Origin of the sequence: Acidovorax sp. Root267, assembly GCF_001429215.1 — a bacterium.
GTDB lineage: Bacteria > Pseudomonadota > Gammaproteobacteria > Burkholderiales > Burkholderiaceae_C > Acidovorax > Acidovorax radicis.
Map to the genome: position 1 here is coordinate 167,238 of NZ_LMJC01000033.1, position 56,257 is coordinate 223,494.

The window sequence follows — 56,257 nt, forward strand, 5'->3', positions numbered from 1 at the left end:
GTCGGCATCGTTGGGCAGGGCCACGGTGCGGGCGTCACCCTCTGCGGGCGGCTGGTGGTCTTGGGCGGCGAGTAGTTTCAACATCATGTCTGTGGGGCTGTGCGGTACGGCGCTGTGCGAGCTCAGGCGGCAGCGGTTTCTGGTTCTTTGTGGCGCGCTTGCTTGGCGGCTTCCTTGAACGGGTCCAGGCCTGTGCGGCGCACGGCCGACTGGAAGGTCTCGCCTGGTTCGCGCAGGTCTCGGTAAGTGCCGAGCACGGCCTCGATCACGTCGGGCACTTCGGCGGCAGAGAACGAGGGGCCAATCACCTTGCCGGCCACGGCCGCGCCCGACAGGTCAGAACCATCGGAGCCGCCCAGCGTGACCTGGTACCACTCCTTGCCGTCTTTATCGACGCCCAGGATGCCGATGTGGCCGCTGTGGTGGTGGCCGCAGCTGTTGATGCAGCCGCTGATGTGCAGGTCGATCTCCCCGATGTCGTCGAGCTCGTCCAGGTCCTGGTAGCGCTGGGTGATGGCCTCTGCGATGGGCAGCGAGCGGGCGTTGGCCAGCGCGCAGAAGTCGCCGCCGGGGCAGGCGATCATGTCGGTGAGCAGCTGCACGTTGGCGCTGGCCAGACCCAGGGCCTTGGCTTCTTGCCACAGGGCAAACAATCGGCTGCCGTGCACCCAGGGCAGCAGCACGTTCTGGTCGTGCGTCACGCGGGCTTCGCCTGCCGAATATTTGTCCACCAGATCGGCCAGTGCGATGAGTTGTTCGCTGGTGGCATCGCCGGGCGACTGGCCCGGGCGCTTGAACGACAGCGTGACGGCGCGCAGCTGCTGATTTTGGTGGGCGTGCACGTTGCGTTTGAGCCAGCGGCCAAACATCACATGCTCGGCAGCCTGGGCGTCCAGTGAGGCCTGCAGGGCAGCGGGGGGCACGTCGGCAATGTCGGCCAGCTTGGGGGTCACAAAGCAGGCGGCCACGCGGTCGAACTCGGCCTGTGGGATGGTGTGTGGGCCACCGTCGATCTCCACGATCTGGCGGTACTCTTCTTCCACGTCGTCGATGTACTGCTGGCCCTCGGCCTTGACCAGGATCTTGATGCGTGCCTTGTATTTGTTGTCGCGGCGGCCGTGCTCGTTGTACACGCGCACGATGGCCTCGATGTAGTTCATGACCTGGTTCCAGGGCAGAAACTCGCGGATCACTGTGCCGATCACGGGCGTGCGGCCCATGCCACCGCCCACGAACACCTTGAAGCCGATCTCGCCAGCGTCGTTCTTGAGCACGTGCAGGCCCACGTCGTGCCAGCCCGTGGCAGCGCGGTCGTCCTTGGCGCCGCTGATGGCGATCTTGAACTTGCGCGGCAGAAAGGCGAACTCGGGGTGTAGCGTGGTCCACTGGCGGATGATTTCCGCATAGGGGCGCGGGTCCACGATCTCGTCCACGGCGATGCCAGCCAGCGCGTCGGTGGTGGTGTTGCGGATGCAGTTGCCACTGGTCTGGATGCCGTGCAGCTGAACGCTGGCCAGCAGGTCCATCACGTCCGCGCTTTTGGACAGCGGAATCCAGTTGAACTGCACATTGGTGCGGGTGGTGAAGTGGGCGCAGTTCTTGGGCAGGAAGGTGGTACCCAGCTTGCCCTGGCCTTCCATGGCGGCCTTGAAGACGGCAGCTTCGGGTTCGTCGTATTCGCGGGCGATCTGGGCCAGCACGCGCAGCTGGCGGCTGGCGATTTCGCCATAGGGCACGGCCACGCGCAGCATGGGCGCATAGCGCTGCACATACCAGCCGTTTTGCAGGCGCAGCGGGCGGAAGTTGTCTTCCGACAGCTTGCCGGTCTGCCAGCGCGTGAGCTGGTCACGGAACTGCCGTGCGCGCTGCTGCACAAATTGTTGGTCGAATTCGGTGTATTGGTACATCGTGGAGCCACTCAGATCAGAATCAGTTTGAAGCCTGCCCAGGCCAGCAGGATGGACAAGGCGGAGCGAATCAGGCGCTCGGGCGTGCGGGTCACCAGGCGCGAGCCCAGCCAGATGCCCGGCAGTGAGCCAGCCAGTAATTGTGCAAGCAAAGGCCAATCGACCGAGCCCAGCGAAGCGTGTCCCAGACCAGCCACGAGGGTCAATGGCACGGCGTAGGCGATGTCGGCGCCAATGATGCGCGGCAGGGGCAGCATGGGGTAGACCAGCAGCAGCACGGTGACGCCAATGGCGCCCGCACCCACCGAGGTAAAGGTGACCAGCGTGCCGATCACGGCGCCCATCAGGATGGGCAGACTCCAGTGGCGGGGGCGTGTGGGGTCGCCAGCGTGGTTTTTGCGGGCTGCGGCTTCGGCCGCCTGGCGCTGTGCAGAAAACGCAACCACCTTGTAGAGCGTGGCCGCCGCCGTCAGCAGCAGGGCAAAGCCCAGGGTGGTGGTCATGACACGCTGGGCGATGCCGCTCGCGGGGCCCATCACCTTGAGGGCCCACAACGCCAGCAGCGCGGCCGGAATGCTGCCCGCGCAAAGCTGGCCCACCACTTTCCAGGGCACCAGGCGCTGGCGGGCCAGGCTCACGGTGCCGCCCATCTTGGTGAAGGCCGCAAACAGCAGGTCGGTGCCCACGGCCATGTGGGGCTTGACGCCAAAGAAGAAAATCAGGATCGGCGTCATCAGCGAGCCGCCGCCCACACCCGTCAGGCCTACGATCAGCCCGACAGCAAAGCCCGCAAAAACAAACGCCAATTCATGCATGGGTGCGAATGTAGGGGACGGGCTTATGGATGCAAACTATTGTTTTGCTCTGCCAATATGCTCAATTTCTTATAAGCAAGTGTTGGCGTGGGTTTTTAAAGGGTTTTGGTACGGGCTACAGGCGCTCGGTGCCCAGCGCCCTGGCCAGCCTTGCGTCCAGCGGCAAGGGTTCGCTTTGCAGGCGGGCGGCCAGCAGTTCGCCGCACAACAGGGCCAGGGTCAGCCCCCGCGCACCCATGGCGGTGTTGACCCAAAGCCCCCGAAGGTCCGTGGCGTCCACGGGGCCGACGATGGGCAGGCGATCCGGCGCGGTACAACGCACGGCGGCCCAGGACTGCACGGCAGGGGCTGCCGCAGGCCCCTCTTCAGGGTCTGATGCCGCGAGGGGGGTGGAGAGCGCCCGGGCAAATGCGGGTTCCAGCTCCGGGGCTATCCCGGGCAGCAGGCCCTGCAGCTTGGCCCAGTTGGTGGCGTGGGCCGCCTGGACATCGGCGGCGGTGGGGGGCAGGGCCTCGACGTCGCGTTCAAAAGTGGAGCCCATTACCCAGCCGTGGTGGCCTATGAGGTTGTCTTCCAGCGGAAATCGAGGGACCAGGTTGCCGTTGCCATTGGCCGGAAACGGCAGCAGTGGCGCCGCAGGGTCCGTATGCACGCCCCAGGACACCTGCCCCCGCACCGGCTGCAAAAGCCAGCGGTGGTTGAGCAGCGGGAGGCTGCCCGCGCCCGCCGCGATGACCACGGTGGGCGCCTCGGCCAGCACCTTGCCCTGGGCGTCCAGCGCCTGCCAGATGGAGGTCGCTGGGCTGCCGTCGGCGGCAGGGCGCTCGGTGCGCCGCAACTGCGCCACCTGGCAGCCGCCTTGCCAGCGTATGCCGGGCTGCGCCAGCAAGGCCCTGGCCAAACGCGCAGGGCGAACCCAGCCCGCCTGGTGGTGCCAGCAGGCCGTGGCATCGGTGGGCAATTGGGCCTTCGCCAGCGTGGCAGGTGATGCAGGCTCGCTCCAGGCCGCGCCCGGCCCGTCTGCCCAGCCGGGGGGCAGGCCGGGTGTGCCATCGGTGCGGTGCTCCAGCACACCGCAATGGGCCCAGTCCACGCCCTCGCTCAGCAGCCAGCGGGCCTGCTCCAGCGTGGTGCGGATGCCGCTGCGCGACAGGCGCGAGAGCACGCTGTCATCCGGCGATACATGCGGCGCAAACACCCCAGCGGGCAGGGCCGATGCACCTGCCGCAGGCTCGGCGGCCTGATCCAGCACCATGACCTGCCAGCCGCGCCGCGCCAGGCTGGCGGCGGTGGCCGCGCCCGCAATGCCGCCGCCGATCACGATGCAGGGGCCGGGCAGGGCGGGGTCGGCCGTGGCCACAGGCTGGCGCGTGGTCCGCGGTTCCCAGCGCGGGTTGTAGGTGGCGTGCAGGTTGTCGCGCTTGGGCGGCACACCGGGCACACGGGTCACTTCAAAGCCACATTGGGCCAGGGCATCGCGCACAGCGCGTGCGATGGTCCAGGTGGCGAGTTGTGTACCGCGACGGCAACAGCGCGCTACGGCCTTCAGGGTGTGCAGGTCCCAGTTTTCGGGGTTCCGTTGGGGGCTGAAGCCGTCGAGGTAGATGGAATCCACCGTCAGGTTCTGCTGGCGCAGCATGGCCTGGGTGTCGCCCACATACAGGGTGAGCAGCACACGGCCGTCATCAAAACGCAGGCGGTGCACGCCCGGCAGCAGGCCCCACCATTGCTGGTGCAGTGCTTCTGCCAACGGGGCCAGCTCAGGGTGGACTGAGGTGGCACGCAGCAGATCGGCTGCACTCACGGGCCAGGCTTCTGTCGATACGAAGTGCAGCAGCGTGGGCCGCGCGGGGTCGGCCCGCCACGCGGCCCAGGTCACCAGGAAGTTCAGGCCAAAGCCAAACCCTGTCTCCAGAATGCGCCATTGCGGCTGCCCCGCCCAGGCCTCGGGCAGGCCACAGCCGTTCAGAAACACCCGACGGGCCTGGTCCAGGCCGCCGTTTTCGCTGTGGTAGCGGTCGCCGAAGCGGGGGCTGTAGGGGGTGCCGTCCGGCAGCCACTCGATGGGTTCAGTCATGAGAACGGCAAAAGGCCGGCGTGGCGCCGGCCTGTTGGAAAGAGAAGGCGGTTTTTACCGCGAACCGCTCCGGGGTGTGTTGCGCTGCGTCACGCGCTGGGCGGGACGTATCCCGCTGCAGCGTCAGCACCGCTGCCAAAAAAGTGGTTTTAGCGAAACCACTTTTTGCAGCGCTGCACTGCGCTTCGCTCCATTACGCACTGGGCGGGACGTATCCCGCCGCGGCGTCTGCGCCGCCGCCGAAGAAATGGTTTTCCATCTGCCGGGCCAGGTACTGGCGGGCGCGGGCGTCGGCCAGGTTCAGGCGGTTTTCATTGACCAGCATGGTCTGGTGCTTGAGCCAGCCCGCCCAGGCTTCCTTGCTCACGCTTTCCCAGATGCGCTTGCCCAGTTCGCCAGGGTAGGGGGGGAAGTCGAGGCCTTCGGCTTCCTTGCCGAGCTTGATGCATTGAACGGTGCGTGCCATGGGGTGTTTCCTTGTATGGAGCGAGCAAACAGGGGTTGCTCAGATGTTTTGGATATAAAGAACTGAAATCTCAGTAGTTCCAGTTTTGAAGAGGGCCTTCCAGAATGCGTTTCATCGGTGTTTTGCACCGAAATACATTCCCAAAAAAGAGGCCTCCAATGAACTTTCGCCGCGACTTTATCAAGTTTCCCTTCGCTGCCGCCCTGGTGGGCGGTTTGGCCCTGACGGCATTGCCGTCGTTTGCACAGTCTGTGACGCTGCTCAATGTGTCGTACGACCCCACCCGCGAGTTGTATGTGGAGTTCAACCAGGCTTTCTCCAAGCACTGGAAGGCCAAGACCGGCCAGGACGTGACCATCAAGCAAAGCCATGGCGGCTCGGGCAAGCAGGCGCGCTCCATCATTGACGGGCTGGATGCCGACGTGGCCACCCTGGCGCTGGCTGGCGACACCGACGCGCTGCATGCCAACGGCGGCTGGATCCCGAAGGACTGGCAAAAGCGCCTGCCGCACAACAGCTCACCCTACACCTCCACCATCGTGCTGGTGGTGCGCCAGGGCAACCCCAAGGGCATCAAGGACTGGGACGACCTCATCAAGCCCGGCATCAGCGTGATCACACCCAACCCCAAGACCTCGGGCGGCGCCCGCTGGAACTACCTGGCCGCCTGGGAATTCGCCAAGCGCAAGCTGGGCAGCGATGCCAAGGCCAAGGACTTCGTGGCCAAGCTGTACGGCAATGTGCCGGTCCTCGATACGGGCGCGCGTGGCTCCACCATCACCTTTGCCCAGCGCAACCAGGGTGATGTGCTCATCGCCTGGGAAAACGAGGCCTACCTGCTCGAAAAGGAATTCGGCGCCAAGTTCGACGTGATCGCCCCCTCAATCTCCATCCTGGCCGAGCCCGCCGTGACCGTGGTGGACAAGAACGTGGACAAGAAAGGCACGCGCGCCGTGGCCGAGGCCTACCTGCAGTACCTCTACACCGAAGAGGGCCAGGACATCGCCGGCAAACACTTCTACCGCCCGGCCGTGTCTGACAAGGCCAAGGCCAAGTACGCCAAGCAGTTCCCCAAGCTGAACCTGTTCACCATCAACGATGCGTTTGGTGGCTGGGACAAGGCGGCCAAGGACCACTTTGCGGACAACGCCAGCTTCGACCAGATCTACACGCGGAAATAAGTTCACCCCGCCTGGGCGGGTGAGGTGGTGCCCCAGCCTCGGCGAACCCCGCCCGAACGGGCGGGGAGGGGCACTGCTCGTCCATTTTTATAAGAAATCAGCCTCTGGCGCTTGTCTGTAAAGCGCTGATAGCTATCAAAAAAGTAGTATAGGAACGATATGTCCGCCTTGCTCATCGCCGGCAGCCCTTCAGAACGCTCACGTTCTGCCGCCTTGCTCGATGCCGTCGCCCAGCGCCTGTCGGTGCGGGGTGCGCTGGTGGACCGCGTCCACATCCGCGACCTCTCGCCCCAGGCGTTGCTGCTGGCCGATTTTGGCCACCCCACGGTGGTGGGGGCCATCGACCAGGTGGCCCAGGCCCGCGTGCTGGTGGTGGCCACGCCGGTCTACAAGGCGGCTTACAGCGGCGTGCTCAAGGTGTTCTTGGACCTGTTGCCCCAAACGGCACTCAAGGGCAAGGTCGTGCTGCCCCTGGCCACGGGCGGCAGCCCGCACCACATGCTGGCACTGGACTATGCCCTGCGCCCGGTGCTGCAGTCGCTCGGCGCCAAAAGCATCCTGCCGGGCATCTATGCCACCGATGCCCAGGTCACGCTGACGCCCGAAGGCTCCTACCATCTGAACGACGACATTGCCACCCGGCTGGACGAGGCCGTCAATGTGCTCGTGACCGAAACCCTGCGGCCATCGCCCGCCCAGGCCACACGGTTTGCGCCCGTGCATTTCTCCCAGGTGCGATGTAGCGTCTGACGCCAGCTCGGCGCTGCGGCAGGCCCGCAGTGCCAGCGCCACCTTCCTTCCCCTTCTTTCACCTTTTTTGATTTTTGCTGCGCCGGGTGCGCGGGCAGGGCGGCGTGCCGCCTGCTGCAAGCCCGGCTCCGGCGCCCACCCTTTGTTGTGCATCGCACTCGGAATTCGCACCATGAATGAACTGACCCGTTTTTCCCTTCAGCGCCGCCACCTGCTCGCCACGGTCGCGGCCACCGCAGCCACCGCCGCAGTAGCTACGGCCCCCCAGGCCTGGGCCCAGGCCCCCGCCGCTTCCCGCGTGCTGCGTGTGGGCCACCAAAAGGGTTGGCTTTCCATCCTCAAGGGCCGTGGCACGCTCGAAAAGCGCCTGGCCCCGCTGGGGGTGAAGGTCACCTGGACCGAGTTCAACGCAGGCCCGGTGCAGCTCGAAGCGCTCAACGTGGGCTCCATCGACTTTGGCGATGTGGGCGAGGCGCCCCCCATCTTTGCCCAGGCCGCCGGTGCGCCGCTGGTCTACGCCGGTGCCACGGTGCCGCGCCCCGCGCTGGAGGCGGTGATCGTGCCAAACGGTTCGCCCATCCGCAGCGTGGCCGACCTCAAGGGCAAGCGCGTGGCCTACAACAAGGGCTCCAACGTGCAGTACTTCCTGGTCAAGCTGCTCGAGAAGAATGGCCTGAAGTACGGCGACGTGCAGTCCGTCTTCCTGGCGCCGGCCGATGCGCGGGCTGCGTTTGAAAAGGGCGCAGTCGATGCCTGGATCATCTGGGACCCCTTCCTGGCCGCCGCCCAGAAAACCCTGGACGCCCGCCTGCTGGCCGACGCCACGGGGGTGGTCAACAACCGCGCGTACTACTTCACCTCGCGCGACTTCGCGACCAAGAACACCGACGTGCTGCGCATTGCGATCGAAGAGGTCAATGCGATTGACACCTGGGCGTCCAAGAACAAGACGGCTGCCGCCGCCGAATTGTCCGCCGTGCTGGGGCTGGACAAGTCCATCACCGAGCTCTACCTCAACCGCGCGAAGTTTGGAACCGCCCCGGTCACCCGCGAGATCCTGGCCGAGCAGCAACAGATCGCAGACACCTTCTTCGACCTGAAGCTGATCCCCAAAAAGCTCAACCTGCTGCACGCCGCGCCCGTCGATCTGCTGTAACCCCCACCGTTCAAGGAGCCTGCCATGCCCGCGCCCATGCCCTTTCCGTTGCATGCACAGCTGCAGCGCGTTCTGTGTGTGACGGCCGCCGCCTGGGGGCTGAACACGCAGCAACGCCGTGTGGTGCACCGTGCCCCGCAGTTCGGCTTTGCCATTTCGTATTGAACGCACTGAACGTACCGAACGCACTGAAAAGACCTGCTCCATGCAAATCTTCTGGTTCATCCCCACCCACGGCGACAGCCGTTACCTCGGCACCGCCAAGGGCGCACGCCAGCTCGGCCACGACTACCTCCAGCAGGTGGCCGTGGCGGCCGACAGCCTGGGCTACGAAGGCGTGCTGATCCCCACCGGCCGCTCCTGCGAAGACCCCTGGGTCGTTGCATCCAGCCTGATCGCGGTCACGAAGAAGCTCAAGTTCCTGGTCGCCGTGCGCCCCGGCCTGCACCAGCCCGCGCTGGCCGCGCGCATGGCGGCCACGTTCGACCGGCTGTCGGGCGGGCGCCTGCTGATCAACCTGGTGACGGGCGGCGACCAGACGGAGCTGGAGGGTGACGGCGTTTTTCTGGACCATGCCACCCGCTACGAGCAGTCGGCCGAGTTCATCCGCATCTGGCGCGAGATCCTGGCGCACAGCCACGAGGGACAGACCTTTGACTACGAAGGCAAGCACCTGTCCGTGAAGGGCGCCAAACTGCTGTTCCCGCCGCTGCAGAAGCCGCATCCGCCCGTGTATTTCGGCGGGTCATCCGATGCTGCCCATGACCTGGCCGCCGAGCAGGTCGAGACCTACCTCACCTGGGGCGAGCCCCCCGCCGAAGTGGCCAAGAAGGTGGCCGACGTGCGCGCAAGGGCTGCGAAAAAAGGCCGCACCGTGAAGTTTGGCATCCGCCTGCACGTCATCGTGCGCGAAACCGACGACCAAGCCTGGGCCGCCGCCGAAGAACTCATCAGCCATGTCGATGACGACACCGTGGTGCGTGCGCAGGCCGTGTTCTCGCGCATGGATTCCGAAGGCCAGCGCCGCATGGCCGCATTGCACAGCAAGGCAAGAAACAAGGCCCCCACGCTCGGCACTGACGTGTCCTCGCTGCCCCCCGAGGGGGGCCAATCGCCTAGGGGCGGCCCGTCGGCGATTGGGCGCAGCCGCAAGGACCTCGAAATCAGCCCCAATCTGTGGGCGGGCGTGGGCCTGGTGCGCGGTGGCGCGGGCACCGCGCTGGTGGGCGATCCGCAGACGGTGGCCGCACGCATCGCGGAGTACGCGGCGCTGGGCCTGGACACTTTCGTGCTCTCGGGCTACCCGCACCTCGAAGAGGCCTATCGCTTCGCAGAGCTGGTGTTTCCGCTGCTGCCGCTGAAGCTGCGCGACCAGCTCGCTGGCGGCAATCCGCTGGGCCCGTTTGGCGAGACCGTGGCCAACGACTTTGTGCCGCGCGCGTCGCAAAGCTGAAACCGCCCCCAAAGGAGCCTGCCATGAGCATCCAGTCCATCAACCACGTGCAGCTCGCCTTCCCGGCCGGGGCCGAGGCGCCGATCCGGCGCTTCTACGCCAGCCTGCTGGGCCTGCCCGAAGTGCGTCTGAAGGCCGGCAACACCCTGCGTTTTGCCGCCGGCACGCAGCGCATCGACCTGGTGCCCACCGAGCACTGGCAGCCCGCCCCTGCGGTGTCGCACCTGGCCTTTGAGGTGCAGGACCTGCCCGCGCTGCGCCACCGCCTGCTGCAGGCCGAGCTGGCGCTGGTGGAAAACCGCGCGCTGCCCGGGTACCTGCGCTTTTACGTCAAGGACCCGGCGGGCAACCAGCTGGAGTTCCTGGAGCCCGACCACGAATACGACAACGAACAAGAACGCGAGAGCACCTCATGACCCAGACACAGACCCAGACGGTGCGAGAGCTGCAGATTTCGCCCGTGGCGGACTCCGTAGACCTGCCGATCGAGGGGCCGTTGCTGCCCGCTCCCTTGGCCCGCTTTCTGGCCAACGTCGCACAGCGCCTGCTGCCCTGGGCCGTGCCCGTGGGCCTCATCGTGCTGTGGCAGATCGCATCGTCGCAGGGCTGGCTGTCCAGCCGCGTGCTGCCGGCCCCGCTCGAAGTGGTCAAGGCCGCCTGGACCCTGACCGAATCCGGCGAGCTGTGGACCCACGTCAAGGTCAGCGCGGGCCGCGCGCTGGCCGGGCTGGCCATCGGGGGCGGCCTGGGGCTGCTGCTGGGCTTGCTCACCGGCTCGGTCAAGCTGTTTGAAACGCTGCTCGACTCCACCATCCAGATGGTGCGCAACATCCCTGCGCTGGCGCTGATTCCGCTGGTGATCCTGTGGTTCGGCATCGACGAATCGGCCAAGCTGTTCCTCATCAGCGTGTCGGTGTTCTTCCCGATCTACCTCAACACCTTCCACGGCATCCGCAATGTGGACCCGGGCCTCATCGAGATGGGCCGCACCTACGGCCTGGGCCGCTGGCAGCTTTACCGGCAGATCATCCTGCCCGGCGCGCTCTCCAGCATCCTGGTGGGGCTGCGCTTCTCGCTGGGCCTGATGTGGGTGATCCTGATCGTGGCCGAAACCATCTCGGCGCAGGCCGGCATTGGCTACCTCACCATGAACGCCCGCGAGTTCCTGCAGACCGACATCGTGCTCGTGGGCATCCTGCTGTACGCGCTGCTGGGCAAGCTGGCCGACGTGTTTGCCAAGGGGCTGGAGCGGTACTGGCTGCGGTGGCATCCCGGGTATCAGGCATGAACATCCCCCTGAGCGGCTGTGCCGCTTCCCCCTTCTCTCCACGCGCTGCGCGTTACGGGAAGGGGGACGACGCCAGCGCGGCGGGGTGGCCCTTGCGCGGCGTCCCTGGCATTGGGCCCCGCCGAGCGCAGTCATTGCGCCCAGGCACTCACTTTTTTATAGCTACTAGCGCTTGATGGACATGCGCAGGAGGCCATTTTGACTAGAAATATTACCCAGCCATCGCAGCCGCAAGGCGTCCGCCTGGAAGTGCGTGGCGTGGACAAACGCTACGGCACGCGCGACGTGCTCAAGAAGACCGAGCTGGTCATCGAGCCCGGCCAGTTCGTCGCCATCGTGGGGCGCAGCGGCTGCGGCAAGAGCACGCTGCTGCGCCTGGTGGCGGGGCTCGAATCCGTCTCGGGCGGTGCGATCCGCCTCGACGGCCAGGACGTTGCGGGCCTGAGCAGCGACACCCGCATCATGTTCCAGGACTCGCGCCTGCTGCCCTGGAAACGTGTGGTGGACAACGTGGCCCTGGGCCTGCCACCCGGGCAACGCGGCGCTGCCGCCGACGTGCTGGCCCGCGTGGGCCTGGGCGACCGGCTGGGCGAATGGCCCGCGCGCCTGTCCGGCGGCCAGCGCCAGCGTGTGGCCCTGGCCCGCGCCCTGGTGCACAACCCACGGCTGCTGCTGCTCGACGAACCGCTGGGCGCGCTGGATGCGTTGACCCGCATCGAGATGCACCGCCTCATCGAAGGCCTGTGGCGCAGCAGCGGCTTCACCGCGCTGCTGGTCACCCACGACGTGCAAGAGGCCGTGGCCCTGGCCGACCGCGTGATCCTGATCGAAGACGGCCAGATCGCGCTGGACCAGCGCATCGACCTGCCTCGCCCGCGCTCACACGGCGACGCCGCGTTTGCCGCCATCGAAAAACGCATCCTCGACCGCGTGCTGCAAAAGCCCGATGGGGAGCCTGCGCACGAGGTGCCCTGGCCCGGTGTGCCCGCGCATGGTTTGCGCTGGGCGGTGTGATGGATTACGCCCTGAGCCGCTTCGCGCCTTCCCCCAAAGGGGGGGACGCCACCGGTGGCCTGGCAAAGCCAGCTCCACGGTGGTGCTGGCCTGGAACGCGCCAGTGTCGGGCGCCGTGTTAGTGGTGTAGCACCGAGGTGTAGCGCCTTTTTTGTTTCTTTTTTCAACGGACTTATCAAGGAGAACCCCATGTCCATTCAAGCCATCAACGTACGCAACCAGTTCAAGGGCAAAGTGCGCGAAATCATTCGCGGCGATGTTGTCTCCGAGGTCGATGTCGAAACGCCCTGGGGCGTTGTCACCTCGGTCATCACCACCCGCTCGGTGGACGACCTGGGCCTGGTCGTGGGCTCCGACGTGGTCGCGCTGGTCAAGTCCACGGAGGTGTCGATTGCCAAGCTGTGAGGCAGCCGTGGAACAGAAAATTTGAATGAAATAGGGCTCCAGCGCTTGGTGGGTAAGCGCTGGTAGCTATAAAAACGAGATTTTTCCTGTGGGGTTATCCTAAAGGCGGCGTGAACGCACGCCACAGAGCTCTTAGCGCTCCGATTTAGCCGAACTGTTTTTCGACAGCCAAGCCTTTTCCGCGCAAAATTTACTGTGCAGATACGAACAAACATGTCGGAATGTTGATACCTCAATATTTGCGCAAACAGACTTAGAAAAATCGCCTTTTCGATTGGTTAACTCTGCGTCAGGCGTCATGCGCATCATTTCCTGGAATTGCAATCTCACCCTCCAGCGCAAACTTGCGGCGTTGATAGCGCTTAATGCCGACGTTGCCATCGTTCAGGAATGCGAGCGAGATCTCGAAGCCCCAGAGGGCTACACGTACCATTGGTGTGGCGTAAATCCGAGAAAAGGCCTTGGAGTACTCGCGCGCGATGTAGCGGCCTATGTCGCGCCAGAAGCAAGTGATCAATGGGCATTTTTCTTGCCGGTTGCCTTACCCGCGTTCAATCTTAGGCTGTTAGCAGTTTGGGCGTTCAACCACCGCGCCACCAAATTCCTTCCCCCGAGAACTGGAATGGCGCTTCCGGTCATTAACTCGCTGTCCTCTTGGTTACGCGAGGGCCGTAGTGTCGTGGCAGGAGATTTCAACAACAACGCCGCCTGGGACACCCCTCGGGGAAAGAACAATTTCTCAGAAATCCACGATCGGCTCGCATCATTGGGACTTGGAAGTTCGTATCACTCTGCTCGCGGCGAGGGGATCAGAATGGAGTCTTCCATGACCTATTTTTTTCAGAAAAATGCGACTCGCGGCTTTCACATCGACTATTGCTTCGTTCATCGGTCGTTGGAAATTGAGTCCGTCACCCTTCCCGCGTTTCAAGCATGGCAGGGCATGAGTGACCATGTCCCTTTGATCGTAACTTTGATCGACGCCTAGCCGATGCTGCAAGCTGCGATCGCCTGCGACATGGAGCACTGATTGCTGAAATTTGAAGAGCGTCTCGAATCGTGGAGCGAATCGGCCTCAAATGATTGATAGGTAATCGCTAGCGGCTATCAAAAAATGAGTGTTCTGCGCCTGCTATCTGGCAAGAACCCTGGGGCCATTCAGCCCAAAACCGCCTGCGCGGCTTAGACTCAGTCGCATGACGACCCTCCTTCTTTGCACTTTTGCCGCCTTGGCTGCGCTGCTCCACGCAGCGGCTGTCGCACGAGCGGTGGCAAAGAAAAATGCGCGTCGTCAGCTGACGCCAGCACATTCCTAAGCCCGGCGGCACCCTCTCTCCCCATCCTCTTTCAGCGCAACCATCCACCGCCGGGCACCAGCCTCGCGCGGTAGTGGCCGTTTGTCCCCACGGGCCGGCAGCCGCATTTGATGGAGTGCTTTCATGCATGAAGTTGTTGTTGTCGTTCATGGCGAGCGCACGCTCACAGAACTTGATTTTTCCCGTCTGACGAGGCTTGCGGGCCAGCGGCAGCCGCCCATTCTTGCGGACCTCCTTGCGAACGCCGAAGTGACCAGTTCCCGCGCTGTGCGGTCTGACGTGGTCACCATGTATTCCCGTGTGGAACTGGTGGACGTGCACACCCACCGGCGCCAGGTGCTCACGGTTTGCTATCCGCAGGATGCAGAACCCGCAGCGGGCTTTATCTCGGTGCTGTCGCCGGTGGGCATCAGCCTGCTGGGCCTGAGGGTGGGGGATGTCGCCAAGTGGCACACGCCGCATGGCGAAGAGTGCGCGGCCGTGGTTGAGAGCATCCAGTTCCAGCCCGAGGCCACGGGCGACTACGTCACCTAGTCCTTACAACAAGCCTGCGGCCCGCCCCTGGCCGCGCCCCACCCATCACTGCCATCCAGCCCGGCGCCGTCTCGCAGCGGCGTTGCGGGACAGGTGCGCGCTGTTCAATCAGAAAGACGTTCAACCATGACCCCTCGCTCCATCCTCGCCGTCACCGATTTTTCCCAGCAGGGAGGCCACGCGCTTGCGCGCGCCGCACTGCTCTGCGCCGAGCACCGTGCACCATTGAAGCTGGTCTATCTAGCCCACCCCGGTGAAGTCCCCCTGCCGGACGCGGCCGTGCGGCTGTCGCACCACGCGCTGCAGCTTCGGCAGCGCCACGACATTCACGTCCATGCTGCAGCGCGCATCGACTCCACGGTTGCGGATGTCGCCCGCGAGGCAGCGGGTGCTGACCTGGTGGTGTGGGGCACGGCACCGGTGCGTGGGCTGCGCGCCTGGTTCGGCACACATCCGGCCATCCAGATGCTGCGTACCTGCCAGCGCCCCGTGATCGTCGTGCGCAATCCCGCAGACCAGCCCTGCCGAAGCTTGATGGTGGCTGTGGACTTCTCTCAGGTGTCGCACCGTCTGGTGGAGCTGGGCTTGGCGTTGCATCCGTCCGCACGGGTGGAGCTGTTCCACGCCGTCAGCACTGCCAACGAAGGCAAGCTGCGGTATGCCGAAGTGTCTGAACGCGCCATCCAGATCTACCGGGAGCAGTGCCGGAGCCACGCGCAAGACAGGATGTTCACGCTGACCGATTCTTACGACGCACGGCGCAATCGGCTCTCGTCTTCCATCGGGCGGGGCGACCCTGCACGACAGGTTCTGGTGGCGCAGCAGAACACGGCAGCCGATCTGATCGTGGTGGGCAAGCACCCGGCTTCCGCGTTGTCAGACCTGATGTTCGAGAGCGTTGCGCAACGCATCCTGCGCGATGCACGCACGGACGTGCTGGTGGTGCCGCACGGTTTTCAGCCCGCGTCCCGTGGTTCTGCCGTGAAGCGCCTTGCCACCGATCTGCCCGTGCGCCGCGTGAAGGCGGGCGCGCCGCGCCCGCCGAGCCATCCCAACCCGGCCGCGCACCGGGAACCTCTGCACCTGTTCACGAACAGTCCTGCGCCACCACTTCCTTGACCACGGCCAGTGCCCGGGGCAGGTCTTCGAGGGTCACCGATCCCAGCGCGATGCGCAGCGCGTGGGGCACATGGGTGGTGGTGGCAAACCCCTCGGCGGTCGACACCGACACCCCGCGTTCTGCCAGGGTGGCGGCGATGCGGTCTGCCCGTTGGTCGTCGCCCAGCGGCAGCCAGACGAAGTACGAGTGCGGGTGCCGCACCAGCCGCAGCCCCGCCAGCGCCCGGGTGGCAATGGCCTGGCGCTGCGCGGTGTCTGCGCGTTTGCCGGCCTCCAGCCGGGCCACGGTGCCGTCTTCGATCCAGCTGCATGCGATGGCGGTGACGACCCCGGCCGTGTTCCAGGCGGTGGCGCGCACGGCGCGCTCGATGGGGGCGATCAGCTCCCGCGATGTGGCCACGAAGCCAAACCGCAAGCCCGTGGCCACGTTCTTGGACAGGCTGGAGAGGTACACCGTGCGCTCGGGCGCCAGCGCCGCGATGGGGGGCGGCGCCTCGGGCGCGAGGTAGGCGTAGGGTGCGTCTTCGATCACCAGCAGGTCATGCGCGCGGGCCATGGCTACCAGGCGCTTGCGTGCGCGGGCACCCATCACGCAGCCCAGCGGGTTGTGCAGGGTGGGCATGGTGTAGATGGCGCGCACGGGCCGGGTTTCGCACAGGCGCTGCAGGGCGTCCAGGTCGGTGCCGGCAGGGCCGATCGGCACCGGGGCCAGGTCCAGCCGCAGGCGTTCTGCCAAAACCCGAAAGCCGGGGTAGGTGAGGGCATCCACCGCCACCACGTCGCCGGGGTTGAGCAGGCCCATGGCCGCCACGGCCATGCCGTGCTGCGCGCCGTTGACGATGAGCACCTGCTCGCCCGTCACCTGCAACTGGCGTGCCTGCAGGTGCCCGGCCACGATGGCGCGTTCGTGCGGCCGACCGCCATAGGGGTGGTAGTGCAGCAGCGATTCCAGGTCGCCAGAGGCGGCCAGCTTGCGCAGCGCGTCCCGCAGCAGGTCTGCCTGGCCCGGCACGCTGGGGTTGTTGAAGGACAGGTCGGTGGCGCTGGGCGCGGGTGTGGTCAGGTCCGCGTCCGCGCCGCGCGGGGAGGCCGGGTCGCGCACAAAGGTGCCGCGCCCGGTTTCTCCCACCACCAGGCCGATGGCCTCCAGCTCGGCATACACGCGGCTTGCCGTGGCCAGCGCAAGGCCGTGCCGCTGGGCCAGCGCGCGGTGGGTGGGCAGGCGGGTGCCCGGCCGCAGCTGCCCTGCGCGGATGTCGGACGCCAATGCGTCCACCACCTGTTTGTACCGAACCTGGCCCATGGCGTTGTGCCCCTGCGTTGAAACGTATCTATGACAATTTTTTGATTGTATTGAATGCCACCGGTAGGATGCATTTCGCCATTCCGTGCTTCATTCACTCTCCTTTCCTCTACTGAACAGGAACACCACCGCCATGCGCATCGCCATCCTGACCTTCGACGGTTTCAACGAACTCGACTCCCTGATTGCCCTGGGCCTGCTCAACCGGGTGAAGAAACCGGGGTGGGAGGTGTCGCTGTGCTGCCCCACAGCCCGGGTGTGTTCCATGAACGGTGTGACGGTGGAGGCTCAGTCGCTGCTGCCGTATGCGCGTTCGGCCGATGCCGTGCTGGTGGGCAGCGGTATGAAGACCCGCGAGGTGGTGCAGGACGCCGCGCTGATGGCGCAGCTCGACTTCGATCCGGCGCGCCAGCTGCTGGGCGCCCAGTGTTCGGGGGCTTTGATCCTGGCCAGGCTGGGCTTGCTCGACGGCGTGCCGGCCTGCACCGACCTGACGACCAAGCCCTGGGTCCAGGAGGCCGGCATCACTGTGCTGAATCAGCCCTTCGTGGCCCGGGGCAATGTGGCCACGGCGGGCGGTTGCCTGTCGGCGCAATACCTGGCAGCCTGGCTGATTGCGAGGCTGGAAGGGCCCGAGGCGGCCCGCGAAGTCATCCACTACTTTGCCCCGGTGGGCGAGAAGGAGGAGTACGTCGCCCGCGCCATGGGCCACATCGAAAACCAAGTCCCCATCGCCAGCCTGGCGTAGGCTGGCCGCAGGCGGCGCCGGTCACGGGCCGCAGGTCTGCCCACACCGCAGGAAAAGTGCAGGGCGGCAACGGGCTGCTGGTGGGGCGTTGCCGGTAGACGTTATCGGTACGCGGAGCTCAGGGCCAAGGCCGGGGTGTGACCGCGAAGGCCACCGCCGCCCCCATGGCCCGGCAGTGTGAATACCGCTACGGCGTTCACCAGATCCTGTGCCTGGGTGCGCATGTTGTTGGCGGCGGCGGCCATCTCTTCGACCAGCGCCGCGTTTTGCTGGGTGGCCTGGTCGATCTGGCTGACCGCCTCGCCGATCTGGGTGACGCCGGTGCTTTGTTCGCTGCTGGCGGCGGTGATCTCGCCCACGATGCCGGTGACGCTGCGGATGGCATTGACCACCTCGGTCATGGTGGCGCCGGCTTTGTCCACCTGTGCGGTGCCACGCGCCACACGCTCCACGCTGGTGGAGATCAAAAGCTTGATTTCCTTGGCCGCGTCGGCCGAACGGCCGGCCAGGTTGCGCACCTCGCTGGCCACCACGGCAAAGCCCCGGCCTTGTTCGCCTGCGCGGGCGGCTTCCACGGCCGCGTTCAGCGCCAGGATGTTCGTCTGGAAGGCAATGCCATCGATCACGCCAATGATGTCGGCGATTTTCTGGGAGCTTTCGTTGATGCCCTTCATCGTCTCCACCACCTCGGCCACCATGGCGCCGCCTTCGGCCGCCACCGTGCTGGCGTTCAAGGCCAGCCGGTTGGCCTGAACGGCGTGGTCTGCGTTTTGCCGCACCGTGCTGCTCAATTGTTCGGTGGATGCGGCGGTCTCCTGCAGCGCGCTGGCCTGGTGTTCGGTGCGGCTGCTCAGGTCCAGATTGCCCTGGGCGATCTCGGTGCTGGCGTTGGCCACGCTGTCGGAGGTCTGGCGCACGCTGGCCACCACGGTGGACAGGCTGGCCTGCATCGCCGCCAGGGCCTGCATCACGGCCGCCACCTCGTCCTTGCCGCTGGTGTCGATGGGCTGGCTCAGGTCGCCACGGGCCACAGCATCGGCCACCTGTCCGGCCCGCTGCAGCGGCCGGGTGATGCCACGCACCAGGGCCGCGCCAAAGAGTGCAGCAAACAGCACCCCGAGGGCGATCGAGCCGATGACGATCCAGCGGATGGTGCCAAACCGCTGGGCGGCATCGTCGTATTCGTCCCGGGCTTCCTTTTGGGTCAGGGCCAGCAGCGCGCCGATATCGGTGCTGATGGGGTCGTACAGGTCGTCGAACTTGCGCACCACCAGCACCCGCGCCGTGGCCACGTCTGCGTCCTTCAGCGCTGCCAGTGCAGGGGCCAGCCCCTCCTTCATGATCTTCTGGCGTTGCTCGCCGATGGCCTTGATGTACTTCTGGCGCTCAGGGCTCATGGCGGTGGCCAGCAAAGCCTCCCAGGCCTGTTCGCTCTTGCCGATGTTGGCCTCTGCCTCCTCAATGGCCTTGGCCACTTTCTCTGGTGCAGGCGACAGCAGCGCGTTGGATACCAACTGCCGATTGCGTGTGGTCAGGTAGCGAAAGTCGGCCACCGCCCGCTGGGCCTGCATGCGGTTCTGGTACATCGACTCCATGGCGGCGTTGGCCCTGGCGATGCCGAACAGACCGATGGCCCCCAATGCCACGAGCAAGGCAGAGAGCACGCCCACCAGCACCAGCAACCGCGTAAATATCTTGAAATTTCTCATGCACGGTCCCTCTTGCCGTTCGTGTAAGTGAATGTTCAGAATACCGTGCGAGGCGCCCTCGATTTGCCCGAAACAGGGCCAAAACCGGTGGAATTCAGGGTAAATCGGGGTACGTTTTTTGGGTGTGCGCGATTGCCATTTCGGCATCCCTGCGCTGCCCCGTAGCCGTGGCGCGGGGGCTTCGCACCCAGAAAAAAACCCGCACGTGGCGGGTCTTTTTCTTGCGGACTCGGGCTCCTGCAATGGGCGCTTGCGGCCTACGCCGCCTTGGCCAGCGGCGTTGCGTACCGGCTCGCGGGCCGTGCCAGCCCCAGGTTTTCGCGCAGCGTTTTGCCTTCGTACTCCGTGCGGAACAGGCCGCGCCGCTGCAGCTCGGGCACCACCAGCTCGACAAACTCGTTGAGCGACTGGGGCAACACGGGCGGCATCACGTTGAAGCCATCGGCGGCACCGTTTTCAAACCATTCCTGCATGCGGTCGGCAATGGTCTCGGGCGTGCCCACCACCACCCAGTGGCCGCGTGCACCGGCCAGGTATTCATAGAGCTGGCGCACAGTGAGTTTGTCGCGGCGGGCCAACTGCAGCACCACATGGGCGCGGCTGTTGATGCCCTTGGGCGGCTCGGGGATGTACGGCGGCGGGGCATCCAGGTTCCACTTCGACAGGTCTTCGCCAGGCCAGAAGGGTGTCAGCGTGGCCAGGCCCACGCTGGGGTGAATCAGCGCCTGCAGCTCGGCCCACTTGGCCTGGGCTTCTTCGTCGGTGCGGCCAATCACGGGGGAGATGCCGGGCAGCACCAGCAGCTCTTCGGGCTGTCGGCCGTATTTGGCCATGCGGCCTTTCACGTCCTTGTAGAAGGCTTGCGCTTCGGCAAGGCTGGTCCAGGCGGTAAAGATGGCTTCGGCCGTGGCGGCGGCCAGTTCCTTGCCGTCCTCGGACGAGCCAGCCTGCACGATGACGGGATGGCCCTGCGCCGAGCGTTCGATGTTCAGCGGCCCCTGCACCTTGAGGTGCTTGCCCACATGGTTCAGTGCGTGCAGCTTGTCCGGGTCGAAGTAGATGCCCGAGGCCTGGTCGCGCACCAGGGCATCATCTTCAAAGCTGTCCCACAGGCCCTTGACCACGTCCACAAACTCGTGGGCGCGCTCGTAGCGCGTGGCGGGGTCAGGGTGGGTGTCGAGGCCAAAGTTGCCGTAGACATTTTCGGCGCTGGTCGTCACCACGTTCCAGGCGGCGCGGCCCTTGCTGATGTGGTCGAGCGATGCAAACTTGCGCGCCAGCAGGTACGGGTCTTCGTAGGTGGTGGACGCGGTAGCCACAAAGCCGATGTGCTTGGTGACGGCCGACAGTGCGGCCCACAGCGTGACGGGCTCGAAGTGCGAAATGCGGCCCTGGCGGCTGAAGGACTCGCGGTCGCCCTTGTGCCACACGCCCGGGCTGTCGGCCACAAACACCTGGTCGAACAGGCCGCGCTCTGCCGTTTGCGCCACCTCGATGTAGTGGTCGATGTTCACGCCCGAATCGGCCTGCGAGCCGGGGTGGCGCCAGGCGGCGACGTGGTGGCCCGTGGCCATGATGAAAGCACCGAGGCGCAGTTTTCTGGAGGGTTGGTGTTGGGTCATGGAGCTGTCCAAATGTGTGTGAAGCGTATGCGAGCGTTGAAACCGGCGCGGCCCAGGCCAGCGCACCCGTGGAACCGGCTTTGCCGGGCCGGGGGGCGTCCCCCCTTGGGGGATGGCGCCGAAGGCGACTCAGGGGGGGCTATCTCTTGGGGTTACTCCGTGATAGTGATGCGATGCAGCTTGCGGTGATGCGGGAAGAAGTCGCCCACCGCGTAGTGCTGGGTGGAGCGGTTGTCCCACACGGCCAGCGTGCCCTCTTGCCAGCGCAGGCGGGCCTGGAATTCGGGCACCTGGGGCAGGGCGAACAGCTGGGTCAGCAGGGTGTCGCTCTGCACGCGAGACAAGCCCTTGATGTGGCTGGTGAAGGTGGAGTTCACATACAGGATCTTCTTGCCCGTGATGGGGTGCACGCGCACCACCGGGTGCTCCACCGGCGGGTACTTGGCACGTGCTTCGCGCAGTTGGTCGCCGGTGGCGTCCTTGGCCAGCAGGTATTCCGTCCAGCCGCTGATCTCCCAGGTGTGCACGGCCGTCAGGGTCTCCAGGTAGGCCTGGAACGCGGGCGGCAGGCTGGCGTAGGCGGCCGTCAGACTGGCCCACAGCGTGTCGCCGCCGCTGGCGGGAATCACCTGCGCGTAGAGGCTGGTGCCCAGCGGCGGCTGCTCGCGCCAGGTGATGTCGGCATGCCAGTTGCTGGAGGCCTTGGGGCGCTCGGCCGTGCTCTCCACGATCTCGATTTCGGGGTGATTCTCCAGCCGGGGGAAGAACGCCTTGACCTCGGCCACGTTGCCAAAGCTGCGGGTGAAGTCCACCTGCTGCTGCGGCGTGATGTGCTGGTTGCGGAAGAACAGCACCTCGTGCAGGGCCAGGGCCTGGCGCAGCTCGGCCTGCGTGGCCGCGTCCAGGGGCTGGCGCAGGTCCAGGTCGTGGACCACGGCGCCGATGGTGGGGGTGTAGGGCTCGACCGCGAAGCGGGTGAAGGTGGGGTGCAAGTCGTTGAGGTTGGACATGGTGCTGCTTTCTGAAACGAGGGTGGATGAAAGAGAACGCCCATGGAATTGGGACAGTGCACGCGCAGCGCATCAACGAAGCAGTTCGTATATGCATAGTCGGAAATCCGCGCGCTGCAGCGGTGCACCGCGCCTGGCAATGCGCAAATTTGCATATCTGTTTTTGGTCGTTGGTGGCGGTGGCTGGCCTGCCTAGAGTGGCTGTCGATTCATGACAACAGGCACGAAAGGTCAACACATGAGAAAACCGCGATGGAACGCAGTGCTGCGCAGGGCCGCAGCGGCAGCGGTCGCCGCCACGGCACTGGGGCTTTGGCTGGGCAGTGCCGCCGCGCAGGCACCCGAGCCACTGAAGGTGATCCGCATCGGCGTTGCCACTGGTGGCGTGGGCAGCGACCCAGTGCGGCATGGCGGCACGTCGGCAGCGCTGGCCTATACCGATGGTGGGCTGGAGGAGGAGTTCAGGAAAGACGGGGTGAAGGTGCAGTGGACCTTCTTCAAGGGCGCGGGCCCCGCCGTGAACGAAGCCCTGGTCAACAAGCAGCTTGACTTTGCCTGGCAGGGCGACTTGCCCTCCATCGTGCACCGCGCCAGCGACGTGAAGACCAAGATCATCCTGGGCAGCGGGGTGCGCGGGGGCCTGTACCTGGCAGTGCCGCCGGATTCGACCATCCGGCGCCTGGAAGACCTCAAGGGGCGCAAGGTGGCGGTGTTCAAAGGCACCAACCTGCACCTCGCCGCCGTGCGCGCCCTGGCCGACAAGGGCCTGAGCGAGCGCGATGTGAAATTGGTCAACCTGGACTTCCCCAGCGCGGATGCCGCACTCATCGCCAAGGATGTCGACGCGGCCTTTGGCTACGTGGGCCTGTTCCGGCTGCGTGACCAGGGCCTGGCCAAGGTGGTCTGGTCGGCGTCGGAAGACTCCTTCAAGTACACGCGCCAGACCGCACTGCTGGTGAGCGATGACTTTGCCGCCCGCCACCCCCAGGTGGTCGCACGGGTGGTGAAGACCGTGGTGCAGTACGCACACAAATATTCCGACGAGAACCGCCGCGCCGAGCTGTTTGCGCTGTGGGGCAAGGCCGAATACCCCGAGAAGGTCTGGCGCGAGGATTTCATCGGCCAGCCCTTGCGGGTGCGCTTGTCGCCCTTGCTCGACCCGTTCTTGGTGGCGCGCTACAAGGATGCGGCAGACGAGGCCCACAAGCTCAAGCTCATCCGCAAGAAGCCCGAGATCGACAGCTGGTTTGACCGCCGCTACCTGGATGCCGCGCTCAAAGAATTGAAGCTTGAAGGTTACTGGCCCGTGTACGGCAGCAACGGAGAGCTGGCCGCACTTTGATCGATTTTCTTGGAGTGGGATGGGCGTGAGAGAGGCCCTTTGACAACCCGCCCGCACGGTGTGCGCGGCGGGTTCTTTTCTTCCCGGCGCGCCAGGCCCTGGACGCTGGCTACATAACGCCCGGGCCGCAGCTCATGCCGCAAACATCTTTGTCATTGCATATAAGCATTAACTATTTATTTTTATAACAAACTTCTTTTACATTCATTTTTGTTGTTAAGGCGTGTGTGTCTTTGTCTGCACCCCAGAGTGGAAGTGCAAGGGGCGCACGGGCAAGAAAGGACATGTTCGCAATGACGATCCAGGCGTGGAATGCCGCCCCACAGGGCGGTGGGGCAGGAGGGGCGCCGCAGCTGGCTGCCGGCAAGCGCCCGGCGCAGCCACAGGCGCTGGCCAAGGCACGGAGGAGCGCCAACGGGCGATGGCGCTGGTTGTGGGCCTGGCCCTTCCCGCTGGCGCTGCTGGCCTTGTGGCAGTTGTCGGCCGTGTGGGGCTGGGTGCCCGAGCAGGTGCTGCCGCCACCGGCCGCCGTGTTCAAGGTATTTGGCGAACTGCTGGCCAGCGGCGAGCTGTGGGACCACCTCACCATCAGCATGGTCCGCGTGTTTGCGGGCTTTGGCATTGGCCTGGCCCTGGGCCTGGTGCTGGGCAGTGCCATGGGCCTCTCGCCCACGTTCCGCGACTATGTCTTCCCGCTGTTCAAGGCTTTCAGCCAGGTGCCGGTAATCGGCTGGCTGCCGCTGCTGATCCTGGTGGTGGGCATTGACGAGGGGCTGAAGTTTTTGCTGATTGCCAAGGCGGCCCTGGTGCCGGTGGCCATAAACACCTGCCAGGGCATTCAGAACGTGCCCAATCGGCTGGTGGAGGTGGCGCGTGTGTATGGTTTCACGCGCTGGCAGATGCTGCGCAAGGTGGTGTTCCCTGCGGCCACGGCGCCCATCTGGAACGGCGTGCGCTACGGCCTCACCCATGCATGGCTGGCGCTGGTGGTGGTGGAGCTGCTCGCGTCCTCCGAGGGCATCGGTTTTCTCATCGTCTATGGCCGCCAGCTTTTTCAGCTCGACGTGGTGCTGGCCGCCGTGCTGGCCGTGGGCATCGTGGGTTTTGTGATCGACAAGCTGCTGGCCACCTCCGAGGCGTGGCTGCTGCGCTGGCGCAAGCCGGGGCTGTGAGCGGGGTATGCACATGTCTTCTGTGAACGTGCCGTTGAATGTTTTTCAAAGGGTGCCCCGGCGCCTGCGAGGCTGGGTGTTGCCCACGCTGATCCTGGCGGTGTGGTGGGTAGCGGTGGAGTGGGGTGGTTCGACCTCGCCCTTGCTGGTGTCGCCGCTGGCCGTGTGGCAGCGCGGCATGGGCCAGGTGGCCAGTGGTGAGCTGTGGGTTGCGCTGTCGGCCAGCCTGTGGCGCATGGCCTGGGGGTTTGTGATCGGCTCCAGCATCGGGCTGGCGGTGGGGGCGCTGCTGGGCTGGTCGCGCTGGGCCGAGCGGTTGGTAGGCCCAACTTTTCACACGCTCAAGCAGATCTCGCTGTTTGCGTGGATTCCGATGCTGTCGATGTGGTTTGGCCTGGGCGACGCGGCCAAGATCGCCTTTGTCGCGATGGCCGCGTTTTTCCCGGTAGTGCTCAACACCTTCGAGGGCCTGCGCGGTGTGCCGCGCGAATACCTGGAGGTGGCCCGCGTGTACGAATTCAGCGTGTGGCAGACGCTGCGCCGTGTGGTGGCGCCAGCGGCCGCGCCCTCGCTGTTCACGGGCATCCAGCTGTCGCTCATCTACACCTGGCTGGCCACGCTGGGGGCGGAATACCTGCTGGCCTCGGGCAAGGGTATTGGCAACACGCTGATCGACGGGCGCGAGCACTTCTGGATGGACCTGGTGCTGTTTGGCGTGGTGGTGGTGGGCCTGGTGGGCTTTGCGCTGAACTGGCTGCTGGCCGCGCTGGAGAAGCGCCTGCTGGCGTGGCGCGACCGCACCGTGGCGCAGTACTAGTGCCCCCTGAGGCGCTGCGCGCCATCCCCCTCAGGGGGACGCCCCCAGGGGCCTGGCGAAGCCAGTTCCCCGGCGGCACTGGCCTCGGCCGCGCCAGTCTCGACCAATAGCTAAGAACAACGTCATTCGAATAGGAAATACACCATGGCACACGCCGGCACCCTGGCCATCCGCGGCCTGAACAAGCAGTACGAGGTCAAGGGCGAAGTCCTGCCCGTGCTGCAGGACATTCACCTCACCATCGAACCCGGCGAGTTCGTGAGCATCGTGGGCTCCAGCGGCTGCGGCAAGTCCACGCTGCTGCGCCTGGTCATCGGCCTGGAGGGCGACTACCAGGGCGAGATCCTGCTGGGCGGCCAGCGCATTGTGGGCACCAGCCTCAACCGGGGCATCGTGTTCCAGGAGCACCGCCTGTTTCCCTGGCTCACGGTCGAGAAGAACGTGGCGCTGGGCCTGCTCAACTCCAGCCTGACCGAAGGCCAGCAGCGCGCCACGGTGCGCGAGCACATCGAACTGGTGGGCCTGCAGGGCTTTGAAACCGCCTACCCGCACCAGTTGTCCGGCGGCATGTCGCAGCGCGTGGCCATTGCGCGGGCGCTGGTCAACCGGCCTGACATCCTGCTGCTGGACGAGCCCTTTGGTGCGCTCGACGCGATGACCCGCGCCCACCTGCAGCAGGAGCTGCACCGCATCTGGCAACAAGAAGGCATCACCATGATCCTGGTGACCCACGACGTGGAAGAGGCCGTGTACCTGGGCAACAAGGTGGTGGTCATGGAGCCGCGCCCCGGCCGCATCCGCCGCATCGTGCCGGTGGACTTGCCACATCCGCGTGAGCGCACGTCGTTTGCCTTCACCACCGCCAAGGATGGCGTGCTCAAAGAGTTTTCAGCCCATCCCGCCGCCGACCTGGCGGAGCCACCGCTCAAGCGCGGCGAGCAGATTGCTCCCGCCTCGCAGTGGCAGTTTGCCGTCTGAGCGCTTCTTTTCTAACCCCTTTTGTTCCAGAGTTTTTCATGACGCAACAACCCACAGGATTTTTCTCCACCCGCCGATCCCTCCTGCTCACTGGCGCAGCCGTGCTGGCAGCGCCCATGGTGCTGCGTGCACAGACGCCGACCAAGGTCGTGCGCATCGGTTCGCCCGACCTGGGGACGGCCAACAAGCCTTCGCCTGGCAGCAGCGCGCTGGCGGTGGCGCATGCCAACCGGTGGCTCGAAGAAGAGTTCGCCAAGGATGGCATCACGGTGGACTGGAAGTTCTTCCGGGGGGCGGGCCCGGCTGTGGCCGAGGCCCTGTCGGCCAAGCAGCTGGACGTGGTGTTCCTGGGCGATCTGGCCTCGGTCATTGGCCGCTCGCGCGGGCTGCCCACGCGCTACCTGCTGCCCACGGGGCGTGGCTCCAACAGCTATCTGGCCACCGCGCCGGGCGTGAAGATCAGTTCGGTGGCCGAGCTCAAGGGGTGCAAGGTGTCGGTGCTCAAGGGCACGGCCTACCAGCGGCCCTTTGACAACCTGTTGGCCACGGCCGGGCTCACCGAAAAGGACGTCAAGCTCATCAACCTGGACTGGCCCAGTTCCAAGGCCGCCGTGGTGGCGGGCGAGATCGACGCGACCTTTGGCGGCTCCGACCTGTTCTTGCTGCGCGACAAGGGCGTGAACATCCCGCTGAGCACCAAGGGGCGTGGGCCTGCGTTCACCATCAACGCGGGTGTGCTGGCCACGCAGGACTTCATCACCGGCAGCCCACAGCTGGCGCAGCGCCTGGTGCACCAGGTGGTGCGCAGTGCCCATTGGGCCTCCCAGGAGGCCCACCGCGAGGCCTACATCAAGCTGGTGGTGGACCACAGCGGCGCCCCTGAGATCGGCGTGCGTTCCGAGTTCGAGGGCGAGCAACTGGCCAGCCGGTTCTCGCCGCTTATCGACGAGGCGCTGGTGGCTGGCTACCAGGGCGTGGTGGACGATGGCCTCAAGCTCAACCTCATCCGCCAGGGCTTTGATGTGAACGCCTGGTTCGAGCCGCGTTTTGCGCAACAGGCGCTGCGCGACCTGAAGCTGGAGCGCCATTGGTCTGCGCAGGACGCACAAGGCAAAACCAAGGGGGCGGCATGACCAACAAGCCCGTGCAACCACCCAACATCGTCTTTATCCTGGCCGACGACCTGGGCTGGGCCGACCTGAGCGTGTACGGCCAGGCCGACTTCAGCACACCGCACCTGGATGCGCTGGCGGGTGAGGGCGTGCGCTTCACGCAGGCCTATGCCAACTCGGCCGTGTGCTCGGCCACGCGGTTCGCGCTCATCACCGGGCGCTACCAGTACCGGCTGCGCGGCGGGCTGGAGGAACCCCTGGTGCGCAAGGCCCATGTGCACGGCCTGCCGCCCGAGCACCCCACACTGCCCTCGCTGCTGCGCAATGCGGGCTACGACACCGCGCTGATCGGCAAATGGCACCTGGGCAGCCTGCCCACGTTCGGCCCGCTCAAGAGCGGCTACAACCGATTTTTTGGCAACTACGGCGGCGCCATCGACTACTTCACGCACAAGCCCGGCGTGGGCGAAGCCGTGCCGCGCGATCTGTACGAAGGCGAGGTGCCGGTGGAGCGTGTCGGCTACTACACGCAGCTGCTGGCCGACGAGGCATCGGGCTGGCTGCGCGGGCGCGACACCCAAAATCCGTTCTTCCTGTCGCTGCACTTCACCGCGCCGCACTGGCCCTGGGTGGGGCCGGAGGATGAGGAAATTTCGCTGGGCCTGAAAGACCTCTTTCACTACGACGGCGGCAACTTGCAGACCTACGCCAGGATGGTGCGGTCGCTCGATGGCGCCGTGGGCCAGGTGCTGTACGCGCTGCAGGAGCAGGGCCTGGCAGACAACACCATCGTGGTGTTCACCAGCGACAACGGTGGCGAGCGATTTTCCAAAACCTGGCCTTTTACTGGCCAGAAGACCGAGCTGCTCGAAGGCGGCATCCGTATTCCCACGCTGCTGCGCTGGCCCGCACGCATTGCGCCGCAGGTGAGCGACCAGGTCACCGCCACCATGGACTGGTTGCCCACACTGCTGGCGGCAGCTGGCGTGGCGCCCGACGCCGACTACCCATCCGACGGCGAGAACATCCTGCCCGTGCTGGAGGGCCATGCCCGTGTGCACCCGCGCACCTTGTTCTGGCGCTACAAGTCGCAACGCCAACGCGCCGTGCGCGAGGGTCGTTTCAAGTACCTCAAGATCAACGACAACGAGTTCCTCTTCGACGTGGAGGACGACACGCTGGAGCGCGCCAACCTGCGCCACAAGCACCCCGAGGTGTTCGAGCGCCTGCGCACGGCGTGGGAACAGTGGAACGCGCAGTTCCTGCCGATCACCGACGAGGTCGTCACCCACGGCCTGTCGCCGGACATCCAGGCCGACCGCTATGCCCCCGACCTGAGCCAGCGGGGGATGTGAACATCCCTACCTGAAAAAATCAACAAAAATTGGCCCTGGCGCTTGATGAGTAAGCGCTAGAAGCTATCAAAAATATAGTATTTGACGTGCTGCAAATGACGGGTGTGCCCTCTGGCCGCCATCCGCACCCACCCTCACCGGGCGCTGCAGTGGCGGTCACCTTCCTTTCCTCTCACGGGTTTCTATGAATTTTCAGCAACTGCGCTCCGTGCGCGAAGCCGTGCGGCGCGGCTTTAACCTGACCGAAGTGGCCCACATGCTGCACACCTCGCAACCTGGCGTCAGCCGCCAGATCCGCGAACTGGAAGAAGAACTGGGCGTGGAGATTTTTGTGCGTGCGGGCAAGCGCCTGACGGGCCTCACGCCACCCGGCGAGGCGCTGCTGCCCACGGTGGAGCGCCTGTTGCTGGAGGCCGACAACCTCAAGCGCGCGGGCCAGGATTTCAGCGACAGCGCCACAGGCCGGCTGTCGGTGGCGGCCACACACTCGCAGGCGCGTTATGCGCTGCCCCAGGTGGTGCGCGACTTCCGGGCGCTGTTTCCGCAGGTGTCGCTGCACCTGCACCAGGGCTCCCCGCGCCAGGTGGCCGAGATGCTGCTCAGCGGCGAGGCCGACATCGGCGTGGCCACCGAGGCACTGGCGGGTTATGACGCACTGGTCACGCTGCCGTGCTACCGCTGGACCCACAGCATCGTCGTGCCCCCGGGCCACCCTCTGCTGGAGCTGGAGGGACCGGTGACGCTGGAGCAGTTGGCGCAGTACCCCATCATCACCTATGAGCTGGGCTACACGGGCCGCGCGCACATCGACGAGGCCTTTGCCCGCGAGGGCATCGCCCCCGACATTGTGCTCACCGCCATGGATGCCGACGTGATCAAGACCTATGTGGAGCTGGACATGGGCGTGGGCATCGTCGCTTCGATTGCCGTGGACGCCGAGCGCGACCGCCACCTGCGTCTGATCGACGCGGGCCACCTGTTCGAGGTCAACCTGACCCGCCTGGGCCTGCGCCGTGGCGCCTGGCTGCGTGGCTACGCTTACCACTTCATCGAAAGTTTTGTGCCCACGTTGACGCGGGAGGCGGTGGAGAAAGCGGTGCAGCAGGGCGGCTATCGCTCTGCAGATGCGGAGGAGGGCAGGGGTATTTAGGGGAGCTGTTCCCCGGCTGCTACGGTACACCTAGGGCCTGCCCGGCCCGAGAGGATGTGGCACAGACGGGGACCGGTCTCCCCGCAGGCCCTATTCAGGGGAACGGGTCCCGGGGGCTATTTCTTGGCGGGCGTGCTTGAGCCCTGGTTTGCATCAATCTCTCGCAGCATCTCGTTGGATTTGTCCAGTGCCTGTGCCGTCTCACTGAGCTGTTGTTCGATCTCCGCCGTCCGTTCGACTGCGGCCTGCAGATCGCCCTCAGCAGCCTTGGGCTGCACTTTGGTGGACAGCACGGCATGAACCACTTCCAATTCGCTTGCAGCAGCTTTGATCTGCTCGGCCGCTTCGACGTTCTGACTCAGGACATCGGAGATGGCAGCGTCCTTTGATTGCATGGTTTTGGTCGCCATAGGTAGGGTTTAGAGTAAGACAAACTGGGCTCGAACATCCCCCGGGAGAAACGCTCCACCGGGTGACTGCCTACATGCTGGTCAATGGCGTTGGACGGAATGGGGAAACGCGTTCTTCAACGGGTGCGCCCGGCATGTTTTGCGGTGCACCCTGTAGCCATTCTCGTCGAAGACCGCCACACCCCACAAGGCGGCCTTGCGGCTGACGCCGGTGCACAGCCTTTGGGACGCTGGGTTGACCATGCGCAGGGTGTTGGAAACGGTCGCCCAGTGGGCGCATACGCTCATAGTCTTGAGCGGCCAAGTTTGATGCGTGAAATCCATGGCAGCGTGTTACAAACGTGCGCAAAAGGGATGGAAATGAAAATCTTCAAGGCTTTGGCCGCTGCTTTGCTGCTGGCTTGCTGCAACGCGCATGCTGTCTACACGACCTACATCTATGAGAGCGGCGGTAACGTCGTGGCAAGTGGAGCAGGGACACTCGATACGACGTCGCTGGGAGCGCTGGGGGCTTTGTCCGTGACCCCCTTGGTCATTCCGGTCAGCGCGATATTGCGCGTGGGAACGCCCGGGGCATCCATCCAGGCATTTGGTCCGCTGAACGGGCCCGCATCCTTTGGCCCGGGCGGTCTGACAAATGCAGATGGGGGTAGCGGCGACATGGTGGGGCTTTTTGGCGCGCTGGCATTGTTTGTGCCCCAGGCCTACGTTGCAGGTGATCCACTCAGTTCGTCAGCCAGCTGGTCTGCCGCCACCCTTGCAACCCTGGGCTTGACCCCTGGCGACTACACCTGGACGTGGGGCAGCGGGCCGTCCTCCGACTCGTACACCCTGCGGGTCGGGGTTGCACCGCCAGGGGTGATCGTCGCATCCATTCCCACCCTGTCTGAATGGGCTGCGGTGGTGATGTCTGCACTCTTGGCGATTGGCGGTATCTGTGCCCTTCGGCGGCGACGGCCCTAGACGCGACGCACCGGCTTGCCGCCATGCCCACGCTGGCGCAAAGGGCCACGATGCTGGTGTTGGGGGCTGCCGACAATCTCAGGCTCCAGCACGCCCTACCGCGTTGCATATTTCGCGCCACCAGCAACTTGCCGATGTAGGACCACGCCCATATCCACGGCCGTGAAATAAGCGCATGCTGGGCAAAGCATCGATGACCACTGGAGCTGGGTCTCTTCGCCCCCGGTTTTAGCAACTCCAGAACCAAGGTCAGCTATGTGTATCAAGATCACCGTTGCGCAAACGGTGCCGGATGACGCATTCACGCGCATCGTGGCATTGACGCAGTTTCTTCAGAAAACCGACCCCAACTTCGAAGACCAGCAGTTTGGAATTGTTCGTGGTGAGGCGGCAGATGTGGTCGTCATCGACCCGGAGGACAAGATTCGTGAAAAGCTTCTGCATCTATTGGTGGTAGAGGCGATAACGGCCGACACGGATTCGGTCATGGGCTCGCTAAGCTAACAAGGCGGCAATGCCCGAGGACTCCAGAAAACGCTGAGTCGCCCCGCGCCCTGGCGGGCGCAAGCTTGCAGCTATTGACCACAAAAAAGTCCTCCGTGCTCCATCGAGCGCTTTGTTTGTTGAGGACCCCATGAGTATCACCATCACTGTCGATCACACCGTTTCTGAGAACGATTTCGAAGAAGTCGAGACTCTGGCGAGGCACTTGCAAGGCAGCGACTACAACTTCAATGGCCGGGCAATTTGGGTCATACGTGGCTCCCTGACAGACGTCACAGATAGCCAGGATCCATTGCGGGGGGCGCTGCTGATGCTGATGGTGGACGGCTTGTTGAAACGCTTGCGCATCCGGTCCAAATAGATGAGAGGGGCGCTTGTCCTCAACGTGTTCATTCCGCAGCTTTGGCCCCTGGCCACGCGCCGCCAGGGATGGCCACAACTTCGTCACACAGCTGGTTGTGGGCGGTGGCGCATGTGCCAGAGCACTGCGGCCCCTACCACCGTGGCAGCAAACAAGCCAATGGCTACGGCGTTCAGCAGGGCACCGATGCCCCGCCACGCAGGGTCGTACAGACCGATGCCCAACCGCACGATCAGTGAAAGATGCAGGGCCGCCAGCGGCACATAGAACAGTGAGCCGAATTGAAGCTTGATGCGGGCAATGGCGGGGAGGATGACCGGAGCGTGCCCCATCATCATGCTCACGATAAACCCCAGCCCCAGCGCGTGCAGTGCGGCATCCCGCAGCGGAAGGCCCAGCGCTGTGCCCGTCCAGGCCAACCCGGCAACCGCCAGCCAAACGTAGCCGCCCAGCAAGCACACGGCCATGAAACGCGCCAAGCCCTGGGCCAGCACGGTGCGGCGTGCAATGTCAAAAATGCCAAGCCACAGGGCCAGGAGAAACAACGAAAAACCGTAGAGCACCCCGCCCGCCCGCGGCGAGAACGCTGACAGCGCTGCACCCACAGCCATCGCACCCAGGAGCAGCCCCAGCGAGAGCTGTGCACCCGGGCGTCGGCGCATTAACCGCGTCATTTCCAGTCGCTCGGCGGCAATCGTCATCACCAGAAATGCAAACCACCACGGCACGCTCGACGCGTCCCCCGGCCGGCGCAGGAACAACAAGCTACCCGTGAGCCAGGCGAGGGCGCCAGCGAGCAGCAAGATGGTATGGGCCGCACGCTGACGATGAACCACCACCACATTGACCCCCACGAAAAACACAGCGGCCACAGCGAGCAGCCAGGCACCCGCAGTCGTCTGGCCGGCCAGCAGGCACAGTCCACCCAAACCAGAGGCTACCGGCGCCAGCCAGGCAGAGTGCCGCTTGACCGCAACGGCCCGCTCGATACCGATGACGGTGCCCATGAACCCGCAAATCATCAGTGCACCGTGGCTCACCGCTGCGTTGCCCAACCAATGGCCCGTCGGAAAGGGCAAAGAGAGTACCCAACCTGCTCGCAGCAGGCCTCCAGCGATGCCGCTCAGCAGCGCCAGTGCCACCAGTATCAAGAGGATGGGGACCAAGGTGCTGGCACGGGTAGATGCAGCGCGTTGCCTGGCAGGAGGTGAGCCCGCCGGAGGAGTCACCATCCCATGAAGCGCTTGGCGCCCTCGCTCAAGCGGTCGGTGGTCCATGGTGGCTCCCAGACCAGCCCGACCTGGATCAGCAACTCCGGTGGCATGTCGCGGTCGAGCTCGGTTTCGATTTCTTCCAGGATCACGTCGGTCACGGGGCACGCTGCAGAGGTCATGGTGACCAGGGCATGCAGCTTTCCTTGCGCTACGGTGACGCCGTAGATCAGCCCCACATCCACCACGTTCATGGCTACCTCGGGATCGACCACACGGCGCAGCGCTGCAAGGATCGGTGCGCGCAACTCTTCTGGGCCGTCGTACGGAAAAGGTGATGGGCTCATGGCAATGTCTGCACTGCTTGGTGCCTACTCTTCACCGTGAGCGCGAGCAGGAGAATGGCTGTGGCGCCTGCTTGTGTAGGCGCTGAATGAGCGCCTGCAGAGGCCATTGGTGGGGAGGCGGTGGGCTGGAACATTGTGGCTCCTGAAAGGAAGTCAGCTTGGACGCACTATTGATTCGAATCGAGCACAGAGACCTTTGCAAGCACGCCAGGAGATCAATGGCGCGCAGCACTTGCAACGCAATGCAAACTCAAAGTGAAAAATATGAATTAAATCAGTCTCTGGCGCTTTATCAATAAGCGTTAATAGCTATTAATTTAATAGCATTCTTTCTGCGACTCAACGCGGCACGCACCCCGCGAAGCCCTTCGGCCCCGCCGCATCCACGTCCGCCAGCGTCAGCGCCACCGTGCTGTCGTTCTGTCCCGGAATCTTGGTCAGTCGCTGTCCGTTTTGCCAACGCCACAGCTTGCCGTCAAAGCTGTAGATGAAGGTGTGGGTGCGGTTGGACAGCAGGTGCGCGGGGGTCAGGGTGATGGCCTGTGCGGCGGCCTCGGTGGTGGCCGTGGCCTGGGCTTCGTTGTCCTTGATGACGATCTTGCCGACGTAGGGTGTGACGGGCGATTCGGTGCGGTTGATTTCGCGCTGTACCAGGGCGGGGCTGTGGCCGGTCTTGGTCCATTCACCGCTGCCGCCGGGGCGCACATGGGGTTCGCGCGCGGCGAGGAACTGTGTACATGCTGCCACGAGGGTGCCGAAATCAGCCTCGGCAGTGCTGGATGTTGCAGGGATCTCACCAGCCCGATCACACCCAGAAAGTACCAGGGCTGTCAGCACCAGGACCGATAGGCCCGCAGGCCCTTTGGCGAACTGTGGCCGGTGGTGGAGGGCCGTGGATGGCGACGAGGAGGAAGGGCGGGGGATGTGGGGCACGTGGTGATTGTGGCGGCTCATGGGGGTGCGCGGTCTTGATGTGCGTCAAGTGCCGGTCTGTCGCTGCTGCTGCTGCTGCTGCTGCTGCCGCCATTCCCGCTGGCCACTCAGTCTGCTGGCCGGGCGTGTGGCAGCCAGACGCTGGCGACCAGCCCCGGGCCGTCTTGTGCCGGGTCCAGTGCCAGCCGTCCGCCCATCAGCTGCGCGTAGCGCGCCACGATGGACAGCCCCAGCCCCGCACCCTGGCCCAGGCGCACGCCCTGGTCGCCTTGTGCCCAGCGCTGCAGCAGGCGCTGCGCCAGTGCAGCGTCCACCCCGGGGCCGTTGTCGGCCACGCTCAGCACCACGTGCTCGCCCCGCATCTGCAGTGCGACGGTGATGCGGGGCGGGTTGCCGCGCCCGTAACGCAGCGCGTTGTCCAGCAGGTTGTTCAAGATGCCTTCCATGAGGGCCGCGCTGGCGCGCACCTCCACGGTCTGCTCCAGGCCTTCGGCCCCCAGGTCTACGCCCAAGGCGTCTGCGCGCGATAAAAAGCGCAGAAGTACATCGCGCACCAGGGCGTTGAGCGCGATCGTCTGCAGCGTCAGCGCAATGCCGCCTTCGGCCGCGCGTGCCAGCGCGAGCAGCTGGTCCACCGTGCGGCTGGCACGCTGTTCGGCCTGCTTAATGCCTTCGAGTTCGCTGCGCCAGATGGCGGTGTCGTCCTGTGCCAGCGCATGGGCAGCCTGGGCGCGGATACCCGCCAGGGGCGTGCGCAGCTCGTGCGCCACGTTGCCGGCGAACTCGCGCTGCGCATGCAGGCTGTGTTGCACCCGCGCCAGCAGGCCATCCAGGGCCATGCCCAGGCGTTGAACATCGCGGGTGCCTGCCTGCTGCGTCAGCGCCTGTGGCAGGGGCTGCAGGTCGGCGGCGTCGCGCTGGTCCACCGCATCCTGCAGCGTGGTCAGTGGCCGCAGGTCGCGTTCGATGCCACGCAACAGCCATGAGCCCAGCACCACCAGCAGCCACAGCTGGGCCAGGCCTGAATACAGCAGCAGCCTGCGCAGCAGCTGTGTGCGCTCGGCCGTGGTTTGCGCCATGACCACCGTGAAGGAGGGGGTGCCTGCAATGTGCAGGCTCACGCGGCGCAGTTCGCGCCCTTGATGCGCGAGCTGCGAAAACGCGTGGGTGCTGCCCGGGGCCACGGTGCCCGCCGCCAGGTCGTGGTCGCCCGCGATGAAGATGCCGTCGGGCCCATACACCGCAAACCACACGGTCTCGCTTTGGTCAAAGCGCAGCAGGCCCACCTCGCGCGGGGTCAGGTCCAGCCGCAGCGCGTCGGCCCCTGGGCTCCCGCCGCGCACGTGGGCCGCCAGCGCATGGGCGTCGTCCAGCAGCGCACGGTCAAAGGCCTGGGCCACAAAATGGTTGCCCACGCCCAGAACCACGGCGCTGCCCAGTCCCCAGATCAGTACCAGTGACAGCAACACGCGGCGCCCGATGCGCTGGCGCAGGGCGGGCGGCTGGCGCCCGAGTGCCTGGCTGGCGCTAGGCACTGGTTGCCTCGTCCTCCAGCACATAACCCAGCCCGCGCAGGGTGCGGATCGCAGCGCCGCTGCCTGCGATCTTGCGCCGCAGGCGTGAAAACGAGGCCTCCAGTGCGTTCTCGCCCAGCACCTCGCCCGCATCGGACAGGCGCGACGACAGATCGCTCTTGCTCAGCACGCGGCCGGGCGGGGTCATCAGCTCCCACAGCAGGTCGAACTCGCGCGCGGGCAGCTCCAGCGGCTGCCCAGCCACGCTGACGCGGCGGGCCTGCCGGTCCAGCGCCAGTTGGCCCACGGTCACCAGGTCGGCCGTGCCGCTGGCGCGCCGCAGCAGCGCGCGCAGGCGGGCTTCGACCTCCTTGAGTTCGTAGGGCTTGCCCAGGTAGTCGTCGGCGCCTGCGTCCAGCCCGGCAATGCGTTCTTCGGTGCTGTCACGCGCGCTGAGCACCAACACCGGCGTGCGGTCGCCGCGTGCACGGGCGCCGCGCAAAGCCGTCAAGCCGCTGCCCAGGCCGCTGCGAGCGTGTGCGGCATGGGGCAGGTTGAGGTCCAGCAGCACGGCGTCAAAGGCTTGCACAGCCCACCAGTGCTGGGCTTCTTCGATGGTGTGGGCCAGCTCGACGCGGTGGCCTGCGTTTTCAAGGCCGTGCGCCATGGTGCGGCTCAACACGGGATCGTCTTCCACCAGGAGGAGGCGCATGGGTCGGCTCTACGTTCTACGTGAAATTACGCATGGCCCAGATCAGCCAGCGATCAGGTTCGATGGGGATAGTCCACCAGCATAACGTTTCAGGAGACAGACTTTTCATGATCAATCGCAATCTGGTCAGAGGCTTTGCCCTCATGGCCCTGGCGCTGGGCTTTGGCCTGCCGTCGATGGGCTACTCGCTGGGCTCGCTCAGCCGCGCTGGCTCGGGGCTGTTCCCGTTCATCGTCAGCTGCATACTTTTTGCCATCGGGGGCATCACCGTGGTGCGCGCGCGCCTGGTGGCGCCCGTGCCGATGGATTTTCAATACCGCAACATCGCCATCATCCTCGGCAGCCTGTGCGGCTTTGCCGCGCTGTCGCACTTCGTGAACATGATCGCGGGCATCGTCTTCCTGGTGTTCTGCTCGGGGTTTGCAGGCACGTCGTACTCGGTGGTGCGCAATCTCAAGATCGCGGCGGTGCTGGTGGGCATTGCCTTCATGTTCCAGAAGCTGCTGGGCGTCAACCTGCCGCTGTACTGAGGTCATCACCATGGACGTCCTCCACAACCTCGCGTTCGGCTTCAGCCACGCGCTCACACTGCAGAACCTGATGTTCTGTGCCCTCGGCTGCACCGTGGGCACCCTGGTGGGACTGCTGCCGGGCCTGGGCCCGCTGGCCACCATCAGCCTGTTGCTGCCGCTGACGTATTCCATCGACACCACCGGCGCACTCATCATGCTGGCCGGCATCTACTACGGGGCGCAATACGGCGACAGCGTGAGCGCCATCACCATGAAGATCCCGCACGCCAGCTCCATCGTGGCGTGTATCGATGGGTACCAGATGACGCTCAAAGGCAAGACGGGCCTGGCGCTGTTCACGGCGGGGGTCTCCAGTTTCATCGGTGGCACCGTGGCCATTGTGGTGCTGGCGTTTCTGGCCCCTAGCCTGGGTGAGGTGGCCTTCCTGTTCGGCCCGGCAGACTACTGCGCGCTGATGCTGGTGGGCTTTGTGTGCGTGAGTTTTGTGACCACGGGCAGCCTGCTCAACGGCCTGGCCATGTGCATGGTGGGTGTGCTGCTGGGCTCGATCGGTACGGACGTCAACAGCGGCCTGGCGCGCTTCACCTTCGACATGCCGTTCCTGGCCGATGGTGTGGGCATCGTGAGCATTGCGCTCGGCTGCTTTGGCATCGCCGAGATCACCAAGAACCTGGATGCCCGCGAAGAGCGCTCGCCCTTCAACGGCAAGATCAAGCTCATCCCCACATGGCCCGAGTTCAAGCGCATCATCCCGAGCGCCCTGCGCGGCAGCGTAGTGGGCTCCATCCTGGGCATCCTGCCCGGCGGCGGCCCGGTGATCGCGCAGTTTGCGGCCTACGCGCTGGACAAGAAGGTCAGCAAGTACAAGCACGAGATCGGCAACGGCTCCATCGAAGGCGTGGCCGGCCAGGCCGCTGCCGACGAGGCCGCCGCGCGCACCAGCTTCATCCCGCTGATGAGCATCGGTATCCCCGAGAACGCGGTGATGGCGCTGATGATGGCCGCGTTCATCATCAAGGGCATCCAGCCCGGCCCCAACATGATCGCCGGCCACCCTGAGCTGTTCTGGGGCCTGGTGGCCAGCATGTGGATCGGCAACTGCTTTTTGCTCATCCTGAACGTGCCGCTGGTGCGCTACTGGCTGTCGGTGTTCAAGATCCCGTACAACGTGCTGTTCCCGGCCATTTTGTTCTTCTGCTGCATCGGAACGTACAGCATCAACAACAACCTGGACGACGTGTTCATCACCGTGGCCTTCGGGGCGCTGGGCTACCTCTTCATGCGGCTGGAGATGGACCCGTCACCGCTGATGCTGGGCTTCATCCTGGGCCCCATGCTGGAGGAGAACTTCCGCCGCTCCATGCTGCTGTCGCGCGGCAGCTTCGATGTGTTCATCAACCGGCCCATCAGCGGCACGTTGATCAGCCTGATCGTTGCATTCATCCTGTGGCAGACCTTTGTGTTCTTCCGCCAGCGCGGCAGGGCCAAGGAGCTGGTGGTGGCAGAGCCCGCCGCAACCTGACGATTGACTCTCTCTGTTGGCTGCTTCGCAGTCTTGCAAGGCCGGTCGCCCCAGGGCGAGCGGCCTTTTTTGTAGATCACTCCACCTTCCACCATCCGGGCAGCAGCATGCGCACTTCGGCCCGCCCGAACCGGTCGTCCATCAGGTGCACCACGCCTTCGTCGCTGGGCGTGCGGATCACCCGGCCTGCGGCCTGTACCACCTTTTGCAGCCCGGGGTAGAGGTACGTGTAGTCATACCCTTCCCCAAACAGTGCCTGCATGCGCTGGCGAATCTGCTCGTTGACGGGGTTGACCTGCGGCAGGCCCAGCGTGGCCAAAAACGCACCAATCAGCCGCCGACCCGGCAGGTCGATGCCCTCGGCAAACGCGCCGCCAAGCACGGCAAAGCCTATGCCTTCGCTGGTGTCGGTAAAACGCTCCAGAAACTGCCGCTGCTCCGCCTCGAGCATGCGGCGCGACTGGCGCCAGTGCGGCAGGTGGGGGTGCCGCTGCGCAAACCCATCGGCCACCTGCTGCAGATATTCGTAGCTGCTGAAAAACGCCAGGTAGTTGCCCGGCCGTGCATTGAACTGTTGCGCCATCAGCTCGGCAATCGGCGCCAGCGAGGCGTGGCGGTCTGCATAGCGCGTGGAGATGTGGCGCGCCACCTCCACCTTGAGCTGTGCACTCTCAAACGGCGACTCCACGTCCACCCACACATGCTGATCGGGCAGGCCCAGCAGGTCGGCGTAATAGCGCGCAGGCTGCAGCGTGGCCGAAAACAGCGTGCTGGTGCGCGCAGCCTCCAGCCGGGGTTGCAGAAAAGGCGCGGGCACGACGTTGCGGATGCACACCGTGGCGCTGCCGGGCTTGGCGGCGGCGCTGCCCGGGCGCGACAGGTGCGATGTGTGCGGTGCAGGCCGGGAAATGTCCACCAGCGAATTCGAGTCAAGCAGCTCGGCCAGGCGCGTGATGTGCATCGCCTCGAAGTAGAAGGTCTGCAGCGCCACATCAAGGTCGGCTGGGTGGTCGGAAAAGTGGTCTGACAGCGTGGTGCCGCACTGCTGCAATGCGCCCAGCAGCGCCTCCGGAAAGGCGTCGTACACGGCATAGTCTGCTGCCTGCGCTTTGTCGAGCGCCACCCAGCAGCGGCGCACTTTGTCCAGCGCCTTTTTCACCACGGGGTGGCGGCTGGCAGCGGGCGATGTGCGGGCCGCCGCCAGCGTGTCGGGGCGCAGTTCGGCGCTGTACATCTTGCGGCCGCGCTCCACCAGGTTGTGGGCCTCGTCCACCAGCAATGCGGCGCGCCATTGGTTGGCCTGCGTCAGTCCGTGCAGCAGGCCGCCAAAGTCAAAGTAGTAGTTGTAGTCGCCCACCACCACATCGGCCCAGCGGGCCAGCTCCTGGCTGAGGTAGTAGGGGCACACCCGGTGGGCCAGCGCCGCATCGCGCACCTGCGCCTGGTGCAGCGGCACGCTGTGGTGGTGATGGGCCGGGGCATTCGGTGCCGCTGCCTCTGCCGCACCCCGGGCCACTTCCTCCGATGCCGCACCGCTGCGCGCAGCCTGCAGCGCCGCAGCGCGCGCCCCGGGCAGCCGGTCGTAAAAACCTTGCGCCAGCGGGCACGACTCGCCATGGCAGGCCTTGTCCGGGTGCTCGCAGGCCTTGTCGCGCGCTACCAGCTCCAGCACGCGCAGCGGCAGCGTGGGCGCGCTGTCGGCCAGGCGCGCCAGTGCGTCCAGCGCGGTCTGCCGGCCCGAGGTTTTGGCAGCCAGAAAGAACACCTTGTCGAGCTGCTGCGCCGGCGCCGCCTTGAGCAGCGGGAACAGCGTGCCCATGGTCTTGCCAATGCCCGTGGGCGCCTGGGCCAGCAGGCAGCGGCCACCGGTGGCCGCCTTGTACACGGCCTCGGCCAGCGGGCGCTGCCCCGCACGAAAGCCGCCAAACGGAAACACCAGCGTGCCCAGCGCCGCATCGCGCGCCGTGCGGTGCGCCACCTGCTGCTCGGCCCACGCCAAAAAGCGCTGGCACTGCGCCTCAAAGTGCTCGCGCAGTTCGTCGGCGGTGCAGTGCTCGGAAAACACTGTCTCCTTCTGCGAGCCAATGTCAAAGTACACCAGCGCCACGTCGATGTGCGCCAGCTGCTCTTGCTGGCACAGCAGCCAGCCATACACCTTGGCCTGCGCCCAGTGCAGGTGGCGGTGTGATGCGGGCTGGCGGTCGAGCCGCCCCTTGAAGGTCTTGACCTCGTCGATGCGTTGCTGGACTGGGTCGTAGCCGTCGGCACGGCCGCGCACCTGCAGCGTCTGGTAGCTGCCGCTCAGCGCCACCTCGGCCCGGTAGCCCTTGCCACGGCGCGCGGCCACCACGCCATGGCCGGCTATGCCCTCGAGCGCGGTGGGGGCGGGCGTAAAGCGCAGGTCCAGGTCGCCCTGCTTGGCGGTGAACTCACACAGCTCCCGCACCGCCACCGTGTAGGTCATGGGGCCTCGGTGCAGGGTGGGGGGCTGTCGTCGGGCGGCAGCAGCTCATCCGCCGCAGCGTCGCCCGCGCCCGGTTCGCCCAGGTGCGCCTGCGCCAGCTCCGCCTCGCTGCGCATTGGCGTGGCCTTGCACAGCGCCATCCACACTGCAAAGGGCAGGGCGCAGGTGGCATGCCGCGCGGGCCGCAGCAGCTCAAAGCGGCCCCCATCACCGTCGTCCAGCCCGCCGTGCAGCACCCACACGCCAAAGTGCTCGGGGATCTCGTCCACCTCGGCCACACCCGCCGGGAATACGTAATAGCACTCCTCGCACAGCCACTGGTAGGCCTGCCGCTTGGCGTCGTGCCGCAGGTCCGACAGCAGGTCGGCCCGGCTCACCTTGACCTCATGCACCATCGGCTGCAGGTACGCCGGCACCGTGGTGTTGCGCACCGAGAAGAGATCGGGCCGCGCCATGCGCCACACATTGGCCGCTGCGTGGGTGGCTGGGGTGTCGGCGTCTTCGCTCCACAGCGGGGTGCTGTGGAGATGGGTACTGCTGTTGCTGCTGATGGCCATGCTGCCGGTTGGCGCGGCGGGCATGGCGGCATCCAGCGGGGTGGGCGGCGGCTGCGGTGCTGGCCCATCCACCACAGCGCGCAGAGACAACTCCCGCCACACAATGCGCCCCGCCGTCAGCAGGTGCTCTGCAAACTTTGCCGCCAGCCGGTCGTGCGTGCTCAGAGCCCGCACACCGCGCTGGCGCGCAACGGCCAGGGTGCGAATACCTTCATCGGTGAGCCGCAGGGACTCGAACCCCTCGGGCGACACATGCAGCGCCACCAGCTGCGCGGCCAGCAGGTCAATCTCCAGCGCATCCTTGCACGGCCACCCCGCAGAGCGCCAGATTTGCATGAGGCGGGTGCGGTGGAAGCGGGTGAGTTGGATGGGGGGTGGAGAGGACGGGGTGGGGGAGGGCAGCGCCGTCATGGGGTGGAGGGACGGGTGGCGGGGTACTGATTTTAATCACAGTATCCATGGGGCGCGTCCCTCAAGCGGCTAGGGCAGCGCCAGACGGATGAAAATTGAGAAAAATTGGCATCTAGCGCTTGATGGGTAAGCGCAAGATGCTATACAAAAGTGAGCAATATTATGCAGGCAGCCGTATAGGCATACGATGACTGCCGTACAGCGGTTGCCGCCTTTGGCAGTCAGTTTTCTAGGGTCAGCTTTGTCGCCAAAAGCCGTCTGTGCAAGACGCCGGCGCGTTGATCTGTCGATCCGCCTGAGTCCTGAGCTAGCTGTGCAACCGCCCCGAATGAAGGCATGTATATCCGAGCCAGGCTTTCATTGCCGACCGCTACATGATGGTGACGTGGCGCAATCAAGTGCTGGCGGCACCTTGTACGGCAGCGATGTATAGAGCGCTGCAGGTGCTCAAGCCGGGCGCTGGCGGCACACCCACCAAGAAAGGCCCAGGCCTACCACCGAAGCCACGCCGGTGACCACCCAGGTGAAATGCCAGCCACCCGCCAGGCCCGCCACCCAGGCCACAAGCGGTGGCCCCACGAACTGGCCACAGGCCGAGCACTGCTGCACCCAACCCATCGTGGTGGACACCGTACTCTCGCTGGGTGCCAGCCGTACCGCCAGGGCAAACAAGGTGGCGGGAATCATCCCGCCCACGGCCGAAAACGCCACCACGGCAGCGAAACGAAGGACCGGGCCATCGCCCGCGAAGGGGCTGAAGGCCACCACCGTCGCCAATGCCGTGCCGCCGAAACCGATGACCAACAGATGGTGCGTGCGCCAACCCGCCCGCATCAAGCCGCCGGCCCCCAGGTTCCCCACCACGTTGGCCGCGCAGGCCAGTGCGGTCAGTGCACCCGCAGCCACGCCGCTGACGCCCGCCTGCATGTAGATGGAGGGCAGAAACCCGATGACGGCCAGCCACTGGCAGGAGTACATGCCAAACGCCACTGCTACCGCCCAGGGCCCGGGACTGGCCAGGGTGAGCCGCAGCCGCTGCGTCAGAAGCACCACCGCGGGAGGCGGCGGGTCGGTGCGCGGCCGCGCCACGGTGGTTCGCCGCGCATCTGGGCCAACGGCCAGGGCCAGCCAGAGCCCCGCGCAGCCCGCCAGCACACCCAGCAGCCCCCACCAAGCCTGCCAGTTCCACAGCCCCATGACCACCGGCCCTGCCAGAAGCGCCAGGGCAACGCCGGCGGGCATGTAGGCCCCCCACAGCCCCATGAAGGCGGGCAGCCTGGCAGCGGGCACCAACTGCCGCATCAAGCTGGGCGCCGGCAGCACAACCCACAGGAAACCCAGCCCCTCCAACGCCCGCAATGCCAGCAGGTCCGCCGCCTGGCGGGCCCACACGCCCGCCAGGCTGGCGATACACAGCACGCCCAGCCCATACAGCATGCTGCGCCGCAGGCCAAAACCATCGGCCAGCGCACCCACCAGAACGCCGAGCAGCATGCCCGCCAGCTGGACAGCCGACAGCAAGAAGCCCGCCTCGATCAGCGAGACCCCCAACGCATCCCGCAACACGCCGATGGCGGGTGGAATCTTGCCGATGTGCACGGCGGCCGCGAGCCCAGCCAGAAAGACGGCAATGGGCGCGCGCAGGGGAAAGGAAATCAACGATCGCATTTCTTCAAGGCCTGAATACGGAAGGGGGCGGCGGACATGCAATCCCCCACACGATAGCAGGCAGCCCCGCCGCCACGAAACACCGCCGTCGCCGGTGAGGTCTGTCCTTGGCAGAGCGGCCCAGGCCCACTGTCGTGTTTTCAGGAATCGCGGACATGGACGCATTCCGCACCGACCACGCCGCGCGAAGGGCCTGTAGGCCTTGCGTCCGTCCAGGTGCCCCGATTGGCGCACTCGCGCTCGCGCTGCGCCAGACTGAAGCGGCAATCGTTGTCATCCGCCGAGTGGCATTTCGGGGTTCCCTTGGCGCACGCCGAAATGCCCGCCGAGTGACCTAGGGCACTTTTAACTATTGATACCCCAGAAGGGCATCCCACACGCGCATCTGGGCGATCTTCGGCACCGTGCCAAACGCGATGGATGAAGACGCTCCGGAGCCAATCAGTGCAGAGTTTGTGTTGCCACTGCCGTAGCTTTGCCAGACTGTGCCATCCGCAAAAGTCGCCGTCCCGTTTTGGGCGAAAGTGGCCACTGCGCTCATCAGATGCCGACTGAGCTGCTGCTCTGCAGCGCCCGATCCGACTTTTTGACGGTAGTAGTCAAGCCCATATGTGCCGAACAAGAACGGCAGCTCTGCACAATGGGGAACGCCTCGCCCCGGGGGGGGCAAGTCATGCATGAAGGTTCCATATCGCACGTTTGCGCCTTGCTTCACGAGACTGTCTGCATAGCGAACGCAGAAGTTGCGCAGGTTCCTGTCACCGTTGATTTCAACCCACAGGTTGCCCGGCGCTGAGGAACGACCCTCTGTCAGGGCCGCATCCTGGTAGGCTGTGATCACCTGGGAAGCCCGACTCGCAGAACCAGAAAGTGGCGCGACAAGGGCCGTGAGCGCCTCCATGGTGGAAGGCAGTGGAGCGGTGAGCGAAACCTGCGTCACTGGATCGATCAGGTCAACAAAAAAAGACCCCTCAGTGAGCGTGTTCGTGATCAGCACCGGTACACGCTGGGGCCATGCCACCCGGGTCCAATCGGCGAACACAGTCTTCCCATCCATCACGGGCGACGCCTTGACGCCAAAGCCGGACCGAAACGTAGAGGGCAGCGGTTGAGCGTTCAGTGCCAACTCGGCCGCGTGCAATGTGGCTGAATCGCCCCGGTTTTGAACTGACCCCCAGAAGTTGGACAAACTTCAAGGGGTTTCATGAAGAAGTATCAGACAGAGTTCAAGCTCAAAGTGGTCAAGAGTTTTATGGCTGGGGACGGTGGGGCAAAGCTGCTGGCGCGCCAATGGTCTGTGCCTGAGGAGAAGATCCGCACTTGGGTGAGCCACTACCGCCTGCACGGCATTGACGGGCTGCGCCCCAAGCGCAGCACGTACAGTGCGCAGTTCAAGCTGCAAGTGCTGTCCCATCAGGATCGCGAACAGCTCTCCAGCCGCCAGGTCGCAGCGATCTATGACATCCGCAATCCCAACCAAGTCGTGGTCTGGCGACGCAATCTCGATCAAGGCCGCCTGCAGGCTATCGAGAACGAGAAAGAAGAGCGTCCCAAGATGAAGCTGGAAGGCCGCTGCGCAGCGCCATCGAACAAGGTTGCCGCCGACGCAGCGCAAACCCTACGAGAAGAGAACGAACGACTGCGCGCCGAGGTCGCGTACCTAAAAAAATTGCAGGCCTTGATTCGGTCGAAGAGATCAGCTGCGCCGACAAAGCGCGTCTGATTGCCGGGTTGAGGCATCACCATAAATTGGCATACCTGTTGCAGGTCGCAGGCCTGCCACGCAGCACGTTCTACTACCAATGCCAGGCGAGCCAGCGCGCCGACCAGCAAAGCGCCTTGGAGGCCAGGATCCGCACTGTCTATGACGAGCATAAAGGGCGCTACGGCTACAGACGGATCACGGCCGCGCTATGCAATGCAGGGGCGGAACCGATCAACCACAAGTGCGTGCAGCGCCTGATGCGCAAGATGGGGCTGCGCGCGTTGATTCGGGTGAAGAAGCGATCCCGGCATGTTCTAGGCGTCAGCGATGCGCACGTGCCGAACTTTCTACAGCGCGACTTCCGTGCGACCGCACCAAACCAGAAGTGGGCAACCGATGTCACCGAATTCAATGTGAATGGCCACAAGCTCTACCTGTCAGCTTGCATGGACCTCTACAACGGCGAGATCGTCGCGTACCGCATGGCAAGGCGTCCAGTCTTCGAGTTGGTTTCCGGCATGCTCGAGGCAGCGCTGGCGCGGACCGCTTGCACGGGGGAACTGATCGTCCACTCGGACCAAGGTTGGCACTACAAGATGCAGCCCTATCGAGCGATGCTTGTGCAACGGGGAGTCAAGCAAAGCATGAGCCGAAAGGGCAACTGCTTTGACAATGCGGCAATTGAGAGCTTCTTCGGCACCCTCAAGGCTGAGTACTTCCGGCTTGCCGCGCCCGACAGCCTTGATACGCTCGAAGCGGGCGTGCATGATTACATTCACTACTACAACCATGAGCGCATCAAGCTCAGATTGAGCGGACTCAGCCCGGTGGGATACCGACTGAGAAACAGCGACTGATTGGCGGCAAGGTAACCGTCCAACTTCTGGGGGTCAGTTCAATACCGGGGCGATTCACCTAGCTAAAGGGTTTTCCCCTGAGCAAGCGTATGCGCAAATGGGACGCGGACTCACATCGACAGTTGAGCTTTTATCACTCGCTACTCTCGCAATTGCCACTGTTTTCGGTGGCTACGTGTCCGCACTTTACGGAAAAGGACGTGACCTCATTCAAGGCCTCATAGCGGGATCCTAAGCACATCTTTTTTCTTCGTCATGGCTCTTAACCCAGCGAGCACGTCTGTTCTGACCTGGAGCGCGGCTATTTACTTTGTCGTTGCCACCTTGTCTGGCTTGTTCGGCGGCTTTGTTCGCGCCCAGCGGACTGTCTAACCCCAGCAGTCAAGCAGGCCCGCATGCTGCGGGCCTCATACTTTGTCTGTTGCGCCCCTTTCGTTAGCCGCAACTGGCGGCTTGTGGCCAATGGTACGCATTCGTAAAGACGGAGCGAGTGCCCGCAGCCAGCCTGAAGCAGCATTTCGTTTGAGTGTGGTTTCGCTGGTTGGGTCGCCGTTATGGGTCGTCTGACGGACCGGTGCTTTTCTCCCTTTGCCCGCGGCAGGCATCGCCCCCATTGGCGCAAGCCGTGATCTCCCGCAAAATCTGCGCGAAGCACCGTGCGCTTGAATAAACATGACTCCAGACCCGCTTGACTCGTTTCTTTCCCAGTCGTCCTGGATGTCCTCTCTGACCGGCGAAGAAGCTAAACGCGTGCGCAGTGCCATCACGGTGCGCAGCTTTGCTGCTGGCAGCGCCGTATTTGCACGCGGTATGCCCCCTGCGCATTGGGCCGGCGTGATGGAGGGCATGCTCAAGCTCGACAACATTACCGAAGAAGGTCGGATCAGCACGTTCGCAGGCGTGCCATCGGGCGCATGGTTCGGCGAGGGCTCGGTGCTCAAGGATGAGCCCCGGCCCTATGCGGTGACGGCGCTGACCGACAGCGTGGTGGCGCTGCTGCCGCGCAGCGAGTTTTTGCGGCTGCTGCACGAGAGCCATCCGTTTGCGCTGTGGCTGATCGGGCAGCTCAACGCGCGCCTGGCCCACTACGTGGCGCAGGTGCAGACCGACCGGCTGGGTGACACCACGGCGCAGGTGGCCTACAGCCTGTCGGGGCTGTTCAACGATGCGCTGTTTCCCAACACTGCCCGGCGCATCACGCTGTCGCAGGAAGAGCTGGGGCGCCTGTCGGGCGTGTCGCGCCAGGTGGCCAACCGGGCGCTGCAGGAGCTGCAGGACCGGGGCGCCATTCGCCTGGGCTATGGGTCGATCGAGGTGATCGACCTGAAGGTACTGCAGTCGATTGCCCGCGAAGGCTGAATGCTCAGCCTGCAGGCTCGGCCTGAACCTGCGCCAGCTTTGTGATGGCCTCGCGGCTGCCCGCGATCTCGCGCAGGCGGAACTTCTGGATCTTGCCGGTGGCGGTCTTGGGCAAGACCTCGAATACGATCTGGCGCGGGCACTTGAAGCGCGCCAGATGCTCGCGGCAAAACGCGATCAGTTCGTCGGCGCTGACCGTGCCCACCGCATCGGGCTTGAGCTCCACGAAGGCGCAGGGCACCTCGCCCCACCGCTCGTCGGGCTGCGCCACCACGGCGGCCAGCAGCACGGCGGGGTGGCGGTGCAGCACGTCCTCTACCTCCACCGAGGAGATGTTCTCGCCGCCCGAGATGATCACGTCCTTGGAGCGGTCAGTGATCTGCACATAGCCATCAGGGTGCAGCACTGCGATGTCGCCGGTGTGGAACCAGCCGCCCGCAAAGGCCTTGGCCGTGGCGCCGGGGTTCTTGAGGTAGCCCTTCATCACAGTATTGCCGCGCAGCATGATTTCACCAGCCGTCACGCCATCGGCCGGCACGGGCTCCAGCGTGTCGGGGTTGAGCACGCGCAGGTGCTCTAGCGCAGCGGCGCGCACGCCCTGGCGCGCCTGCAGCTGGGCACGTCCGGCCTCCGGCAAGGCCGCCCACCCGGGCTGGCGCACGCAGCTCACGGGCGTGCCCGAGACCTCGGTGATGCCATACACATGGTCCACATCGAAGCCCATCGCGGCAATCGCCTGCAGGATGGCGGCCGGCGGTGGCGAGCCCGCTGTGAGCACGCGCACCGGGCGCGGCAGCGCGATGCGCTCGTGCGCCGGTGCATTGGCCAGCATGGCCAACACCGTGGGCGCGGCACAGAAATGGTCCACACCATGCTCGGCAATGGCCTCGAAGATGGCCTTGGCCGTGACCTTGCGCAGGCACACGTGCGTGCCCGCCGCCGCCGTGATGGCCCAGGTGAAGCACCAGCCGTTGGCGTGGAACATGGGCAGCGTCCACAGGTACACCGGGCGACGCGGCATGGCCCAGTCTGTCATCTGCAGCAGGCTCATGAGGTAGGTGCCGCGGTGGCTGGGCACCACGCCCTTGGGGTCGCCCGTGGTGCCCGACGTGTAGTTCAGCGCGATGGGGTCCCACTCATCCTCGGGCCACAGGCCTTCGAAGGCCGGGTCGCCTTCGGCCAGCAGGGCTTCGTAGTCCATTGCACCGAAGGCTGGCTGCGCGGACAGGCACGCATCGTGGACGGCGACCACCAGCGGCGGCTGGTCCAGGCCCGCAACGGCCTTGTCTGCCAGCGCCGCGAATTCGCTGTCCACCAACAGGATGCGCGCCTCGCCGTGCCGCAGGATGAAGGCGATGCCCTCGGCATCGAGCCGGCAATTGATGGCGTTAATGACCGCGCCGCACAGGGGGATGCCCAGGTGCGCCTCCAGCATGGCGGGCGTGTTGGGCGCCAGGATGGCCACGGTGTCGCCGCGCCGCACGCCGCGCTGTGCGAGTGCACTGGCCAGGCGGTAGGCACGATCGCGCGTTAGCGCCCAGGTTTGCTTGGTACCCGCATGCACCACTGCAATGCCCTCAGGGTGGACCAGTGCGCTGCGGTCGAGGAAACCGAGAGGCGTCAGCGGCAGGTGGTTCGCGGGTGTGCGTTCCAGGCCGTTCCGGTAGGGACTGCGGGATGGGCTGCTTGCCTTAGTGGGGGTCATGCTGTTGTCTCCATAGCTGCTATTCGTGGTAGGTGGTGAAGGATTCGACGCTCTCGCGCTCGGTCACCAACGTGTTCTCGATGCGGGCTGGGTCGGCATGGCCCAAGCTCATGCCGCAGACCACCATGTGGGTGTCGGGTATGCCCAGCTCGGCATGGATGATCTGGTGAAACTTGGTGAACGCTACCTGAGGGCAGGTATCAAGCCCGCGTGCACGGGCTGCCACCATCACGCTCTGAAGGAACATGCCGTAGTCCATGAGGCTGCCGGCCTGCATGACACGGTCCACCGTGAAGATCAGCCCTACCGGCGCATCAAAGAAACGATAGTTGCGGCCGTGTTGCGCGTGCATGCGCGCCTTGTCACCCTTGGCAATGCCAAGCAGGCCATACAGGTCCCAGCCCACTTTGCGGCGTCGATCCACATAAGGCGATACCCATTCGAGTGGGTAATAGTGGTAGGGCTCTGTGAGTGCCGTGGACGCTTCCCCATCGTTGTCCGCTGTTGCGATGGCTGAACTCAGCCGTTCCTTGGCGCTGCCCGTTAGCACATGAACGCGCCAGGGCTGGGTGTTCATGCCTGAGGCTGCGTGGCGCGCTACGTCCAGGATGGCATGAATCTCTTCGCGGGGGACCTGCGTAGGCATGAAAGCGCGAATGCTGCGCCGCGATACGATGGCCCAGTCCACCGCCTCGCTACTTTGGAGTGTGGTGCCGGGCGCTTGAACGTGCAAACGGCCTGTGGACCTTGTTGGAGGCGTGTTCGAACTGTTCATGCCGGAATGCTAGGCATTGATACCGCTCATGACTGTCGATGCGATGACATTTGCGATCTGCAGAAGTACCGTCCAAATTCTTGAATCTGTATTTCTCGACAGTCTGACCACTTGGTCCTGGCACCTGTTTTCTAGCTCCTAGAGGCAGGCGGTAGGCAGTAGAAAACAAGGCGTAAGTCAGCTACACCAGTAGTCGGAGATTGTTCAAATCAATCTACTGCTGCGTAGTACCTGGCGCAGCGAGCTACATGCGTCCAAGGTGGTGCGCAAGCTCCGGGACGTGGAGCGTGGTTTTGTATGGATGTAGAAGAAAAACGGCTGTGGAAGAACTGCCAGAGGCTACCCAACGCCTGCCTGCAATGGATCCACCTTGCATTTTTTTGACACCGTCCGTCAGAAGATCTTGGACAGGTTCTTCGGACTGTTGGCAATGTTCGGTATCAAGGGTTTATGGTCACGGGCTTGCCGAAGTGAAGCGGCAGCATTCAGCCTGGCGCAGCCATCCTGCCGATGAGGGCGCAGCCGCCGCCGCGATCCTCAGTGTGCTTGAGACGGGTGAATTGAGCTTCGCATGGACGTGGTGATGCCCCTGGCCGGATGTAGACGCGGCGCAGCTCCCCAAACACCCTCACCACTCCGCAAAACTCCCGTCCCGATGCCGCCACACCGGATTCCTCCACCGGTGCCCCTGCTGCGCGCGCTCCCGCACGTACTCCTCATTCACCTCGATCCCCAACCCCGGCCCGTTCGGGATGGCCACCATCCCGTCCTCGTACTTGAACACTTCCGGGTTGGACACGTAGTCCATCAGGTCGTTGTCCTGGTTGTAGTGGATGCCCAGGCTTTGCTCCTGGATGAAGGCGTTGTAGCAGACCGCGTCCAGCTGCAAATTGGCGGCCAGCGCGATGGGGCCCAGGGGGCAGTGCAGTGCCAGGGCCACGTCGTAGGCTTCGGCCATGGTGGCGATCTTGCGGGTTTCGGTGATGCCGCCGGAGTGCGAAGGGTCGGGCTGGATGATGTCTGCATACCCCTCCTGTAGCACGCGCTTGAAGTCCCAGCGGGAGTACAGGCGCTCACCCAGGGCGATGGGGGTGGACGAGATGCGGGCGATCTCCTTGAGCGCTTCTTCATGCTCGCTGAGAACGGGTTCTTCAATGAACATGAGCTTGTAGGGCTCCAGTTCCTTGATCAGCACCTTGGCCATGGGGCGGTGCACGCGGCCGTGAAAATCTACGCCGATGCCCACGTGCGGGCCTACGGCCTCGCGCACGGCGGCCACGTTTTGCAGGCAGCGCTCCACCTTGTCGAAGGTGTCCACAAACTGCATTTCTTCGGTGCCGTTCATCTTCACCGCGGTAAAGCCGCGGGCCACGGCGTCGCGGGCTTGCTGGGCTGTCTCGCTGGGGCGGTCGCCGCCGATCCAGCTGTACACGCGGATGCGGTCGCGCACATTGCCGCCCAACAGTTCGGACACGGGAACGCCCAGGGCCTTCCCCTTGATGTCCCACAGCGCCTGGTCGATGCCAGCCAGCGCGCTCATGTGCACGCCGCCGCCGCGGTAGAAGCCGCCGCGGTACAGCACCGTCCAGTGGTCTTCGATGTGGCGCGGGTCTTTTCCGATGAGGTAGTCGCCCAGTTCTTCGACTGCGGCGGCCACGGTTTGCGCGCGGCCTTCAAGGATGGGTTCGCCCCAGCCGACGATGCCTTCGTCGGTTTCGATTTTCAGAAAGCACCAGCGCGGGGGCACCAGGAACGTGGTCAGTCGGGTGATCTTCATGGGAGGGCGGAGGGGGCGAGAGAGGACGTTGAAGAGAAAGAACTGGACTAGGCGCTGGCGGTGGCCTTGCCGGGTGCGGTGGCTGCAGCGCGTGCCGCGCCGTAGGAGGTGTGCCATGCCGCGACAAACGCGGCGGCCTTGCCGGCCACGTCGGCAGCGCTGTCGCCAGGGCGGTACAGGGCCGAGCCCAGGCCGAAGCCGCTGGCACCGGCGGCGGCGTAAGTGGCAATGTTTTCGGGGGCGATGCCGCCCACCGGCACCAGAGCCATGGGCGGGGTGATGACGGCGCGCCAGGCCTTGAGCACATGCGGAGGCAGGGCCTCGGCCGGGAAGAGCTTGAGCATGTTGGCGCCAGCGGCCAGCGCGGCATAGGCTTCGGTCAGCGTGGCCACGCCGGGTGCGCAGGCCATGCCGGCAGCGCGCGCGGCGCGGATCACGGCGGGGTCGCTGTGGGGCATGACGATGATCTGCCCGCCGGCGGCCTGCACATCGGCACACGCCTCGGCCGACAGCACAGTGCCCGCCCCGACGAGGCAGTCGGCAGGCAACGCGTCTCGCAGCGCACGGATGCTGGCCAGCGGCTCGGGGGAGTTGAGCGGCACCTCGATGATGCGAAAACCCGCGTCGTACAGCGCGTGGCCAATGGCCGCGACTTCGTGCGGCCGCACGCCACGCAGGATGGCGATCAGGCCGCACTGCTGCATGGTTTTGTACAGATTCTTGTCGATCGGGTTCATGCGGCGAGGCTCCTGGTGGATGGGGTGGGCTGCGCGTGGGTGGTGGTCGTCACCAGCCCGGCGGCCTGCGCGATCTGCCACAGGCCGGTGATGGTGGCCTGCGCGGCAATGGTCGGTGGCGCAAATCCGTAGGCTTGTAGCGCGAGCGTGTAGCGGCGGCACAGGTCGGGCTCGCCACACAGCACCAGCTGTTGCGGGGCGGCGCTGGTGGGCGGGTGCAGTCTTGCGAGGCTGGCGATCTCGTGCCCGATGAGGATGCCCGAGAGGTAGTCGGCCTGTGCTGCGGCGGGTAGCGCGCCGGTGAGGCCCAGCGTCCGGGTGCTGAAGATGTGTGACAGCAGGCCGAGGTCGGTATCGCTGCCGCGCGCCACCTGCAAGCCCTGCGCGAATGCGGCGTCGTCGGGCTCACTTGGCGGCTGCATGGTCTTGCCCAGGATGGTGTGCCCGCGCAATGCCGCAAATACCTCACCTGTCATGAAGGTGTGGAACCGCTGGATGCTGCACCGGGTACCATCCTTTTGCGCCACCACCCATTTGCTGTGGGTACCGGGCAGGCCTACCAGCAACGGGCCTTCACCCACCAACGTGGCGTCGGCCAACACGCCCAGTACCTGCGTTTCTTCGCCGCGCATCACGTTGGGCAGGCCCCCGCGCTGCAGCAGCCCGGGCACGATGTGCAGGGGTGTGGCGCTGCCACGGCCCATCACCGTCAGCCCGCGCGCCAGGTCGTCGAGCGAGGTGGGTGCGTCGAGGTATTTGGCTTCCCGCCAGCCCTGGGCGCTGCCGACCATGCCACAGGCCAGCAGGGGCACCGAGGGCAGGGTGGCAAGCCAGTCGCCGCAAGTGTCTTGCAGTGCGCGTTCGAAGGCTGCCCCGGGCTCTGCGCCAGTTTGGTCCGCGGGAGCCGGCGGCAGATTCATGATGCCCCAGGGGCGGCTGCGTTGCTCCAGCACCTGCCCGCTGGCACCCAGGCGGAAGGCGCGCAGCGAGCTGGTGCCCCAGTCCAGGGCCACCAGGCAGGGGCCCGAGAGGTTGGCGGTGTCGGCCATGGCGTGTCTACCGGCCCCAGCGCAGCACCAGCGGGTCCAGCCGGCGCGCGATGTCAATGAGGCCCCGGCGAACCTCGGGGTGCATGGCCGGGAAGGGGTGGCGCCCCGCCTCGCAGGCAATCACGCCGCCTTCCTTCATCAAGGCCTTGGCCGTCAGGATGCCGCCCTGACGGTTCTCGTGGTTGATGAGCGGCAGCCAGCGCTGGTAGAGCGCAAAGGCCTGGTCCATATCGCCCTGGCGGTGGGCTTCGATGATGGGGCGAATGCCATCGGGGAAGGCGCCGCCCGTCATCGCGCCGGTGGCACCCGCATCCAGGTCGGCCAGCAGGGTGATGGCCTCTTCGCCGTCCCACGGGCCTTCGATGGCCGCGCCGCCCAGGCGGATCAGCTCGCGCAGCTTGCTGGCCGCACCCGGCACTTCGATCTTGAAGTAGGCCAGGTTCTCGATCTCCTGCGCCATGCGGGCGAGGAACGGGGCCGACAGCACGGTGCCGCTGGCGGGGGCGTCCTGCACCATGATCGGGATGCTGATCGCATCGGACACACGGGCGTAGAACTCGTAGATCTGCGCTTCGGGCACGCGGAAGGTGGCGCCGTGGTACGGCGGCATGATCATCACCATAGCGGCGCCCATGTCCTGTGCGGCGCGGCTGCGCTCGGCGCAGACCCGGGTGCCGTAATGGGTGGTGGTGACGATCACCGGTACGCGGCCTGCCACGTGCTCCAGCGAGACGCGGGTCAGTGTCTCGCGCTCGGCATCGGACAGCGAGAACTGCTCGGAGAAGTTGGCCAGGATGCAGAGGCCATCCACGCCGGCGTCGATCATGAAGTCGAGGCAGCGCTTCTGGCTGTCGATGTCGAGGGTGCCGTCTTCATGGAAGGTGGTGGGCACGACGGGGAAAATGCCGCGGTAGCGGGCGGGGGCAGCGGTAGATGTCATGGGTCAGGTGGCTTTGATGTCGTTCTTCTTGGCGATTTCGCCCCACAGGCGATAGTTGTCGCGGGTCAGTTTGGCCAGCCGTTCCGGTGTGCCGCCGCCCACCATGTCACCGTTCTTGGTGATGGTGCTGCTGACCGCCGGGTTGGCGAGCGCCGCGTTGAGCGCGGCATTGGTCTTGCTGACGATGTCCGGGGTGAGGCTGGGTGGCCCCCACAGGCCGACGAACACGGTCACGAGGAAGTCCTTCAGACCCGCTTCGGCCGCAGTGGGCACGTCGGGCAGCGCGGGAAGGCGCTCGGCACCAGTGACCACAATGGCGCGCAGCCGGCCGGATGCAATGAAGGGGATGAGCAGTGACGCGGCATCCACGATGCACGGCACCTGGTTGCCCACCACGTCCTGGATGGCCGGGGCGCTGCCCTTGTAGGGCACCTGGTTCATCGGCGGCAGTCCGGCGCGCTCGCGCAGGTGCTCCATCGCCAGATGGGTGTTGCCGCCACTGCCCGCAGAGGCATAGCTGAAGCCACCAGCCTTGACGCCCGCCCGCACCCAGGTGCGAAAGTCTTCGAGCGTCTTCACCGGTGCGGATGGGTGCACGCACAGCACCAGCTGCGACTCCAGCACCAGACCGATGGGCGTGAAGTCCAGCGGATTGGGCGACGGTGTCGCATAGGTGTGCGGGTTGATGGTGAGGCTGGTGTTGGCCACCAGCAGCTTGTGGCTGTCGTTCAGGCGCAGGGCCTCGGCCGCTGCCAGGTTGCCGGAGGCGCCGGGCTTGTTCTCCACCACCACCGGTTGGCCCAGCGCGCTGGCAAGGCCGTTGGTGATGAAGCGCGCGCCAGCGTCGGTCAAGCCGCCGGGCGGGTAGCCGACAAGCAGCGAGACGGGTTTGGAGGGCCAGGCCGGTGCAGCGGCCACGGCAGATGTGGCGCCCAGCGCGGACAAGGCACTGCCGGCTGCCGCGGTGAGAATGGTGCGTCGGGAGGGGGACCGCATGGAGTCTCCTTGTTCTTGTTTCAAGGGGGCGTGATCAGTGCGAATGGCGCGGCACGGCCGAGCCGCGGCAGCCCACCAGAAAGTCAAAGTCGCAGCCTTCGTCGGCCTGCAGCACATGGTCTACATACAAGCGCTGGTAGCCCCCGCGGCCACCCTGATCGGTGGTGGACAGCGCAGCCAGGCGCGCGGCCAGCTCTTCGTCGCTGATGTCGAGGTGCAGGCGGCCTTGTTCGCAGTCGAGCTCGATGAAGTCACCATCTCGCACGGCGGCCAGCGGGCCACCGTCAGCGGCCTCGGGCGCCACGTGCAGCACGACGGTGCCGTAGGCGGTACCGCTCATGCGCGCGTCGGAGATGCGCACCATGTCCTTCACGCCCTGGCGCAGCAGCTTGGGGGGCAGGCCCATGTTGCCCACCTCGGCCATGCCAGGGTAGCCCTTGGGGCCGCA

At 65.2% G+C, this 56,257-nt stretch carries 54 protein-coding genes (2 of these 54 only partly in view); 27 read left to right on the forward strand and 27 right to left on the reverse strand.

Translation table 11 applies throughout. From position 1 onward, the window contains the following. The 5 genes from ASE39_RS24215 to ASE39_RS24235 all read right to left on the reverse strand — a co-directional run. Nucleotides 1-81: the 5' portion of a DUF934 domain-containing protein gene (locus tag ASE39_RS24215; RefSeq protein ID WP_029413763.1), read on the reverse strand. The gene continues 309 nt to the left of window position 1, outside the view; only the first 81 of its 390 coding nucleotides appear in the window; its start codon is at nt 79-81; its stop codon lies beyond the left edge, outside the window. Between the two features lie 41 nt (nt 82-122). Continuing rightward, the gene (locus ASE39_RS24220) at nt 123-1,907 is read right to left on the reverse strand and encodes a nitrite/sulfite reductase (protein WP_057272789.1); all 1,785 of its coding nucleotides are present in this window, start codon (nt 1,905-1,907) and stop codon (nt 123-125) included. 11 nt (nt 1,908-1,918) lie between these two features. Next, nucleotides 1,919-2,722, reverse strand: coding sequence for a sulfite exporter TauE/SafE family protein (locus tag ASE39_RS24225; protein ID WP_010461277.1), 804 nt, complete (start codon nt 2,720-2,722; stop codon nt 1,919-1,921). A gap of 115 nt (nt 2,723-2,837) precedes the next feature. Then, complete coding sequence (gene mnmC / locus ASE39_RS24230) at nt 2,838-4,799, reverse strand: FAD-dependent 5-carboxymethylaminomethyl-2-thiouridine(34) oxidoreductase MnmC (RefSeq protein WP_057272790.1); 1,962 nt, start codon at nt 4,797-4,799, stop codon at nt 2,838-2,840. 193 nt (nt 4,800-4,992) lie between these two features. Beyond that, nucleotides 4,993-5,265, reverse strand: a complete 273-nt coding sequence (locus ASE39_RS24235) for an oxidative damage protection protein (protein WP_010461281.1) — start codon at nt 5,263-5,265, stop codon at nt 4,993-4,995. A gap of 158 nt (nt 5,266-5,423) precedes the next feature. Between ASE39_RS24235 and ASE39_RS24240 the strand changes: the two genes are divergently transcribed. From ASE39_RS24240 to ASE39_RS24290, 12 genes are all read left to right on the forward strand, one after another. After that, entirely contained in the window at nt 5,424-6,446 is a 1,023-nt protein-coding gene (locus tag ASE39_RS24240; protein WP_057272791.1) for a sulfate ABC transporter substrate-binding protein, read from the forward strand. A 159-nt stretch (nt 6,447-6,605) separates the two neighbouring features. Continuing rightward, on the forward strand, nt 6,606-7,196 hold the full coding sequence (gene ssuE, locus ASE39_RS24245) for an NADPH-dependent FMN reductase (RefSeq protein WP_010461285.1): 591 nt from the start codon (nt 6,606-6,608) through the stop codon (nt 7,194-7,196). A 172-nt stretch (nt 7,197-7,368) separates the two neighbouring features. Further along, nucleotides 7,369-8,352 carry a sulfonate ABC transporter substrate-binding protein gene (locus tag ASE39_RS24250; RefSeq protein WP_057223822.1) on the forward strand — a complete coding sequence of 328 codons (984 nt, stop codon included), beginning with the start codon at nt 7,369-7,371 and terminating at the stop codon, nt 8,350-8,352. A 24-nt stretch (nt 8,353-8,376) separates the two neighbouring features. Next, nucleotides 8,377-8,517, forward strand: coding sequence for a hypothetical protein (locus ASE39_RS26955; protein WP_010461289.1), 141 nt, complete (start codon nt 8,377-8,379; stop codon nt 8,515-8,517). A gap of 40 nt (nt 8,518-8,557) precedes the next feature. After that, nucleotides 8,558-9,805, forward strand: coding sequence for an FMNH2-dependent alkanesulfonate monooxygenase (locus ASE39_RS24255; protein ID WP_057272792.1), 1,248 nt, complete (start codon nt 8,558-8,560; stop codon nt 9,803-9,805). Nucleotides 9,806-9,828: 23 nt separating this feature from the next. After that, nucleotides 9,829-10,221, forward strand: coding sequence for a VOC family protein (locus tag ASE39_RS24260; protein ID WP_057272793.1), 393 nt, complete (start codon nt 9,829-9,831; stop codon nt 10,219-10,221). Then, entirely contained in the window at nt 10,218-11,093 is an 876-nt protein-coding gene (ssuC, locus tag ASE39_RS24265; RefSeq protein ID WP_057223828.1) for an aliphatic sulfonate ABC transporter permease SsuC, read from the forward strand. Before ASE39_RS24260 ends, ssuC begins: the two co-directional genes overlap by 4 nt. Nucleotides 11,094-11,291: 198 nt before the next feature. After that, nucleotides 11,292-12,107, forward strand: coding sequence for an ATP-binding cassette domain-containing protein (locus tag ASE39_RS24270; protein ID WP_057272794.1), 816 nt, complete (start codon nt 11,292-11,294; stop codon nt 12,105-12,107). A gap of 189 nt (nt 12,108-12,296) precedes the next feature. Then, entirely contained in the window at nt 12,297-12,512 is a 216-nt protein-coding gene (locus ASE39_RS24275) for a molybdopterin-binding protein (protein WP_010461298.1), read from the forward strand. Nucleotides 12,513-12,810: 298 nt separating this feature from the next. Next, nucleotides 12,811-13,500, forward strand: a complete 690-nt coding sequence (locus tag ASE39_RS26155) for an endonuclease/exonuclease/phosphatase family protein (RefSeq protein WP_081474589.1) — start codon at nt 12,811-12,813, stop codon at nt 13,498-13,500. 451 nt (nt 13,501-13,951) lie between these two features. Then, on the forward strand, nt 13,952-14,362 hold the full coding sequence (locus ASE39_RS24285; RefSeq protein ID WP_010461303.1) for a GreA/GreB family elongation factor: 411 nt from the start codon (nt 13,952-13,954) through the stop codon (nt 14,360-14,362). Between the two features lie 126 nt (nt 14,363-14,488). Then, the gene (locus tag ASE39_RS24290; RefSeq protein WP_057272796.1) at nt 14,489-15,481 is read left to right on the forward strand and encodes a universal stress protein; all 993 of its coding nucleotides are present in this window, start codon (nt 14,489-14,491) and stop codon (nt 15,479-15,481) included. Here the strand turns inward: ASE39_RS24290 and ASE39_RS24295 are convergent. Further along, nucleotides 15,450-16,784, reverse strand: coding sequence for a PLP-dependent aminotransferase family protein (locus ASE39_RS24295; protein WP_057272797.1), 1,335 nt, complete (start codon nt 16,782-16,784; stop codon nt 15,450-15,452). The two genes, ASE39_RS24290 and ASE39_RS24295, sit on opposite strands and share 32 nt — an antisense overlap. A 133-nt stretch (nt 16,785-16,917) precedes the next feature. On the opposite strand from ASE39_RS24295, the gene ASE39_RS24300 reads away from it, so the two are divergent. Beyond that, complete coding sequence (locus tag ASE39_RS24300; protein ID WP_057272798.1) at nt 16,918-17,532, forward strand: DJ-1/PfpI family protein; 615 nt, start codon at nt 16,918-16,920, stop codon at nt 17,530-17,532. A 101-nt stretch (nt 17,533-17,633) separates the two neighbouring features. Here ASE39_RS24300 and ASE39_RS24305 read toward each other — a convergent pair whose 3' ends face one another. The 3 genes from ASE39_RS24305 to ASE39_RS24315 form a co-directional block, all read right to left on the reverse strand. Then, nucleotides 17,634-19,241: a methyl-accepting chemotaxis protein gene (locus ASE39_RS24305; RefSeq protein ID WP_057223839.1), complete on the reverse strand. Its 1,608-nt coding sequence runs from the start codon at nt 19,239-19,241 to the stop codon at nt 17,634-17,636. A gap of 257 nt (nt 19,242-19,498) precedes the next feature. Next, nucleotides 19,499-20,863, reverse strand: coding sequence for an LLM class flavin-dependent oxidoreductase (locus tag ASE39_RS24310; RefSeq protein ID WP_057272799.1), 1,365 nt, complete (start codon nt 20,861-20,863; stop codon nt 19,499-19,501). A 152-nt stretch (nt 20,864-21,015) separates the two neighbouring features. Further along, nucleotides 21,016-21,873: a TauD/TfdA family dioxygenase gene (locus ASE39_RS24315; protein ID WP_057272800.1), complete on the reverse strand. Its 858-nt coding sequence runs from the start codon at nt 21,871-21,873 to the stop codon at nt 21,016-21,018. A 238-nt stretch (nt 21,874-22,111) separates the two neighbouring features. Here ASE39_RS24315 and ASE39_RS24320 point away from each other — a divergent pair, with 238 nt between their 5' ends. From ASE39_RS24320 to ASE39_RS24350, 7 genes are all read left to right on the forward strand, one after another. Next, nucleotides 22,112-23,215 (forward strand): ABC transporter substrate-binding protein, encoded by a 1,104-nt coding sequence (locus tag ASE39_RS24320; RefSeq protein ID WP_057223845.1) that lies wholly within the window; start codon nt 22,112-22,114, stop codon nt 23,213-23,215. A 284-nt stretch (nt 23,216-23,499) separates the two neighbouring features. Further along, entirely contained in the window at nt 23,500-24,387 is an 888-nt protein-coding gene (locus tag ASE39_RS24325) for an ABC transporter permease (RefSeq protein ID WP_242421554.1), read from the forward strand. 13 nt (nt 24,388-24,400) lie between these two features. Continuing rightward, nucleotides 24,401-25,204, forward strand: a complete 804-nt coding sequence (locus ASE39_RS24330; RefSeq protein ID WP_057272854.1) for an ABC transporter permease — start codon at nt 24,401-24,403, stop codon at nt 25,202-25,204. A gap of 144 nt (nt 25,205-25,348) precedes the next feature. Further along, nucleotides 25,349-26,182 carry an ABC transporter ATP-binding protein gene (locus ASE39_RS24335; RefSeq protein WP_057272802.1) on the forward strand — a complete coding sequence of 278 codons (834 nt, stop codon included), beginning with the start codon at nt 25,349-25,351 and terminating at the stop codon, nt 26,180-26,182. A gap of 38 nt (nt 26,183-26,220) precedes the next feature. After that, nucleotides 26,221-27,315 (forward strand): ABC transporter substrate-binding protein, encoded by a 1,095-nt coding sequence (locus ASE39_RS24340; RefSeq protein ID WP_057272803.1) that lies wholly within the window; start codon nt 26,221-26,223, stop codon nt 27,313-27,315. Beyond that, entirely contained in the window at nt 27,312-28,649 is a 1,338-nt protein-coding gene (locus ASE39_RS24345) for a sulfatase-like hydrolase/transferase (RefSeq protein WP_057272804.1), read from the forward strand. Before ASE39_RS24340 ends, ASE39_RS24345 begins: the two co-directional genes overlap by 4 nt. A 184-nt stretch (nt 28,650-28,833) precedes the next feature. Continuing rightward, nucleotides 28,834-29,799 carry a CysB family HTH-type transcriptional regulator gene (locus ASE39_RS24350; protein ID WP_050816597.1) on the forward strand — a complete coding sequence of 322 codons (966 nt, stop codon included), beginning with the start codon at nt 28,834-28,836 and terminating at the stop codon, nt 29,797-29,799. A gap of 116 nt (nt 29,800-29,915) precedes the next feature. Here ASE39_RS24350 and ASE39_RS24355 read toward each other — a convergent pair whose 3' ends face one another. Next, the gene (locus ASE39_RS24355) at nt 29,916-30,209 is read right to left on the reverse strand and encodes a hypothetical protein (protein ID WP_057272805.1); all 294 of its coding nucleotides are present in this window, start codon (nt 30,207-30,209) and stop codon (nt 29,916-29,918) included. A gap of 309 nt (nt 30,210-30,518) precedes the next feature. On the opposite strand from ASE39_RS24355, the gene ASE39_RS24365 reads away from it, so the two are divergent. From ASE39_RS24365 to ASE39_RS24375, 3 genes are all read left to right on the forward strand, one after another. Next, nucleotides 30,519-31,172 carry an IPTL-CTERM sorting domain-containing protein gene (locus ASE39_RS24365; RefSeq protein ID WP_242421555.1) on the forward strand — a complete coding sequence of 218 codons (654 nt, stop codon included), beginning with the start codon at nt 30,519-30,521 and terminating at the stop codon, nt 31,170-31,172. 255 nt (nt 31,173-31,427) lie between these two features. Then, on the forward strand, nt 31,428-31,676 hold the full coding sequence (locus ASE39_RS24370; RefSeq protein WP_010461330.1) for a hypothetical protein: 249 nt from the start codon (nt 31,428-31,430) through the stop codon (nt 31,674-31,676). A 130-nt stretch (nt 31,677-31,806) separates the two neighbouring features. Further along, complete coding sequence (locus ASE39_RS24375) at nt 31,807-32,037, forward strand: hypothetical protein (RefSeq protein ID WP_057272808.1); 231 nt, start codon at nt 31,807-31,809, stop codon at nt 32,035-32,037. Between the two features lie 83 nt (nt 32,038-32,120). On the opposite strand, the gene ASE39_RS24380 is transcribed toward ASE39_RS24375, so the two are convergent. The 5 genes from ASE39_RS24380 to ASE39_RS24400 form a co-directional block, all read right to left on the reverse strand. Beyond that, nucleotides 32,121-33,203: a hypothetical protein gene (locus ASE39_RS24380; protein WP_057272809.1), complete on the reverse strand. Its 1,083-nt coding sequence runs from the start codon at nt 33,201-33,203 to the stop codon at nt 32,121-32,123. Nucleotides 33,204-33,262: 59 nt separating this feature from the next. Next, complete coding sequence (locus ASE39_RS24385; RefSeq protein WP_057272810.1) at nt 33,263-33,595, reverse strand: metal-sulfur cluster assembly factor; 333 nt, start codon at nt 33,593-33,595, stop codon at nt 33,263-33,265. Nucleotides 33,596-33,934: 339 nt separating this feature from the next. Then, complete coding sequence (locus ASE39_RS24390) at nt 33,935-34,549, reverse strand: hypothetical protein (RefSeq protein ID WP_057272811.1); 615 nt, start codon at nt 34,547-34,549, stop codon at nt 33,935-33,937. Nucleotides 34,550-34,635: 86 nt separating this feature from the next. Beyond that, nucleotides 34,636-36,063 carry a sensor histidine kinase gene (locus ASE39_RS24395; protein WP_140426871.1) on the reverse strand — a complete coding sequence of 476 codons (1,428 nt, stop codon included), beginning with the start codon at nt 36,061-36,063 and terminating at the stop codon, nt 34,636-34,638. Continuing rightward, nucleotides 36,056-36,754: a response regulator transcription factor gene (locus ASE39_RS24400; RefSeq protein WP_057272813.1), complete on the reverse strand. Its 699-nt coding sequence runs from the start codon at nt 36,752-36,754 to the stop codon at nt 36,056-36,058. Before ASE39_RS24400 ends, ASE39_RS24395 begins: the two co-directional genes overlap by 8 nt. A gap of 107 nt (nt 36,755-36,861) precedes the next feature. Between ASE39_RS24400 and ASE39_RS24405 the strand changes: the two genes are divergently transcribed. Both ASE39_RS24405 and ASE39_RS24410 read left to right on the forward strand, forming a co-directional pair. After that, on the forward strand, nt 36,862-37,284 hold the full coding sequence (locus ASE39_RS24405) for a tripartite tricarboxylate transporter TctB family protein (protein ID WP_010461343.1): 423 nt from the start codon (nt 36,862-36,864) through the stop codon (nt 37,282-37,284). A gap of 10 nt (nt 37,285-37,294) precedes the next feature. After that, complete coding sequence (locus ASE39_RS24410; protein WP_057272814.1) at nt 37,295-38,809, forward strand: tripartite tricarboxylate transporter permease; 1,515 nt, start codon at nt 37,295-37,297, stop codon at nt 38,807-38,809. Nucleotides 38,810-38,885: 76 nt separating this feature from the next. Here ASE39_RS24410 and ASE39_RS24415 read toward each other — a convergent pair whose 3' ends face one another. The 4 genes from ASE39_RS24415 to ASE39_RS24430 all read right to left on the reverse strand — a co-directional run bounded on the left by ASE39_RS24415 (nt 38,886) and on the right by ASE39_RS24430 (nt 45,035). Further along, the gene (locus ASE39_RS24415; protein WP_057272815.1) at nt 38,886-41,273 is read right to left on the reverse strand and encodes an ATP-dependent DNA helicase; all 2,388 of its coding nucleotides are present in this window, start codon (nt 41,271-41,273) and stop codon (nt 38,886-38,888) included. Further along, nucleotides 41,270-42,241 (reverse strand): hypothetical protein, encoded by a 972-nt coding sequence (locus ASE39_RS24420; protein WP_242421556.1) that lies wholly within the window; start codon nt 42,239-42,241, stop codon nt 41,270-41,272. Before ASE39_RS24420 ends, ASE39_RS24415 begins: the two co-directional genes overlap by 4 nt. 447 nt (nt 42,242-42,688) lie before the next feature. Then, the gene (locus tag ASE39_RS24425; protein WP_242421557.1) at nt 42,689-43,900 is read right to left on the reverse strand and encodes an MFS transporter; all 1,212 of its coding nucleotides are present in this window, start codon (nt 43,898-43,900) and stop codon (nt 42,689-42,691) included. Between the two features lie 358 nt (nt 43,901-44,258). Further along, entirely contained in the window at nt 44,259-45,035 is a 777-nt protein-coding gene (locus ASE39_RS24430; protein ID WP_140426872.1) for a carboxylesterase family protein, read from the reverse strand. Nucleotides 45,036-45,113: 78 nt separating this feature from the next. Here ASE39_RS24430 and ASE39_RS26160 point away from each other — a divergent pair. Together ASE39_RS26160 and ASE39_RS24445 are read left to right on the forward strand one after the other, a co-directional pair. Next, a protein-coding gene (locus ASE39_RS26160) for an IS3 family transposase (protein ID WP_242421558.1) occupies nt 45,114-46,471 on the forward strand; the annotation gives its coding sequence in 2 pieces (ribosomal slippage) (nt 45,114-45,591 and nt 45,591-46,471; 1,359 coding nt in all). A gap of 717 nt (nt 46,472-47,188) precedes the next feature. After that, a complete protein-coding gene (locus ASE39_RS24445) occupies nt 47,189-47,830 on the forward strand; it encodes a Crp/Fnr family transcriptional regulator (RefSeq protein WP_198928056.1) in 642 nt (213 codons plus the stop codon). A 4-nt stretch (nt 47,831-47,834) separates the two neighbouring features. Here the strand turns inward: ASE39_RS24445 and ASE39_RS24450 are convergent, their stop codons facing one another. From ASE39_RS24450 to ASE39_RS24485, 8 genes are all read right to left on the reverse strand, one after another. Next, nucleotides 47,835-49,535, reverse strand: a complete 1,701-nt coding sequence (locus tag ASE39_RS24450; protein ID WP_057272820.1) for an acyl-CoA synthetase — start codon at nt 49,533-49,535, stop codon at nt 47,835-47,837. 19 nt (nt 49,536-49,554) lie between these two features. Then, nucleotides 49,555-50,268: a nitroreductase gene (locus tag ASE39_RS24455; protein WP_050812471.1), complete on the reverse strand. Its 714-nt coding sequence runs from the start codon at nt 50,266-50,268 to the stop codon at nt 49,555-49,557. 670 nt (nt 50,269-50,938) lie between these two features. Then, complete coding sequence (dgoD, locus tag ASE39_RS24460) at nt 50,939-52,204, reverse strand: galactonate dehydratase (protein ID WP_282434137.1); 1,266 nt, start codon at nt 52,202-52,204, stop codon at nt 50,939-50,941. Beyond that, the gene (locus ASE39_RS24465) at nt 52,135-52,824 is read right to left on the reverse strand and encodes a 2-dehydro-3-deoxy-6-phosphogalactonate aldolase (protein WP_057272821.1); all 690 of its coding nucleotides are present in this window, start codon (nt 52,822-52,824) and stop codon (nt 52,135-52,137) included. Before ASE39_RS24465 ends, dgoD begins: the two co-directional genes overlap by 70 nt. After that, complete coding sequence (locus tag ASE39_RS24470; RefSeq protein WP_057272822.1) at nt 52,821-53,873, reverse strand: 2-dehydro-3-deoxygalactonokinase; 1,053 nt, start codon at nt 53,871-53,873, stop codon at nt 52,821-52,823. The genes ASE39_RS24465 and ASE39_RS24470 overlap by 4 nt, the downstream gene beginning before the upstream one ends. 7 nt (nt 53,874-53,880) lie before the next feature. Then, a complete protein-coding gene (locus tag ASE39_RS24475; RefSeq protein WP_057272823.1) occupies nt 53,881-54,813 on the reverse strand; it encodes a dihydrodipicolinate synthase family protein in 933 nt (310 codons plus the stop codon). A 3-nt stretch (nt 54,814-54,816) separates the two neighbouring features. Then, entirely contained in the window at nt 54,817-55,809 is a 993-nt protein-coding gene (locus ASE39_RS24480) for a tripartite tricarboxylate transporter substrate binding protein (RefSeq protein ID WP_057272824.1), read from the reverse strand. Between the two features lie 34 nt (nt 55,810-55,843). Beyond that, a protein-coding gene (locus tag ASE39_RS24485; protein ID WP_057272825.1) for an IlvD/Edd family dehydratase crosses the window boundary here: on the reverse strand, nt 55,844-56,257 show its 3' portion. Its footprint extends 1,320 nt past the window's final position; 414 of the gene's 1,734 nt are visible here — the last part of the coding sequence; its start codon lies off the right edge, out of view; the stop codon is at nt 55,844-55,846.

Coding starts and splice junctions, on each gene's coding strand:
- ASE39_RS24220 (WP_057272789.1), bottom strand. CDS start 1,907: ATGTACCAATACACCGAATTCGACCAACAATTTGTGCAGCAGCGCGCA.
- ASE39_RS24225 (WP_010461277.1), bottom strand. CDS start 2,722: ATGCATGAATTGGCGTTTGTTTTTGCGGGCTTTGCTGTCGGGCTGATC.
- mnmC (WP_057272790.1), bottom strand. CDS start 4,799: ATGACTGAACCCATCGAGTGGCTGCCGGACGGCACCCCCTACAGCCCC.
- ASE39_RS24235 (WP_010461281.1), bottom strand. CDS start 5,265: ATGGCACGCACCGTTCAATGCATCAAGCTCGGCAAGGAAGCCGAAGGC.
- ASE39_RS24240 (WP_057272791.1), top strand. CDS start 5,424: ATGAACTTTCGCCGCGACTTTATCAAGTTTCCCTTCGCTGCCGCCCTG.
- ssuE (WP_010461285.1), top strand. CDS start 6,606: ATGTCCGCCTTGCTCATCGCCGGCAGCCCTTCAGAACGCTCACGTTCT.
- ASE39_RS24250 (WP_057223822.1), top strand. CDS start 7,369: ATGAATGAACTGACCCGTTTTTCCCTTCAGCGCCGCCACCTGCTCGCC.
- ASE39_RS26955 (WP_010461289.1), top strand. CDS start 8,377: ATGCCCGCGCCCATGCCCTTTCCGTTGCATGCACAGCTGCAGCGCGTT.
- ASE39_RS24255 (WP_057272792.1), top strand. CDS start 8,558: ATGCAAATCTTCTGGTTCATCCCCACCCACGGCGACAGCCGTTACCTC.
- ASE39_RS24260 (WP_057272793.1), top strand. CDS start 9,829: ATGAGCATCCAGTCCATCAACCACGTGCAGCTCGCCTTCCCGGCCGGG.
- ssuC (WP_057223828.1), top strand. CDS start 10,218: ATGACCCAGACACAGACCCAGACGGTGCGAGAGCTGCAGATTTCGCCC.
- ASE39_RS24275 (WP_010461298.1), top strand. CDS start 12,297: ATGTCCATTCAAGCCATCAACGTACGCAACCAGTTCAAGGGCAAAGTG.
- ASE39_RS26155 (WP_081474589.1), top strand. CDS start 12,811: ATGCGCATCATTTCCTGGAATTGCAATCTCACCCTCCAGCGCAAACTT.
- ASE39_RS24285 (WP_010461303.1), top strand. CDS start 13,952: ATGCATGAAGTTGTTGTTGTCGTTCATGGCGAGCGCACGCTCACAGAA.
- ASE39_RS24290 (WP_057272796.1), top strand. CDS start 14,489: ATGACCCCTCGCTCCATCCTCGCCGTCACCGATTTTTCCCAGCAGGGA.
- ASE39_RS24295 (WP_057272797.1), bottom strand. CDS start 16,784: ATGGGCCAGGTTCGGTACAAACAGGTGGTGGACGCATTGGCGTCCGAC.
- ASE39_RS24300 (WP_057272798.1), top strand. CDS start 16,918: ATGCGCATCGCCATCCTGACCTTCGACGGTTTCAACGAACTCGACTCC.
- ASE39_RS24305 (WP_057223839.1), bottom strand. CDS start 19,241: ATGAGAAATTTCAAGATATTTACGCGGTTGCTGGTGCTGGTGGGCGTG.
- ASE39_RS24310 (WP_057272799.1), bottom strand. CDS start 20,863: ATGACCCAACACCAACCCTCCAGAAAACTGCGCCTCGGTGCTTTCATC.
- ASE39_RS24315 (WP_057272800.1), bottom strand. CDS start 21,873: ATGTCCAACCTCAACGACTTGCACCCCACCTTCACCCGCTTCGCGGTC.
- ASE39_RS24320 (WP_057223845.1), top strand. CDS start 22,112: ATGAGAAAACCGCGATGGAACGCAGTGCTGCGCAGGGCCGCAGCGGCA.
- ASE39_RS24325 (WP_242421554.1), top strand. CDS start 23,500: ATGTTCGCAATGACGATCCAGGCGTGGAATGCCGCCCCACAGGGCGGT.
- ASE39_RS24330 (WP_057272854.1), top strand. CDS start 24,401: ATGTCTTCTGTGAACGTGCCGTTGAATGTTTTTCAAAGGGTGCCCCGG.
- ASE39_RS24335 (WP_057272802.1), top strand. CDS start 25,349: ATGGCACACGCCGGCACCCTGGCCATCCGCGGCCTGAACAAGCAGTAC.
- ASE39_RS24340 (WP_057272803.1), top strand. CDS start 26,221: ATGACGCAACAACCCACAGGATTTTTCTCCACCCGCCGATCCCTCCTG.
- ASE39_RS24345 (WP_057272804.1), top strand. CDS start 27,312: ATGACCAACAAGCCCGTGCAACCACCCAACATCGTCTTTATCCTGGCC.
- ASE39_RS24350 (WP_050816597.1), top strand. CDS start 28,834: ATGAATTTTCAGCAACTGCGCTCCGTGCGCGAAGCCGTGCGGCGCGGC.
- ASE39_RS24355 (WP_057272805.1), bottom strand. CDS start 30,209: ATGGCGACCAAAACCATGCAATCAAAGGACGCTGCCATCTCCGATGTC.
- ASE39_RS24365 (WP_242421555.1), top strand. CDS start 30,519: ATGCGTGAAATCCATGGCAGCGTGTTACAAACGTGCGCAAAAGGGATG.
- ASE39_RS24370 (WP_010461330.1), top strand. CDS start 31,428: ATGTGTATCAAGATCACCGTTGCGCAAACGGTGCCGGATGACGCATTC.
- ASE39_RS24375 (WP_057272808.1), top strand. CDS start 31,807: ATGAGTATCACCATCACTGTCGATCACACCGTTTCTGAGAACGATTTC.
- ASE39_RS24385 (WP_057272810.1), bottom strand. CDS start 33,595: ATGAGCCCATCACCTTTTCCGTACGACGGCCCAGAAGAGTTGCGCGCA.
- ASE39_RS24390 (WP_057272811.1), bottom strand. CDS start 34,549: ATGAGCCGCCACAATCACCACGTGCCCCACATCCCCCGCCCTTCCTCC.
- ASE39_RS24400 (WP_057272813.1), bottom strand. CDS start 36,754: ATGCGCCTCCTCCTGGTGGAAGACGATCCCGTGTTGAGCCGCACCATG.
- ASE39_RS24405 (WP_010461343.1), top strand. CDS start 36,862: ATGATCAATCGCAATCTGGTCAGAGGCTTTGCCCTCATGGCCCTGGCG.
- ASE39_RS24410 (WP_057272814.1), top strand. CDS start 37,295: ATGGACGTCCTCCACAACCTCGCGTTCGGCTTCAGCCACGCGCTCACA.
- ASE39_RS24415 (WP_057272815.1), bottom strand. CDS start 41,273: ATGACCTACACGGTGGCGGTGCGGGAGCTGTGTGAGTTCACCGCCAAG.
- ASE39_RS24420 (WP_242421556.1), bottom strand. CDS start 42,241: ATGACGGCGCTGCCCTCCCCCACCCCGTCCTCTCCACCCCCCATCCAA.
- ASE39_RS24445 (WP_198928056.1), top strand. CDS start 47,189: ATGTCCTCTCTGACCGGCGAAGAAGCTAAACGCGTGCGCAGTGCCATC.
- ASE39_RS24450 (WP_057272820.1), bottom strand. CDS start 49,535: ATGACCCCCACTAAGGCAAGCAGCCCATCCCGCAGTCCCTACCGGAAC.
- dgoD (WP_282434137.1), bottom strand. CDS start 52,204: ATGGCACACCTCCTACGGCGCGGCACGCGCTGCAGCCACCGCACCCGG.
- ASE39_RS24465 (WP_057272821.1), bottom strand. CDS start 52,824: ATGAACCCGATCGACAAGAATCTGTACAAAACCATGCAGCAGTGCGGC.
- ASE39_RS24470 (WP_057272822.1), bottom strand. CDS start 53,873: ATGGCCGACACCGCCAACCTCTCGGGCCCCTGCCTGGTGGCCCTGGAC.
- ASE39_RS24475 (WP_057272823.1), bottom strand. CDS start 54,813: ATGACATCTACCGCTGCCCCCGCCCGCTACCGCGGCATTTTCCCCGTC.
- ASE39_RS24480 (WP_057272824.1), bottom strand. CDS start 55,809: ATGCGGTCCCCCTCCCGACGCACCATTCTCACCGCGGCAGCCGGCAGT.